This is a genomic window from uncultured Nocardioides sp. (genome assembly GCF_947489365.1).
Taxonomy (GTDB): Bacteria; Actinomycetota; Actinomycetes; order Propionibacteriales; family Nocardioidaceae; genus Nocardioides.
The window spans coordinates 115343-171526 of the sequence record NZ_CANLDB010000008.1 but is presented as its reverse complement, the minus strand read 5'-3'; the positions used below and the strand labels follow the sequence as shown (position 1 = coordinate 171526).

Annotated in this window: 57 protein-coding genes and 1 riboswitch (1 of these 58 running past the window's edge); of the genes, 29 read left to right on the top strand and 28 right to left on the bottom strand. The window is 73.2% G+C overall.

All coding sequences use genetic code 11. The features are described 5' to 3' along the window. The 3 genes from Q0858_RS19215 to Q0858_RS19205 all read left to right on the top strand — a co-directional run. Positions 1-1761: the 3' portion of a PTS mannitol transporter subunit IICBA gene (locus tag Q0858_RS19215; RefSeq protein WP_299057864.1), read on the top strand. 258 nt of this gene lie to the left of the window's left edge; only the last 1761 of its 2019 coding nucleotides appear in the window; its start codon lies beyond the left edge, outside the window; it ends in the stop codon at positions 1759-1761. Between the two features lie 126 nt (positions 1762-1887). After that, positions 1888-2469, top strand: coding sequence for a TerD family protein (locus Q0858_RS19210; RefSeq protein WP_299057862.1), 582 nt, complete (start codon positions 1888-1890; stop codon positions 2467-2469). A 50-nt stretch (positions 2470-2519) separates the two neighbouring features. Beyond that, on the top strand, positions 2520-3743 hold the full coding sequence (locus tag Q0858_RS19205) for a hypothetical protein (RefSeq protein WP_299057860.1): 1224 nt from the start codon (positions 2520-2522) through the stop codon (positions 3741-3743). Between the two features lie 386 nt (positions 3744-4129). On the opposite strand, the gene Q0858_RS19200 is transcribed toward Q0858_RS19205, so the two are convergent. Both Q0858_RS19200 and Q0858_RS19195 read right to left on the bottom strand, forming a co-directional pair. Beyond that, positions 4130-4705: a TerD family protein gene (locus tag Q0858_RS19200; RefSeq protein ID WP_299057858.1), complete on the bottom strand. Its 576-nt coding sequence runs from the start codon at positions 4703-4705 to the stop codon at positions 4130-4132. Between the two features lie 61 nt (positions 4706-4766). Then, complete coding sequence (locus tag Q0858_RS19195; protein WP_299057857.1) at positions 4767-5345, bottom strand: TerD family protein; 579 nt, start codon at positions 5343-5345, stop codon at positions 4767-4769. A 152-nt stretch (positions 5346-5497) separates the two neighbouring features. Here Q0858_RS19195 and Q0858_RS19190 point away from each other — a divergent pair, with 152 nt between their 5' ends. The 6 genes from Q0858_RS19190 to Q0858_RS19165 all read left to right on the top strand — a co-directional run bounded on the left by Q0858_RS19190 (position 5498) and on the right by Q0858_RS19165 (position 13646). After that, a complete protein-coding gene (locus Q0858_RS19190; RefSeq protein ID WP_299057855.1) occupies positions 5498-6661 on the top strand; it encodes an HpcH/HpaI aldolase/citrate lyase family protein in 1164 nt (387 codons plus the stop codon). Further along, positions 6658-7896, top strand: coding sequence for a phosphoribosyltransferase domain-containing protein (locus tag Q0858_RS19185; protein ID WP_299057853.1), 1239 nt, complete (start codon positions 6658-6660; stop codon positions 7894-7896). The genes Q0858_RS19190 and Q0858_RS19185 overlap by 4 nt, the downstream gene beginning before the upstream one ends. Beyond that, the gene (locus Q0858_RS19180) at positions 7893-9002 is read left to right on the top strand and encodes a cysteine protease StiP family protein (protein ID WP_299057851.1); all 1110 of its coding nucleotides are present in this window, start codon (positions 7893-7895) and stop codon (positions 9000-9002) included. Before Q0858_RS19185 ends, Q0858_RS19180 begins: the two co-directional genes overlap by 4 nt. Continuing rightward, positions 9002-9805, top strand: a complete 804-nt coding sequence (locus Q0858_RS19175; protein WP_299057849.1) for a hypothetical protein — start codon at positions 9002-9004, stop codon at positions 9803-9805. The genes Q0858_RS19180 and Q0858_RS19175 overlap by 1 nt, the downstream gene beginning before the upstream one ends. Before the next feature lie 267 nt (positions 9806-10072). After that, positions 10073-12310: a polyribonucleotide nucleotidyltransferase gene (locus tag Q0858_RS19170; protein WP_299057847.1), complete on the top strand. Its 2238-nt coding sequence runs from the start codon at positions 10073-10075 to the stop codon at positions 12308-12310. 7 nt (positions 12311-12317) lie between these two features. Next, positions 12318-13646: a pitrilysin family protein gene (locus Q0858_RS19165; protein WP_299057845.1), complete on the top strand. Its 1329-nt coding sequence runs from the start codon at positions 12318-12320 to the stop codon at positions 13644-13646. Between the two features lie 27 nt (positions 13647-13673). Here Q0858_RS19165 and Q0858_RS19160 read toward each other — a convergent pair whose 3' ends face one another. Further along, a complete protein-coding gene (locus tag Q0858_RS19160) occupies positions 13674-14195 on the bottom strand; it encodes a class I SAM-dependent methyltransferase (RefSeq protein WP_299057843.1) in 522 nt (173 codons plus the stop codon). A 41-nt stretch (positions 14196-14236) separates the two neighbouring features. Here Q0858_RS19160 and dapB point away from each other — a divergent pair, with 41 nt between their 5' ends. Both dapB and Q0858_RS19150 read left to right on the top strand, forming a co-directional pair. Then, positions 14237-15019 carry a 4-hydroxy-tetrahydrodipicolinate reductase gene (dapB, locus tag Q0858_RS19155; RefSeq protein ID WP_299057841.1) on the top strand — a complete coding sequence of 261 codons (783 nt, stop codon included), beginning with the start codon at positions 14237-14239 and terminating at the stop codon, positions 15017-15019. 79 nt (positions 15020-15098) lie between these two features. Then, complete coding sequence (locus Q0858_RS19150; protein ID WP_299057839.1) at positions 15099-15308, top strand: hypothetical protein; 210 nt, start codon at positions 15099-15101, stop codon at positions 15306-15308. Positions 15309-15311: 3 nt separating this feature from the next. Here Q0858_RS19150 and Q0858_RS19145 read toward each other — a convergent pair whose 3' ends face one another. Next, complete coding sequence (locus tag Q0858_RS19145; RefSeq protein ID WP_299057837.1) at positions 15312-15872, bottom strand: GNAT family N-acetyltransferase; 561 nt, start codon at positions 15870-15872, stop codon at positions 15312-15314. Positions 15873-15889: 17 nt separating this feature from the next. Further along, complete coding sequence (locus Q0858_RS19140; RefSeq protein WP_299057835.1) at positions 15890-16504, bottom strand: DUF3043 domain-containing protein; 615 nt, start codon at positions 16502-16504, stop codon at positions 15890-15892. Between the two features lie 142 nt (positions 16505-16646). Between Q0858_RS19140 and Q0858_RS19135 the strand changes: the two genes are divergently transcribed. Genes Q0858_RS19135 through Q0858_RS19120 form a run of 4 tightly spaced genes read left to right on the top strand, consistent with a single transcriptional unit; the run spans position 16647 to position 19307 of the window. Beyond that, positions 16647-17456, top strand: a complete 810-nt coding sequence (locus Q0858_RS19135) for a PspA/IM30 family protein (protein WP_299057833.1) — start codon at positions 16647-16649, stop codon at positions 17454-17456. Next, positions 17453-17731: a hypothetical protein gene (locus Q0858_RS19130; RefSeq protein WP_299057831.1), complete on the top strand. Its 279-nt coding sequence runs from the start codon at positions 17453-17455 to the stop codon at positions 17729-17731. Before Q0858_RS19135 ends, Q0858_RS19130 begins: the two co-directional genes overlap by 4 nt. Before the next feature lie 54 nt (positions 17732-17785). Then, on the top strand, positions 17786-18709 hold the full coding sequence (htpX, locus tag Q0858_RS19125; RefSeq protein ID WP_299057829.1) for a zinc metalloprotease HtpX: 924 nt from the start codon (positions 17786-17788) through the stop codon (positions 18707-18709). 25 nt (positions 18710-18734) lie between these two features. Further along, positions 18735-19307: a hypothetical protein gene (locus Q0858_RS19120; protein WP_299057827.1), complete on the top strand. Its 573-nt coding sequence runs from the start codon at positions 18735-18737 to the stop codon at positions 19305-19307. A gap of 7 nt (positions 19308-19314) precedes the next feature. On the opposite strand, the gene nadA is transcribed toward Q0858_RS19120, so the two are convergent. The 4 genes from nadA to Q0858_RS19100 are packed head-to-tail and all read right to left on the bottom strand — an operon-like array spanning position 19315 to position 23193. Next, complete coding sequence (nadA, locus tag Q0858_RS19115) at positions 19315-20490, bottom strand: quinolinate synthase NadA (RefSeq protein WP_299057823.1); 1176 nt, start codon at positions 20488-20490, stop codon at positions 19315-19317. Positions 20491-20541: 51 nt separating this feature from the next. Continuing rightward, positions 20542-21453 (bottom strand): GNAT family N-acetyltransferase, encoded by a 912-nt coding sequence (locus tag Q0858_RS19110; protein ID WP_299057821.1) that lies wholly within the window; start codon positions 21451-21453, stop codon positions 20542-20544. A gap of 10 nt (positions 21454-21463) precedes the next feature. Further along, positions 21464-23059 carry a hypothetical protein gene (locus Q0858_RS19105; RefSeq protein ID WP_299057819.1) on the bottom strand — a complete coding sequence of 532 codons (1596 nt, stop codon included), beginning with the start codon at positions 23057-23059 and terminating at the stop codon, positions 21464-21466. Beyond that, positions 23053-23193 (bottom strand): hypothetical protein, encoded by a 141-nt coding sequence (locus tag Q0858_RS19100; protein WP_299057817.1) that lies wholly within the window; start codon positions 23191-23193, stop codon positions 23053-23055. The genes Q0858_RS19105 and Q0858_RS19100 overlap by 7 nt, the downstream gene beginning before the upstream one ends. Before the next feature lie 455 nt (positions 23194-23648). Here Q0858_RS19100 and Q0858_RS19095 point away from each other — a divergent pair, with 455 nt between their 5' ends. Next, entirely contained in the window at positions 23649-24740 is a 1092-nt protein-coding gene (locus Q0858_RS19095; RefSeq protein WP_299057815.1) for a glycerate kinase, read from the top strand. 143 nt (positions 24741-24883) lie between these two features. After that, positions 24884-25246, top strand: coding sequence for an iron-sulfur cluster insertion protein ErpA (gene erpA, locus Q0858_RS19090; RefSeq protein ID WP_299057813.1), 363 nt, complete (start codon positions 24884-24886; stop codon positions 25244-25246). A gap of 58 nt (positions 25247-25304) precedes the next feature. On the opposite strand, the gene Q0858_RS19085 is transcribed toward erpA, so the two are convergent. After that, positions 25305-25538, bottom strand: a complete 234-nt coding sequence (locus Q0858_RS19085; protein ID WP_299057811.1) for a hypothetical protein — start codon at positions 25536-25538, stop codon at positions 25305-25307. Positions 25539-25602: 64 nt separating this feature from the next. Between Q0858_RS19085 and Q0858_RS19080 the strand changes: the two genes are divergently transcribed. Beyond that, positions 25603-26604, top strand: coding sequence for a carbohydrate kinase family protein (locus Q0858_RS19080; RefSeq protein ID WP_299057809.1), 1002 nt, complete (start codon positions 25603-25605; stop codon positions 26602-26604). Here the strand turns inward: Q0858_RS19080 and Q0858_RS19075 are convergent. Together Q0858_RS19075 and Q0858_RS19070 are read right to left on the bottom strand one after the other, a co-directional pair. Further along, positions 26588-26827 carry a sulfurtransferase TusA family protein gene (locus Q0858_RS19075; RefSeq protein WP_299057808.1) on the bottom strand — a complete coding sequence of 80 codons (240 nt, stop codon included), beginning with the start codon at positions 26825-26827 and terminating at the stop codon, positions 26588-26590. The genes Q0858_RS19080 and Q0858_RS19075 overlap by 17 nt on opposite strands. Next, entirely contained in the window at positions 26824-27960 is a 1137-nt protein-coding gene (locus Q0858_RS19070; RefSeq protein ID WP_299057806.1) for an aminotransferase class V-fold PLP-dependent enzyme, read from the bottom strand. Before Q0858_RS19070 ends, Q0858_RS19075 begins: the two co-directional genes overlap by 4 nt. Positions 27961-28053: 93 nt before the next feature. On the opposite strand from Q0858_RS19070, the gene coxB reads away from it, so the two are divergent. The 4 genes from coxB (at position 28054) to Q0858_RS19050 (ending at position 32474) form a co-directional block, all read left to right on the top strand. Next, positions 28054-28938 carry a cytochrome c oxidase subunit II gene (gene coxB / locus Q0858_RS19065; RefSeq protein ID WP_299057804.1) on the top strand — a complete coding sequence of 295 codons (885 nt, stop codon included), beginning with the start codon at positions 28054-28056 and terminating at the stop codon, positions 28936-28938. After that, positions 28935-30719: a cytochrome c oxidase subunit I gene (ctaD, locus tag Q0858_RS19060; RefSeq protein WP_299057802.1), complete on the top strand. Its 1785-nt coding sequence runs from the start codon at positions 28935-28937 to the stop codon at positions 30717-30719. Before coxB ends, ctaD begins: the two co-directional genes overlap by 4 nt. Beyond that, positions 30716-31111 carry a cytochrome c oxidase subunit 4 gene (locus tag Q0858_RS19055; protein WP_299057801.1) on the top strand — a complete coding sequence of 132 codons (396 nt, stop codon included), beginning with the start codon at positions 30716-30718 and terminating at the stop codon, positions 31109-31111. Before ctaD ends, Q0858_RS19055 begins: the two co-directional genes overlap by 4 nt. Before the next feature lie 151 nt (positions 31112-31262). Next, on the top strand, positions 31263-32474 hold the full coding sequence (locus Q0858_RS19050) for an Ig-like domain-containing protein (protein WP_299057799.1): 1212 nt from the start codon (positions 31263-31265) through the stop codon (positions 32472-32474). On the opposite strand, the gene Q0858_RS19045 is transcribed toward Q0858_RS19050, so the two are convergent. The 6 genes from Q0858_RS19045 to Q0858_RS19020 all read right to left on the bottom strand — a co-directional run bounded on the left by Q0858_RS19045 (position 32447) and on the right by Q0858_RS19020 (position 38252). Further along, on the bottom strand, positions 32447-33286 hold the full coding sequence (locus tag Q0858_RS19045) for a hypothetical protein (RefSeq protein ID WP_299057797.1): 840 nt from the start codon (positions 33284-33286) through the stop codon (positions 32447-32449). The two genes, Q0858_RS19050 and Q0858_RS19045, sit on opposite strands and share 28 nt — an antisense overlap. Further along, positions 33283-33789, bottom strand: a complete 507-nt coding sequence (locus Q0858_RS19040; protein ID WP_299057795.1) for a SigE family RNA polymerase sigma factor — start codon at positions 33787-33789, stop codon at positions 33283-33285. The genes Q0858_RS19045 and Q0858_RS19040 overlap by 4 nt, the downstream gene beginning before the upstream one ends. Before the next feature lie 156 nt (positions 33790-33945). Next, positions 33946-35706 carry a cytochrome bc complex cytochrome b subunit gene (locus Q0858_RS19035; RefSeq protein WP_299057793.1) on the bottom strand — a complete coding sequence of 587 codons (1761 nt, stop codon included), beginning with the start codon at positions 35704-35706 and terminating at the stop codon, positions 33946-33948. After that, on the bottom strand, positions 35706-36737 hold the full coding sequence (locus Q0858_RS19030; protein ID WP_299057791.1) for a Rieske 2Fe-2S domain-containing protein: 1032 nt from the start codon (positions 36735-36737) through the stop codon (positions 35706-35708). Before Q0858_RS19030 ends, Q0858_RS19035 begins: the two co-directional genes overlap by 1 nt. Beyond that, on the bottom strand, positions 36734-37531 hold the full coding sequence (locus Q0858_RS19025; RefSeq protein WP_299057972.1) for a c-type cytochrome: 798 nt from the start codon (positions 37529-37531) through the stop codon (positions 36734-36736). Before Q0858_RS19025 ends, Q0858_RS19030 begins: the two co-directional genes overlap by 4 nt. A gap of 151 nt (positions 37532-37682) precedes the next feature. Then, the gene (locus tag Q0858_RS19020; protein ID WP_299057970.1) at positions 37683-38252 is read right to left on the bottom strand and encodes a heme-copper oxidase subunit III; all 570 of its coding nucleotides are present in this window, start codon (positions 38250-38252) and stop codon (positions 37683-37685) included. A gap of 297 nt (positions 38253-38549) precedes the next feature. On the opposite strand from Q0858_RS19020, the gene Q0858_RS19015 reads away from it, so the two are divergent. Both Q0858_RS19015 and trpD read left to right on the top strand, forming a co-directional pair. Then, positions 38550-38975 (top strand): hypothetical protein, encoded by a 426-nt coding sequence (locus tag Q0858_RS19015; protein ID WP_299057789.1) that lies wholly within the window; start codon positions 38550-38552, stop codon positions 38973-38975. Positions 38976-38980: 5 nt separating this feature from the next. After that, positions 38981-40006 carry an anthranilate phosphoribosyltransferase gene (gene trpD / locus Q0858_RS19010; RefSeq protein ID WP_299057787.1) on the top strand — a complete coding sequence of 342 codons (1026 nt, stop codon included), beginning with the start codon at positions 38981-38983 and terminating at the stop codon, positions 40004-40006. A 24-nt stretch (positions 40007-40030) separates the two neighbouring features. On the opposite strand, the gene Q0858_RS19005 is transcribed toward trpD, so the two are convergent. Further along, the gene (locus tag Q0858_RS19005; protein ID WP_240238116.1) at positions 40031-40309 is read right to left on the bottom strand and encodes an Lrp/AsnC ligand binding domain-containing protein; all 279 of its coding nucleotides are present in this window, start codon (positions 40307-40309) and stop codon (positions 40031-40033) included. Positions 40310-40340: 31 nt separating this feature from the next. Further along, a complete protein-coding gene (locus Q0858_RS19000; RefSeq protein ID WP_299057783.1) occupies positions 40341-42146 on the bottom strand; it encodes a DEDD exonuclease domain-containing protein in 1806 nt (601 codons plus the stop codon). 71 nt (positions 42147-42217) lie between these two features. Between Q0858_RS19000 and Q0858_RS18995 the strand changes: the two genes are divergently transcribed. The 5 genes from Q0858_RS18995 to Q0858_RS18975 all read left to right on the top strand — a co-directional run bounded on the left by Q0858_RS18995 (position 42218) and on the right by Q0858_RS18975 (position 47713). Further along, positions 42218-43486 carry an NYN domain-containing protein gene (locus Q0858_RS18995; RefSeq protein ID WP_299057781.1) on the top strand — a complete coding sequence of 423 codons (1269 nt, stop codon included), beginning with the start codon at positions 42218-42220 and terminating at the stop codon, positions 43484-43486. Between the two features lie 66 nt (positions 43487-43552). After that, complete coding sequence (locus Q0858_RS18990; RefSeq protein ID WP_299057779.1) at positions 43553-43759, top strand: hypothetical protein; 207 nt, start codon at positions 43553-43555, stop codon at positions 43757-43759. Between the two features lie 132 nt (positions 43760-43891). Beyond that, a riboswitch (cyclic di-AMP (ydaO/yuaA leader) is annotated at positions 43892-44062 on the top strand. 42 nt (positions 44063-44104) lie between these two features. Beyond that, positions 44105-45073, top strand: a complete 969-nt coding sequence (locus tag Q0858_RS18985; RefSeq protein ID WP_299057777.1) for an NlpC/P60 family protein — start codon at positions 44105-44107, stop codon at positions 45071-45073. A 43-nt stretch (positions 45074-45116) separates the two neighbouring features. Next, the gene (locus tag Q0858_RS18980; RefSeq protein WP_299057775.1) at positions 45117-46466 is read left to right on the top strand and encodes a hypothetical protein; all 1350 of its coding nucleotides are present in this window, start codon (positions 45117-45119) and stop codon (positions 46464-46466) included. Further along, positions 46463-47713: a M48 family metallopeptidase gene (locus Q0858_RS18975; protein ID WP_299057774.1), complete on the top strand. Its 1251-nt coding sequence runs from the start codon at positions 46463-46465 to the stop codon at positions 47711-47713. Before Q0858_RS18980 ends, Q0858_RS18975 begins: the two co-directional genes overlap by 4 nt. Before the next feature lie 77 nt (positions 47714-47790). Here the strand turns inward: Q0858_RS18975 and Q0858_RS18970 are convergent, their stop codons facing one another. The 8 genes from Q0858_RS18970 to cpaB form a co-directional block, all read right to left on the bottom strand. Further along, positions 47791-48039: a Flp family type IVb pilin gene (locus Q0858_RS18970; RefSeq protein WP_299057773.1), complete on the bottom strand. Its 249-nt coding sequence runs from the start codon at positions 48037-48039 to the stop codon at positions 47791-47793. Positions 48040-48313: 274 nt separating this feature from the next. Next, positions 48314-48970 (bottom strand): response regulator transcription factor, encoded by a 657-nt coding sequence (locus tag Q0858_RS18965; RefSeq protein WP_299057771.1) that lies wholly within the window; start codon positions 48968-48970, stop codon positions 48314-48316. 12 nt (positions 48971-48982) lie between these two features. After that, entirely contained in the window at positions 48983-50626 is a 1644-nt protein-coding gene (locus Q0858_RS18960) for a sensor histidine kinase (RefSeq protein ID WP_299057769.1), read from the bottom strand. Next, positions 50623-51540: a type II secretion system F family protein gene (locus Q0858_RS18955; protein WP_299057767.1), complete on the bottom strand. Its 918-nt coding sequence runs from the start codon at positions 51538-51540 to the stop codon at positions 50623-50625. The genes Q0858_RS18960 and Q0858_RS18955 overlap by 4 nt, the downstream gene beginning before the upstream one ends. 1 nt (position 51541) lies before the next feature. Further along, positions 51542-52531: a type II secretion system F family protein gene (locus Q0858_RS18950; protein WP_299057765.1), complete on the bottom strand. Its 990-nt coding sequence runs from the start codon at positions 52529-52531 to the stop codon at positions 51542-51544. Further along, on the bottom strand, positions 52528-54045 hold the full coding sequence (locus Q0858_RS18945) for a CpaF family protein (protein WP_299057763.1): 1518 nt from the start codon (positions 54043-54045) through the stop codon (positions 52528-52530). Before Q0858_RS18945 ends, Q0858_RS18950 begins: the two co-directional genes overlap by 4 nt. Next, on the bottom strand, positions 54042-55223 hold the full coding sequence (locus tag Q0858_RS18940) for a P-loop NTPase (RefSeq protein ID WP_299057761.1): 1182 nt from the start codon (positions 55221-55223) through the stop codon (positions 54042-54044). Before Q0858_RS18940 ends, Q0858_RS18945 begins: the two co-directional genes overlap by 4 nt. Before the next feature lie 2 nt (positions 55224-55225). Further along, positions 55226-55960 (bottom strand): Flp pilus assembly protein CpaB, encoded by a 735-nt coding sequence (cpaB, locus tag Q0858_RS18935; RefSeq protein ID WP_299057760.1) that lies wholly within the window; start codon positions 55958-55960, stop codon positions 55226-55228. Positions 55961-56184: the final 224 nt, after the last annotated feature.

Genomic DNA, 56184 nt, shown 5'->3' with positions numbered 1-56184 from the left:
CCGCTGCACGACAGCGCCGGGATCGTCGGGCCGATGATCACGTACCTGCTGCCGCTGCTGATCGGCTACACCGGCGGCCGGATGATGTACCGCGACAACATCCGCGGCGGCGTCGTCGGCGCGATCGCCACCTTCGGCGCGATCGCCGGCGCGAGCGTCCCGATGTTCCTCGGCGCCATGATCATGGGCCCGCTCGGCGGCTGGTCGATGCGCAAGCTCGACGCGCTGTGGGACGGCAAGATCCGCCCCGGCTTCGAGATGCTCGTCAACAACTTCTCCGCCGGCATCTGGGGCGGCTTCCTGGCCGTCGTCGGCTTCGTGGTCGCCGGGCCGGCCGTCACCGCCTTCAGCACCGCCGCCGGCAAGGTCGTCGACTTCCTCGTCGTCAACAACCTGCTGCCCCTGGCCTCGATCTTCGTCGAGCCCGCCAAGATCCTCTTCCTCAACAACGCCATCAACCAGGGCATCCTCACCCCGCTCGGCATCACCGAGGCCAACGAGGCCGGCCAGTCGATCCTGTTCCTCGTCGAGGCCAACCCCGGACCCGGCCTGGGCCTGCTGCTGGCCTTCATGTTCTTCGGCAAGGGCATCGCCAAGGCCTCCGCGCCCGGCGCGATCCTCATCCAGTTCGTCGGCGGCATCCACGAGATCTACTTCCCGTACGTGCTGATGAAGCCGAAGCTGATCCTCGCCGTCATCGGCGGCGGCATGGCCGGCATCGCCACCAACCTGGCCTTCGGCTCCGGCCTGCGCTCCCCGGCCTCGCCCGGCTCCATCATCGCCGTGTGGGCCTCCGCCCCGCCGAGCTCGCTCGTCGGCGTCACCCTCTCGGTCGTCGCGGCCGCCGGTGTCTCGTTCGCCATCGCCGCCGTCCTGCTCCGCTTCGACAAGGCCGAGGACGGCGACCTGGCCGCCGCCACCGCCGACATGGAGGCCAACAAGGGCAAGAAGTCGTCCGTCGCCTCCTCCCTCGCCGGCTCGGCGACGCCGAACGGCCCGATCCGCTCCATCGTCTTCGCCTGCGACGCCGGCATGGGCTCCTCTGCCATGGGCGCCTCGGTGCTGCGTCGCAAGATCCAGGACGCGGGCCACGGCGACGTGAGCGTCGTCAACAAGGCCATCTCGAACCTCGGCGACGACCAGGACGTCGTGGTCACGCACCGCGACCTCACGGCCCGCGCCAGGCAGAAGGCTGGCTCCGCCGTCCACGTCTCCGTCGAGAACTTCATGAACAGCCCGAAGTACGACGAGATCGTGGCCATGGTCGACGCGGCCAACGGCGGCGGCTCCGGCGCCGCGGCACCGGTGGAGGACGAGTCGCCCGCGACGGGTGACGTGCTGACCGAGTCCTCCGTGGTCCTCGGCGGCAACGCCCTGGACCGCGACCAGGCCATCGAGGAGGCGGGCCGCCTGCTCGTCGCCGCCGGTGCGGTCGACGAGTCGTACGTCGCGGCGATGCACCAGCGGGAGCAGTCGGTCTCGACCCACATGGGCAACGGCCTGGCCCTGCCGCACGGCACCAACGAGTCCAAGGACTCGGTGCGTCGTACGGCGCTCTCGTTCGTCCGCTACGACCAGCCGGTCGACTGGAACGGCAAGCCCGCAGAGTTCGTCGTGGGCATCGCCGGCCAGGGCAAGGAGCACCTCGCCCTGATCTCCAAGCTCGCCCGCGTCTTCACCGACGACGCCCAGGTCGAGCGCCTCCGGGCCGCCTCGACCCCGGCCGAGGTGCTGGCCGTGCTCGACGGCGTGCGCGTCTGACGCACGCACGCACCACCGCTCCACGCACGACGGGCCGCCGGGACCTCCCGGCGGCCCGTCGTCGTACCCGGTCCTCGGTAGGGTCGGTCGCAACGGATCGTCGATGAGCACGAGGGGGAGTCAGGCATGGTCGTCAGCCTCAGCAAGGGTGGCAACGTCTCGCTGACCAAGGAGGCCGGCAGCGCCGGGCTGCACAAGGTCGCCGTGGGTCTGGGGTGGGACGTCCGCACCACGACCGGCGTGGACTTCGACCTGGACGCCTCCGCCGTCGTGTGCGGCGAGGGCGGCAAGGCGCTGTCCGACGGTCACTTCGTCTTCTACAACAACCTGTCGGTCCCCGACGGCTCGGTGACCCACCAGGGCGACAACCTCACCGGTGAGGGCGAGGGGGACGACGAGGTCGTCGACATCGACGTCGACGCGCTCGACGCCGCCGTCGGCCGCATCGTCTTCGCCGTCTCGATCCACGAGGCCGACGCCCGCGGCCAGAGCTTCGGCCAGGTCGCCAACGCCTTCATCCGCGTCGTCGACTCCCTCACCGGCACCGAGCTCGCCCGCTACGACCTCTCCGAGGACGCCTCCACCGAGACCGCGATGGTCTTCGGCGAGGTCTACCGGCACTCCGGCGAGTGGAAGTTCCGCGCCGTGGGCCAGGGCTACGCCTCCGGTCTGCTGGGCATCATCCGCGACTACGGCATCAACGCCTGACGGGCCCGTCCGCCGCACCCGGCGCCGACGTCCACTCGTAGGATCGACGGGTGGCGTCACGCGTTCCTCCCGCGCTCCTCGCGGCGACCGAGCGCGCTCTCGGCGACATGATGGAGGGCTTCCGCCGCGTCGACGAGACGCAGCGGATCGCGAAGGCCATGGTCGACAAGTTCGTCGCCTACCTGCCCGAGCGCGCGGGCCGCTCGGGCCTGGTGCCGCGCTTCCGGGTCGTGGACGGCCAGGCCGACGAGCTGATCGGCGCCTACCTGTCGGTGCTCGACCGCTTCCCGTTCGCCGAGGACCTGGAGCCGCAGCAGATGGCGGCGGCCCAGCACGCCTACAAGGACGTCGGGCCCAGGCTGCTGGCGCACGCCGACGTGATGCAGCAGTTCATGAACGACTGGGACGCCGAGCTCAGCCGCATCGGCGGGGTGGTGCAGGCCTCCCGGGAGCTGCGCGAGCAGGCCCGGGCCTCGCTCGAGCGGGCGCTCCAGGCGGCCGTGGGTCTCGCCCGGGCCGGGCACGAGGTGCCCGAGGCCGCGGCGCTGGTCGACGAGGCGCGGGCCGCGGGCCGCGCCGTCGCGGCCTGGACGCCGGGCAGTCCCACCGACGAGCTGGAGCGCCACGGCGCTCGGCTCGCCGAGCTCGCCGACGCCCTCGAGGTCATCGCGGCGGAGTGGCCGGAGCGGGTCGAGCGCGCCACCCGGCGACGCCGCTCGCTCTCGACGAAGGTGCAGATGATCGAGTCGCGCACCCAGCGGGTGCCGGACGACCTCGCCGCCCTGCGTCGCGAGTTCAGCGTGGGCAACTGGCGCGACCTCGACAGCGTCGAGCGCGACGTCGAGGCCGGACTCGTCTCCGTCCGTGAGCGCCTGGTCGAGTACGACCGCCTCGTCGCCGCCGGCGCACCCTGGGCGCGCCCGCTGGAGCTGCTCGAGGAGGTCCGCGGTCTCCTCGACGACGTGGAGGAGGTCGTCGACCGCCCCCGCGAGCGCGTCGAGGAGCTCCGCGCTGTGAAGGCCGACCCGGAGAAGCTCATGTCCGGGGTCCGCTTCCAGCTCCGCGACGCCCAGCAGTTGGTCGCGAACAGTCGCGTGAACGACACCCAGTCAGTAGCGCGGGAGCTCGACGCGCTGGCCGGTCAGGTCGACGGCCTCCGCGGCATGCTGACCGGCGCCCACCCCGACTACCTCGCCATGCTCCGCGCCGCCCGCCGCGTCGAGGACGGCGTACGCCGCCAGGTCGAGCGCTACCGCGAGCTCGCCCGCCGCTGACCGCCGAGTCGGCCCGAACGCACGCCTGAGGGACGCCGAGTCGGCCCGAACGCACGCCCAGGGGACGCCGAGTCGGCCCGAACATACGCCCGAAGGATGTCGAGTCGGCCCGAACGCACGCCCGGGGGACGCCGAGTCGCCGGGCCGGCGTGTCCCTGGGTGCGCATGTCTGCCGACTCGGCGCGGTAGGGGTGTGCAGATGTGCCGACTCGGCGTCCCGGAGACGTGCGTTCGGGCCGACTTGGCGTCCTGGAGGCGTGCGTTCGGGCCGACTCGGCGTCCTGGAGGCGTGTGTTCGGGCCGACTCGGCCGTACGACGGCGCCGGCCCCGCCACCCCGGGCGGGGTGACGGGGCCGGGCGCCGTACGGCGGGTGACCGGGAGGCCTCAGAGGACCTGGGCGACCGCCGGGATCAGGTCGCGGAAGGTGCGGCCGTTGGCGATGGAGCCGATGGCGGTCATCGTCCAGCCGTTGCCGTCGCGGCTCACCTTCGCCATGATCTGCGCGGTGTGCACGCCCGAGCCGGTGAGCTCGTAGCGGGCGGTCTCCTGACCGGTGGTCTCGTCGATCAGGCGGCAGAACGCGTTCTCGATCTGCGAGAAGTTCTGCCCGGTGAAGGAGTTCACCAGGAAGACGATCTGCGCGGTCTGCGGGGGCAGCCGGTCGAGGTGGACGGTGATCGACTCGTCGTCGCCCTCGCCGTCACCGGTCCGGTTGTCGCCGGAGTGGATGATCGCGCCGTCGCGGCTGCGCAGCTGGCTGAACCAGACCTGGTCCAGCACCTGGCCGCCCGCGTCGAAGACGACCGCGCTCGCGTCGAGGTCCACCGACTGCGACTTGCTGCCGAAGAACCCCTTCTTCTTGATGGCGTCCCAGCCCAGGCCCATGCGGACGTGGGTGAGGCTGCTGCCGTCGTTCTTGGCGAGCGAGACGGACTGACCCTTGGTCAGGTTGATGGCCATGGCGTGGTGTCCTCGGTTCTGGGTGTCGGGCCGGGCTGCCGGCGTGTGGTGTGGCGGCGGGTCAGGAGAGGTTGACGCCGTAGTTGCTCACGATGCCCTGCAGGCCGGAGGCGTAACCCTGGCCGATGGCACGGAACTTCCACTCGTCCCCGTTGCGGTACAGCTCGCCGAAGACCATGGCGGTCTCGGTCGAGGCGTCCTCGGAGAGGTCGTAGCGGGCGAGCTCCTCGTCGTTCGACCTGTCGACGACGCGGATGAAGGCGTTCTTGACCTGGCCGAAGCTGTGCCCGCGGGCGTCGGCGTCGTGGATCGTCACCGAGAACACGACGCGGTCGGTCTGCGGGGTCAGGTCGGCGAGGTCGACCTCGAGGACCTCGTCGTCCCCGGCCGCGGCGCCGTCCTTGATGTCACCGGTGTGGCGCACGGTGCCCTCGGGGGAGGTCAGGTTGTTGTAGAAGATGAAGTGGCTGTCGGACAGCACCTTCTCGCCCTCGCCGCACACCAGGGCGGAGGCGTCGAGGTCGTAGTCCTGACCGGTCGTGGTGCGCTGGTCCCACCCGAGACCGACGCGGACCGAGGAGAGGGACGGGGCCATCTTGGTCAGGCTGACGTTGCCGCCCTTGGACAGGGACACGGGCACGGGACACACCTCCGGGCGTGGGGCGATGCGCCCGATCGGGGCGCGTTTGACGTGCCCACGCTAGGGCATGGTCCGGCCGGTGCGCCGGGAGTCGGACCCGGCGCAGCGCCGTACCCCTAGGGTGCGGTGCGGATCGGGGGAGGGAGAGACAGGTGCGTCAGTTCGCGTTCCTGGACGACGACGAGCGGGCACGGCTGTTCCACGCCGAGCCCGCCGACGTGGACCCCGAGGGTCCCCTGGACCAGCTCGCCCACGCCCTGGGCGCGACCCTCTACATCCCGGCCACACGGCCCGACCTGGCGGCGGACGTCGTCCGCGTGCGGGGCCTCGGCGCCGGCAGCGTCGTGCTCTGCCTGGAGGACGCCATCCCGGACGGCGCCGTCGGCGAGGCGCTGGAGAACGTCGAGGGCGCCCTGGCGGTCCTGGCCGGGAAGCAGGACCTGCCGCTGGTCTTCGTGCGTGTGCGCGACGCCGACCAGGTCGGGCTCGTGACGGCGATGGCCGCGGCGCACCCGCGGGTGCTCGACGGCTTCGTGCTGCCCAAGTTCGGCGTCGGGTGCGGACCCGGGTACCTGGACGCCGTCGCAGCGGGGGAGCAGCGCCTCGGACGGCGGCTGCTCGCGATGCCGGTCGTCGAGACCGCCCGGGTGGTCCACGCCGAGACCCGGGTGGCCGAGCTGGTCGCGATCCGCGAGCTGCTCGCCGGCCACCGCGACCGCGTGCTCGCCGTGCGGATCGGCGCCACCGACATGGGCTCCGCCTTCGCGCTGCGGCGCCCGCCCGACCTCACCGTGTACGACGTCCGGCTGGTCGCGGCCGCCATCGGCGACGTCGTCAACGTGCTCGGGCGCCCCGAGGTCGGCCACGCCGTCAGCGGGCCGGTGTGGGAGTACTTCACCTCCGCCGACCGGGTCCTGCGGCCCCAGCTGCGGGCCACCCCGTTCGCGAGCCGCGAGGACCAGCGCCTGCGGGCCGAGCTGATGGCCCGCGACCTCGACGGGCTGATCCGCGAGGTGCTCCTCGACCGGGCCAACGGGCTGCTCGGCAAGACGGTCATCCACCCCAGCCACGTCCCCGTCGTCCACGCCATGTCGGTGGTCAGCCACGAGGAGTGGGCCGACGCCACCGAGGTGCTCGCCGCCGCCGACTCCGGCGGCGGCGTCGTGCGGTCGGCGTACGGCAACAAGATGAACGAGGGCACCCCGCACGCGGCCTGGGCGCGGCGGCTGCTGCTCCGCGCCTCGGTGTTCGGCGTCGCCCGGCCCGACGTCACGTTCGTGGACCTGCTCTCCGCGGCGATCGGACCCGACGCGTGAGCGCTCCGGACGGTCGCTCCTGGGTGCGCGAGCACCTCGGGCTGGACCTCGTGCCCCTCGACCCCGACAGGGCGGACGAGGCCCTGTGGGGGCTCGCCCTGCGCCGCAACCCGCGGCGCCTGCACCTGGTGGTGTCCCCGGTGCTGGCCAAGCACGTCCCGGTCGCCCCGGCCCGTGCCCGCGAGGTCGCCGACCGGCTCGCCGACGCCGTGCTCGACGCGCTCGACGGCGCGACGCCGTCGCTGGTCCTCGGGTATGCCGAGACCGCGACCGGGCTGGGCCACCTCGTCGCCGAGCGGCTGACCGCCCGCGACGCGGGCGCGCCGTACCTGCACTCGACGCGACGGCCCGGCACCTCGGCGCTGAACTTCGAGGAGGAGCACAGCCACGCCACCACCCACCGGCTGCTGCCCGACGACCCCGACCTGCTCCACGGTGACGGGCCGGTCGTCCTGGTCGACGACGAGGTCACCACCGGGACCACGGCCCGCAACACCGTCGCCGCCCTCCAGCGGCTCGCGCCGCGGTCGTCGTACGTCGTGGCGTCGCTGCTGGACCTCCGGCCGGCGGCCGAGCCGGACACCCACGAGGTCGCCGGCGCCGTCGTCCACCACGTCGCCCTGCTGCGGGCCGAGACCCGGACGGACGGCGCGCGCGACGAGCACGTCGCCGCCGCCCTCGCGGCCGACCCGCCGGACCCCGACGCCCCCCTGCCGGCCGCCACCGGGGCTGTCGAGGACGTCACTGCCCCCTGGCCCGCCGGCGTCCCCGACGGCGGGCGGCACGCCTTCCGGCCGACCGACGCCGCGGCGTTCGACGCCGCCGTCGCCGACCTCGCCGACCGCGTGCGCCCCCTCCTCCACGGGCGCGTCCACGTCCTCGGGACCGAGGAGCTCATGCACCTGCCGCTGCGCCTGGCCGAGGCGCTCACCGCCGGGCACGACGACGAGGTGACGGTCTCGTCGACCACCCGGTCGCCGGTCGTCGTCCTCGACGACCCGGGGTACGCCGTCCGCCACGGCCTGGCGTTCCGCAGCCACGACGGCGGCTCGGGCCCCGACGACACTCCTGCCCGCTACGCCTACAACCTCGCGCCGGGCGCGTTCGGGACCGCCGTCCTCGTGCTCGACCCCGCCACGGGCCCGGACGGGGCAGCCGACCTCGTGGCACGCCTGCGCGTGGTGGCGCCGCGGGTGGTCGTCCTCCGCCTGCGGGACGGGGACGACGCCGGATGAGCGCCGTCCCGCTCCACGGCCCGGCCTTCGGCAGCTACGCCCCCGACGAGGTCAGCTGGCTGCTCACCGACCTGTCCCACGTGGACCTCGAGGCGCCCACCGAGCAGCGTGAGGCGGCCGTGCAGTCGGGCCGCGCGCACTACGCCGAGTCGCTGCCGGTCGAGTACCGCCCGGGCCCGGCGTACGCCGCGCTGTTCGAGCGGGCGCTCGTCGAGCACGGCCCCGGGGTGGCGCACGCGGTCGCGACGCTCGCGCACCTGCTGGTGGAGGTCCGCGGGCGCGACCTCGTCCTCGCCTCGCTCGCGCGCGCCGGGACCCCCGTGGGCGTCCTGCTGCGCCGGTACGCCGCCCGGCTGGGCCTCGACTGGCCGCACCACACGCTGTCGATCGTCCGCGGCCGCGGCATCGACGGGGTCGCGCTGGAGCACCTCGCGACCCACCACGACCCCGCCCGGGTGGTGTTCGTCGACGGCTGGACCGGCAAGGGCGCGATCACCCGCGAGCTGACCGCCGCGATCGGCGCCCACCCCGGCTTCGACCCCCGCGTCGCCGTCCTCGCCGACCCCGGGTCCTGCACCGAGCTGTTCGGCACCCGCGACGACTTCCTCATCCCGTCCGCGTGCCTGAACTCCACCGTCTCCGGGCTGGTCTCGCGCACCGTGCTCAACGACGAGCTGATCGGTCCCGGTGACTTCCACGGCGCGAAGTTCTACGCCGAGCTCGCCGACGAGGACGTCTCGGGGCGCTACCTCGACGCGGTCGGCGCGTCCTTCGACGACGTCGCCGACAGCGCCCGCGAGGCGGCGCGCCGGCTCGCGGCGTCCGACCGGACCCCGACCTGGTCGGGCTGGCGCTCGGTCGAGGCCGTCGCCGCCGCGCACGGCATCGACGACCTCAACCTCGTGAAACCCGGCGTGGGGGAGACCACCCGGGTGCTGCTGCGCCGCGTCCCGTGGCGGGTGCTGGTCCGGCCCGACCGCCGGGCCCACCTCGGCCACGTCCTCGAGCTCGCGGCCGAGCGCGGCGTGCCGGTCGTCGAGGTCGACGACCTCGCCTACTCCTGCGTCGGGATCATCAGGCCCGGCGTCGGCGCGGGGGAGGGCTGATGGCCGGAGCAGCGGGAGGACTGGTGCTCTCCGACCTCGACCGCACCCTCGTGTGGTCGCGCCGGACCTGGGACCGCGCCGTCGACCCCGACCCGGGCCCGCTGGTGTGCGTCGAGGAGCTGGACGGCGCCGAGCACGCCTACGTCACCCGGGCGGCGTACGACGAGCTCGCCGAGGGGGCGCGCACGGACCGCCTGGTCTGGGTCACCACCCGCACCCCCGACCAGCTGCGCCGGCTGCGCCTGCCGGCCGTGCGGCACGCCCTGTGCCTCAACGCGGGCCGCCTGCTGGTCGACGGCGTCGAGGACGCCGACTTCACCGCCGCGACCTCCGCCGCCGTCGCGTCGGTGACGTCCGCCGCCGGCCTCGTCGACGGTCTCGGGGACCTCCTCGAGGTGCCCTGGGTACGCCGGGTCCGCGACGCCGACGGGGTGTTCTGCTACCTCCTCATGACCGGCGACGAGCCGCCCGCGACCTGGTGGGACCGCCTCGGCGCCGGCGTGGCCGACGCCGGTTGGGTCATGACGCCCGAGCGCACGAAGACCTACCTGACCCCGGCCCCGCTGACGAAGGGTGCGGGCGTGGCCCGGCTGCTCGAGCGCACCGGCCTCCCGCTGGCCGCCGCCGCGGGCGACTCGCTGCTCGACGCCGACATGCTCGCCCTCGCCGCCGCGGCCCTGACCCCCGCCGGTTCCTACCTCGACCGCCACGGCTGGGCCCACCCGACCGGGGAGCGCACGCAGCGCCGGGGCGGCCCGCTGGCGGGCGAGGAGGTCGCGCGATGGCTCTGCGCGCGACTCTGAGCCGTCCCGCCCGGGACGGCCGTGGGACGGGCGTGGGACGGGCGTGGGATTGGGTCGCCCCGAGGCCCGCTGGTAGCGTCGTGGTGTTTGCAACCACACCAGAAGCGGTCCGCGCGCCCACTCCCTCGCCCGGTCCTCGGTAGTGACCTTCAGGCCCCGCCCGCGTGGCGGACTCCTGCGGGTCTCGATCGAAGGCCGGCGATCCGCCCCGACGGGGCGGCTACGCGGACAGGTGGCGCGGCCGTTTCGCGATCAGAGAGGTCATCTGTGACCGAACCTGTCATCTCCGCCGTGGAGACCGTTCTCGACAACGGCTCCTTCGGCACCCGCACCGTCAAGTTCGAGACCGGGCTGCTCGCCCGCCAGGCCGCCGGCTCCGTGACGGCCTACCTCGACGACGACACCATGCTCCTCTCGGCGACCACCGCCGGGAAGCACCCGAAGGACCACTTCGACTTCTTCCCCCTGACGATCGACGTCGAGGAGCGGATGTACGCCGCGGGCAAGATCCCCGGCTCCTTCTTCCGGTCCGAGGGTCGCCCGGGCGAGGACGCGATCCTCACCTGCCGCCTCATCGACCGTCCGCTGCGCCCGACCTTCAAGAAGGGTCTGCGCAACGAGGTCCAGGTCGTCATCACCGTCATGGCGCTCGACCCCGACCAGCCGTACGACGTCCTCGCGATCAACGCGGCGTCGCTGTCGACCCAGCTCTCCGGCCTGCCGTTCTCCGGCCCGGTCGGAGGCGTTCGCGTCGCCCTCATCGACGGCCAGTGGGTCGCCTTCCCGACGCACTCCCAGCTCGAGGACGCCGTGTTCGACATGGTCGTCGCGGGCCGCGTCACCGACTCCGGCGACGTCGCCATCATGATGGTCGAGGCCGAGGCCACCGAGCAGACCTGGCACAAGGTGCGCTCGGGCCAGCAGGCCCCGACCGAGGAGGTCGTCGCCGGCGGTCTCGACGCCGCGAAGCCCTTCATCAAGCAGCTGTGCGAGGCCCAGGCCGAGCTGGCCAAGGAGGCCGCCAAGCCGGTCGCCGACTTCCCGGTCTTCCTCGACTACGAGGACGACGTGTACGCCGCCGTGGAGTCCGCCGTGCGCGACGACGCCGCGCAGGCCTACACGATCGGCGACAAGCAGGAGCGCGACGGTCGTCTCGACGAGATCAAGGCCGACCTCCTCGAGAAGGTCGGCGGTCAGTTCGAGGGTCGCGAGAAGGAGATCGGGGCCGCGTTCCGCAGCCTCGGCAAGGACATCGTCCGCGAGCGCGTGCTGCGCGAGAAGGTCCGCATGGACGGCCGCGGCCTCGCCGACATCCGTCCGCTGCACGCCGAGGTCGCCGTCATCCCGCGCGTCCACGGCTCGGCGCTGTTCGAGCGCGGCGAGACCCAGATCCTGGGCGTCACCACGCTGAACATGCTCACCATGGAGCAGAAGCTCGACACGCTCTCCCCGGAGTCGTCGCGCCGTTACATGCACAAGTACGTCTTCCCGCCGTTCTCCACCGGCGAGACCGGCCGCGTCGGCTCGCCGAAGCGCCGCGAGGTCGGCCACGGTGCGCTCGCGCGTCGCGCGCTGCTGCCGGTGCTCCCGGACCGCGAGGAGTTCCCGTACGCGATCCGCCAGCTCTCCGAGGCCATGGGCTCCAACGGCTCCACCTCGATGGGTTCGGTCTGTGCGTCCACCCTGTCGCTGCTCCAGGCCGGCGTGCCGCTGCGCGCGCCCGTCGCGGGCATCGCGATGGGCCTCATCTCCGGCGAGGTCGACGGCGCGACGCAGTACGTCGCGCTGACCGACATCCTCGGCGCCGAGGACGCGTTCGGCGACATGGACTTCAAGGTCGCCGGCACCAACGAGTTCGTCACCGCGCTCCAGCTCGACACGAAGCTCGACGGCATCCCCGCCGACGTGCTGGCCGCCGCGCTGACCCAGGCCCGCGAGGCCCGGTTCACGATCCTCGACGTCATGGCCGAGGCCATCGACACCCCCGAGGAGATGTCGGTCCACGCGCCGCGCATCATCACCGTGAAGATCCCCGTCGACAAGATCGGCGAGGTCATCGGCCCCAAGGGCAAGGTGATCAACCAGATCCAGGACGACACCGGCGCGCAGCTGACGATCGAGGACGACGGCACCATCTACATCGGTGCCACCGACGGCGCGGCCGCCGAGGCCGCCCGCTCGGCCGTCAACGCGATCGCCAACCCGACGATGCCCGAGGTCGGCGAGCGCTACCTCGGCACCGTCGTGAAGACGACCAACTTCGGCGCCTTCGTGTCGCTGCTCCCCGGCAAGGACGGCCTGCTGCACATCAGCAAGCTGCGCGCCCTCGCCGGCGGCAAGCGCGTCGACGCCGTCGAGGAGGTCGTCTCGGTGGGCCAGAAGGTCCAGGTCCAGATCGCCGAGATCGACGACCGCGGCAAGCTGTCGCTGATCCCCGTCGTCGAGGAGGAGTCGGCCGAGACCGACGCCCCGGCGGCCGACGGCGCCGAGACCGCGGAGGTCTGAGCGCCGCGTGGTCCTCGACCAGCACCCCGTGACGGCCGGCTCGCAGCACATCGCTGCGGGCCGGCCGTCCGGCGTGGGTGACCCCTCCGTCCTGCCCCCGCAGGTGCGTCGTACGACGCTGCCCAGCGGCCTGCGAGTGATCACCGAGGCGATGCCGGGCGTCCGCTCCGCCTCCCTCGGCGTGTGGGTGGGCGTCGGCTCGCGCGACGAGACACCCGCGCTGCACGGCTGCTCGCACTTCCTCGAGCACGTGCTGTTCAAGGGGACCTCCACCCGCACCGCGATGGACCTGTCCGTCGCGCTCGACGAGGTCGGGGGAGAGGTCAACGCCTTCACCGACCGCGAGCACACCTGCTTCCACGCCCGCGTCCTCGACACCGACCTGCCGCTGGCGGTCGACGTCCTCGGCGACATGGTCACCGACTCGCTGATCACCCTCGAGGACGTCGACGCCGAGCGCGAGGTGATCCTCGACGAGATCGCCATGCACTCCGACGACCCCGACGACGTGGTCGCCGACCTGTTCGCCGAGCGGGCCTGGCCCGACTCGCCCCTGGGCCAGCCGGTCGCCGGCACCGCCGACTCGATCGCCGCCCTCACCCGTGACCAGGTCGCGGCGTTCCACGCCGAGCACTACCGGCCCGGGTCGATCGTCGTCTCGGCCGCCGGCAACCTCGACCACGACGAGGTCGTCGCCCAGGTCGAGCGGTCCTTCTCGCGCCGGGGCTTCCTCGACGTGGCGGGCGAGCCACGCGCCGTCGAGCGCGCCACCACCGGTCTCGTGCCGGTCGGGGGTGCCTCACGCCTCAGCCGGCCCTTCGAGCAGGTCAGCGTCCTGCTGGGCCACCGGGGTCTCGTCCGCGGCGACCCGCGCCGCTTCGCGATGGGCGTGCTGACGACCGCGCTGGGCGGCGGGACATCGTCCCGGCTCTTCCAGGAGGTCCGGGAGCGACGCGGCCTGGCCTACTCGGTCTACGCCTACTCCTCGTCGTACCGCGACGCGGGGATCCTCGCCGTCGGCGCCTCGTGCCTGCCCGAGCGGGTCGACGCGCTGGTGGACGTCGTCCGCACCGAGCTCGCCGAGGCCGCCCGCACCGGGCTGTCCCCCGAGGAGGTACGGCGGGGACAGGGGCAGCTGCGCGGCGCCACCGTCCTGGGCCTCGAGGACCCGGGCTCCCGGATGTACCGCCTCGGCCGCTCCGAGCTGGCGGGCGACCCCCATCTCGGCGTTGACGACGTCCTCGACCGGATCGGCGCCGTCACGCCCGACGCCTGCGGCGCCCTGGCCGCGGAGCTGCTCACCGAGCCGGAGACCCTGGCGCTCGTCGGTCCGTAGGCCCCCTGGGCACCGGACGTCGGGCCCTCAGACCCGGGTGCCGACGATCCCGATGACCGCCGGGTCGGCGGAGTCGAGGCGCGAGACCTCGAAGCCGCCGCCGGCGAGCGCGTTGCTCGCCCCGCCGACGACACGGGCGAGGTCCTCGCGCACGCGGGGCGCCTCGTAGAACAGGAAGAGCTTCCCGCCCGGCACCAGCCGGTCGTGCAGCAGCGCCACCTCGTCCGCGCAGTCCCGCACCCAGAACAGGTTGACGTTGAAGGCGAAGGCCTTGTCGAGCCGGCGTACCGGCACCCGCAGCGTCGCCAGGTCGATCTGGCGGACGGTCAGCCGGCCGGAGTCGACGTGGGGCTGGTTGCGCCGCCGCGTGCGGTCGACGCCCGACTCCGAGCGGTCGATGCAGAACAGCTTGCCCGACGACAGGCGCGGGCAGATCACCTCCGCCGCCGCCCCGGGTCCGCAGCCGATCTCGAGGAGATGGTCGGTGCCCTGCACGTCCATCGCCCCGACCGCCCAGCGGATGCGCGGGGGGACCGTCTGCCGCACCATGGGTCGTAGCCTGCCAGATCCCGCGCACTAGGTTTGGCCACATGGACGGTGACGAGACCCCACAGGCCCCTCTGGCCCCTCTGCGCGTCGGAGTCCTCGGTGCGCGCGGCAAGGTCGGGAGCGAGGTCTGCCGCGCCGTACGGGGCTCCGAGGGCCTGGAGCTGGTCGCCGAGCTGGACGTCGACGACGACCTGGAGGACCTCGTCGGCTCCGGCGCGTCGGTGGTCGTGGACTTCACCAGCCCGTCCGCCGTGATGGGCAACCTGGACTTCTGCGTGCGCCACGGCATCCACGCCGTGGTCGGCACGACCGGCTTCGACGACGACCGCCTCGAGACGCTGCGCGGCTGGCTCGACGCCTCGCCGGAGGTGGGCGTGCTCATCGCCCCCAACTTCTCCATCGGGGCCGTCCTCATGATGCGGTTCGCCGCCGAGGCCGCCCCGTTCTACGACTCCGTCGAGGTCGTCGAGCTGCACCACCCCCACAAGGCGGACGCGCCGTCCGGCACCGCCCGTCGTACGGCGGAGCTCGTCGCGGCCGCGCGCGCCGAGGCCGACCTGCCCCCGGCGCCCGACGCGACGTCGACCGCCCTGGACGGCGCCCGCGGTGCCGACGTGTCCGGGGTGCCGGTGCACTCGGTGCGCCTGCGCGGGCTGGTCGCCCACCAGGAGGTGCTGCTCGGCGGCGAGGGGGAGACCCTCACGATCCGCCACGACTCCTTCGACCGCGCCTCGTTCACCCCCGGGGTGCTGGCGGGGGTGCGGGCTGTCGGCGGGCGCCCGGGTCTCACGGTCGGGCTCGAGGAGATCCTCTGGTCGAGGTGATCCGGGCCACACCGGGCTTGGTGACCGGCCCCCTCGGATGAGAGGCTGGCCGCCGTACACACTGACTCGGAAGGTGTCCATGCGTCAGCTCCTGCGCCCCACCCTGCGGCTCGCCGCAGCCCTCGCGGCCCCCGCCGCCGCCCTGGTCCTCGCGCTCCCGGCGCAGGCCCAGCCCATCGAGACCGAGCCCCGGACCACGGGGCCGATCGAGACCGAGCCGCGCGTCAGCGCGAGCGGACCGATCGAGACCGAGCCGCGGGGCCCGATCGAGACCGAGCCCCGCGCCTGAGGCTCAGCCCACCGTCGTGTGGAGCCTGACCTGCGTCAGCAGGTGCTCGCCCGCACCGTCGACGTCCAGCTGACGGTGGGCGCTGTCGGGCGCCCAGCCGGCCCCGGTGAGGAACGCGCGTGTCCGCTCGTCGGTCGCGGGGCTCCAGGTCACCAGGCGGGTGAACCGGTCGGCGACGACCGTGTCGACGGCGGCCTGCAGCAGCCGTGAGCCGTGCCCGCGCCCGCGGTCGGCCGGGTCGACGACCAGGTCGACCATCTCGGCGTCGGCGACCGGGTCGAGGTCGGGGTCCGTGGCGGGCGCGGTGACGACGTACCCGGTGACGCGGTTGCGCTCCAGCGCGACGAGCACACGGACCCGGGCGTCGGGCGGCGAAGCCATCGACGCGTGCCACGCGCGGGCCGCCTCGACCGCGTCGAGGTCCAGCAGCGCGGCCGGCAGCACCCCGTCGTACGTCACGGGCCAGGCTCGCGTCTGCACGCCCGCGATGGCGGTGGCGTCGTCACCCCACGCGAGGCGGACGGAGACGTCGGCGGTCGGCCCGGATCCGGCGGGAGGCTGCACGGGGGTGCCCGGCCCGCTCAGCGGTACGTCTCGGGAAGGGTCTGACCGAGCTTCACCTGCGGCTTGGGCAGGCGCATGAACTTCATCTGCAGCGACCGGGAGATGGCGTAGTACGTGGTGCCCTTCACCGACTCGCCGGGGAAGCGGCGGCCCAGCTCGCGGCGCAGGCGGATGCGCAGGAAGACCATGTCGAGCACCACGAGGAGCAGCGTGCCGAGCAGCACGAAGTTGCCGATGCTGGCCAGGTAGGTGCTGCCGGAGTAGCCCATGATCAGCGTGATGATCAGCAGCGGGAGCATCAGCTCGACGAACGACAGGCGGGTGTCGACGTAGTCGCGGACGAAGCGGCGCACCGGGCCCTTGTCGCGCGGCGGCAGGTAGCGCTCGTCGCCGGTCTTCATCCCGTGGCGGATGTCCTGGCTGCGGCTCGACCGTGCGGCGCGCTCGGCGGCGGCCTGCTCCTTGCGCGTGCGAGGCGTCTTGGCCTTCGCCTTGCGCGCCGCCTCCGCCTCCTTGCGCGTCGGCGTCGGCCGGCCCTTGCCCACCGCCGGCGTGCCGTCGGCGGTCGGCGTCTTCACGACGGTGTCGGTGGTCTCGGTCTTGTCGCGGCGGAACAACGCGGTGGGCCTCACGGGTCGCGGACGGGCGGGAGAGCCCACTCTACCGGCGGTCGCAGACGTCTGGGGTTTGCGCCTAGTCTGGGCGGGAGAGAAGCAGGTCACCCCGGCTGACCCGACGAGCACCGCCCACAGACCCACGAGGAGTGGTCCACCCATGGCCCTGATGAAGCGCTTCGGCATGATCTTCCGGTCCAAGGCGAACGCCGCCCTGGACCGCGCGGAGGACCCTCGCGAGACCCTCGACTACAGCTACCAGCGGCAGCTCGAGCTGCTGAGCAAGGTGCGGCGGGGCGTCGCGGACGTCGCGACCAGCCGCAAGCGCGTCGAGCTCCAGGTCAAGCAGCTGGAGCAGCAGGCCGACAAGCTGCAGTCGCAGGCGGAGAAGGCGATCTCGGTCGACCGGGAGGACCTGGCGCGTGAGGCGCTGACCCGCAAGTCGGGGCTGGCCCAGCAGATCGCGGACCTGCAGACCCAGCACGCGCAGCTCCAGGGCGAGGAGGAGAAGCTCACCCTCGCGCAGCAGCGGCTGCAGGCGAAGGTCGAGTCCTTCCGCACCCGCAAGGAGACCATCAAGGCGACGTACACCGCCGCGGAGGCCCAGACCCGCATCGGCGAGGCCATGAGCGGCATCGGCGAGGAGATGGGCGACGTCGGCCTCGCCATCCAGCGGGCCGAGGACAAGACGGCGAACATGCAGGCCCGTGCCGGCGCGATCGACGAGCTCATCGCCTCGGGCGCGCTCGACGACGTGTCGAACCCGAACGGCAGCGACGACATCTCCCGCGAGCTCGAGTCCCTCAGCTCCGGCTCGGACGTCGAGGCCGAGCTCGCCCGCCTCAAGGGTGGCGGCAGCGCCGCTCCCCAGCAGCTGGGCGCCGGCTCCGGCTCGGCCGGCGGCGCCACCGACGCGCTCGACGCCGAGCTGGCCCAGCTCAAGAAGCAGAACGAGGGGGGCCAGGCATGATCGTCCGGATCCTCAACGAGGGCCAGTTCGACGTGGCCGACGACCGCCTCGACACCCTGAACGAGCTCGACGACGCCGTCGAGGCGGCCATCGCCGCCGACGACGAGGCGGCCTTCACCACCGCGTTCGCCGCGCTGCTGGAGGCCGTCCGCGCCTCGGCGGCGCCGCACGACGTGGACGCGCTGGACGCCTCCGACCTGGTCCTGCCGCCCGCGGACGCGAGCATCAGCGAGGTCCGCGAGATGCTCGCCGACGACGGGCTCATCCCGGGCTGATCCTCGTCTGAGAGGCGCCTGAGACCGCTTGGCGGAGCGGGGGATGATGGAGCCATGGCTCGTTCCCGCTTCATCAAGGACACCGGGCTGACGGCCCGCATGACGCTCGTGATGTTCCTGCTGGGCGCGCTGTTCGTGGCGCTCATGGTCGCGCTGATGGCGATCGCGGGTCGTGCCGGGGGTGGCGGGCTCGTGGTGATCGTGGGCCTGGTCGGGATCGGCATGGCGTTCTACCAGTGGTGGTCCTCCGACAAGGTCGCCATGCGTGCGATGCGGGCCCGTGAGGTGAGCCCCCAGGAGGCCCCCGAGCTGCACGGCATGATCGACCGGCTCTGCGCGCTGGCCGACATGCCGAAGCCCCGCGTGGGCATCGCGGACATGTCGATGCCGAACGCGTTCGCGACCGGACGGTCCCCGGAGCGTGCCGTGGTCTGCGTGACCACCGGCATCCTGCGCACCCTGGACGCCGAGGAGCTCGAGGCCGTGCTGGCCCACGAGCTCTCCCACGTGGCCCACCGCGACGTCCTCGTCATGACCGCCGCCTCGTCGGCGGGCATCGTCGCGGGGATGCTGACCAACGGAGCCCAGTACGGCGGGTTCGCCCTGTCGCGCTCGCGCAACAGCAACGCGGGCATCGCGTTCGTGCTGGCGCTGGTCGTGAGCCTCGTCGTCTACGCCATCAGCTTCTTCCTCACCCGCCTGCTGTCGCGCTACCGCGAGCTGTGCGCGGACCGGTCGGGCGTCTACCTGACGATGAAGCCGGCCGCCCTGGCCTCGGCGCTGCAGAAGATCAGCGGCGACATGGCGCGGATCCCGCAGCGGGACCTCCGGGCCAACGCCGCCATGAACGCCTTCTTCATCGCCCCGGCGGTCAGCGGCATCTCCTTCTCCCAGCTCACCTCGACCCACCCGTCGCTGGAGCAGCGCCTCGAGCAGCTCGCCCGGATCCAGGCCGAGCTCGACCGGCCGGTCGGCTGAGCCGCCGGCCTGGGACGCTGGACGCATGGGCTTCCTCGACGCGATCCTCGGCCGGCGCCAGCCGCGCCCCAACCGGTTGGACGACCTGTTCCACCTGCCCAACGCGGCTGTGACCCTGCAGACCGCGGCCGGTCTCGAGCCCACCGGCGTGGGGGCCGTCTGCTACCGCGGCGCGGCGGGGGCGGCGTTCAGCCAGACCCAGGACGACATCGTCGAGCTCCTCGACGCCGACCCAAACGCGCCGAAGGTGGAGAAGAGCCTCGACTCGTTCGGCTTCACCTGGCTCGTCGTACGCCGGGACCCGAGCGACACCTCCGGCCTGGCCACCGACCTGCACGCGGTGAACACGATCCTGGGTGAGGCGGGCTTCGCCGACGGCCTGCTGTGCTCCCACCTCGGCTTCGCCGACGCCTCCGGACGCCGCCTCGCGGTGGTCTACCTCTACAAGCAGGGCACCTTCTACCCGTTCGCCCCGAACGGCGAGCAGTCGCGCGACAACCTGCTCGAGCTGTCGGTGCGCGACCACCTGTCCGGCGAGCTGCCGATGGAGACCGACACCTCGCGGTGGCTCGCCATCTGGGGCGCCCCCGGCATCTAGCCCTGGATCAGCCGGGCAGCGACAGCATCCGCTCGAGCGCGACCTTGGCCCAGTGCTCGGTGTCGCGGTCGACGCTGATGCGGTTCACGACCTGCCCGGCGACGAGCGACTCGAGCGCCCACACGAGGTGCGGGAGGTCGATCCGGTTCATCGTCGAGCAGTAGCAGACCGTCTTGTCGAGGAACGTGATGCGCTGCTCGGGGTGCTCGTTCGCGAGCCGCCGTACCAGGTTGAGCTCGGTGCCGATGGCCCACGACGTCCCGGCCGGGGCCTTGCGGACGGTGTCGATGATGAACTCCGTCGAGCCGACGAGGTCCGCCTCGAGCACGACGTCGTGGCGGCACTCGGGGTGCACGAGCAGCTTCACGTCCGGGATGGTCCGGCGCAGCTCGCGGCACACCTCGGCGGTGAAGCGGCCGTGGACCGAGCAGTGGCCCTTCCACAGGATCACCCGGGCGTCGCGCAGCTGCTCGGGCGTCAGTCCGCCGCCCGGGCGGTGCGGGTCGAACACCACGCAGTCGTCGAGGGAGAAGCCGAGCTCGAGGACGGCGGTGTTGCGGCCCAGGTGCTGGTCGGGCAGGAACAGCACCTTCGTGGGCATGCCGGTGACGGCCTCGTCCTTCTGCGCGAAGGCCCACTCCAGGGCCCGCTTCGCGTTCGAGGAGGTGCACACCGCGCCGTCGTGGCGCCCGCAGAACGCCTTGATGTCGGCGGAGGAGTTCATGTAGGTCACCGGGACCACGGCGTCGGCGACGCCGGCGGCCTCCAGGGCGTCCCAGGCGTCCTCGACCTGACCCAGCCGGGCCATGTCGGCCATCGAGCAGCCGGCGGCCAGGTCGGGCAGGATCACCTGCTGGTCGTCGCCGGTGAGGATGTCGGCGGACTCGGCCATGAAGTGCACGCCGCAGAACACGACGTACTCGGCGTCGGGCCGCGCGGCGGCCTCCCGGGCGAGCTTGAAGGAGTCACCGGTCACGTCGGCGAAGGCGATGACCTCGTCGCGCTGGTAGTGGTGACCGAGGATGAACGCCCGGTCGCCGAGGGCCTCGCGCGCCGCGCGGGCACGGGCGACCAGGTCGGGGTCGGAGGCCGGGGGCAGGTCACCCGGGCAGTCGACGCCACGCTCGGAACCGAGGTCCCGGCCGCGGCCGAGGGGGAGGAGCGGCAGGTCCACCGTCGTCATGCCCTGATCGTACGGCTGGTCGCCGTCCCGACCGATTCGGCCGCCGCGTCGTCAGAGGAGCGAGCCGTGGTGCAGGTACGGCGTCGGCGGGCGGCAGCGACGCAGCGCCAGGTAGCCCCGCTGGTGCAGCGCGAGACCGGCGGCGAGGCCGACGTCGATCGCCCACTGGTTCGCGGCGGTCAGGTGGCCGATCCGCGTCCCGGGCTCCCCGGCGGGCGCCGAGGCCAGCGCCTCCCACGCCAGGTCGCGGGCGACAGCGACGGTCGTCGCGGCGAGCAGGGCGGGCTCGCCGCTCCCACGGAGGTAGGCGTACCCCTGCCCGGCCGGCCGGTCGACCACGAGCAGCCGGGCGGTGGTGGCGTGCAGCACGTCGTGGTCGGGCCCGTGGGCGGCGCCGCGGGCACGTCGGTCGACCGAGTCCATCAGGTCACGGTCGCCCAGGGTCCCCTCGCGGATCCGTCCGAGGACCGGCAGCGCAGCACGGTCGACCGCGCCGGTCATCAGCATCGCCGGGTGGAGGTCGAACCCCGCCAGGCGGTAGCGCCGCACGGCCGCGGGATCGGGGGAGGAGGCGAGCATCCCGCGCAGGCAGCCACGGCCGTGGTGCAGGGCGGCCTCGAGCAGCACCCGCCCGGTCCCGCGGCCCTGGAGGCCGGGCCGGACGCCGTACGAGGCGAGGACCCACATCAGCTCCCGGGTGAACGAGACCGCGAAGCCGACGACCCCGCCGCCGGCGTCCGCCGGGTCCTCGGCCACCCAGCAGCCTCCGGGGTCGGTCGCGAGGAGGTGCTCGGTACGACGCCGCCACTGCGCGGAGCGTGCGGGATCGCGCCCCGTCGCGGCAGCCCCGGTCGGGACCGGAAGACGGCGCTCGAGGTCGGAGAAGGAGTCACCACTGATGCGCTCGACCTCGGCCACGTCGTCGAGACGCATCGGCCTGATGACGATCGCGGGGGCGCCCACGCTCCGCACGCTACTGGTCGTCGGACCCGACCAGGCGGCGCAGGGCGCGGTCGATGAGGGCGTCGGTCGTGGTCTGGCCGTCGATGAGGAGTGCGGTTTCGCCCTCGGTGAGGGGGTGGGTGCGGCCGTGGGTGTCGAGGAGTCGGGTGAGGCCGTGGGGGCTGGTCCAGACGGTGCCGGCGGGGGTGGGCGTGATGGTCCAGCCGAGGTGGGTGCGGGCGCGGTGCGTTGTCCTCGAGAGGGGTTGGGAGTCGGTGGTGGTCTGGCCGGGTGGTCCGTCCGGTTGGTAGGGGACGGGGTGGTCGAGGTCCATGGTTCGACCTCTCCTGGTGGCGTGGGGGAAGGCTTCGGCCGGTGATCGGAGGAAGATCCGTTCGCGCATCCAGGTGGGGTGTTCGTAGGCGTCGACGGCGTGGGTTTCGCGGTTGTCGATGACGGGTTGGACGGTGAGGTCGTGGCGCCGCAGCAGGGTCGCGAGGTGGGTGATGTCGAGGGGACCGTGGCCCTCGATCCGGGCGACCCCGGCGCGGCCGGTGGTGCCGTCCAGAGCGGACTCGTGGAGGTGGACGTAGAGCGTCGCCTTCGGCCGCAGCCTCGTGAGGGCCTTGGCGTCGAGCTTGGCGAGGACGTCGTCGGTCAGCCCGAGCGGTGAGGCCACGACCGGCTCTTGCGGCTCGTCGTCGACGTCGTGCTCGGGCTCCACGTTGATGTCCCCTGGGACGTCGTCGGGGATGGCGTGAGCGATGTTGTCGGGGACGACGGTGTCGTGCTCGGGCCCTGGGTCGGGCTCGGTCTCGGGTGCGGGTCCGCCGCGGCGGGAGCGCTCGGCGCGGCGCTCGTCCTCGACCCACTGCTCGTCCGGGGTGAACGGGTTCTCCTCCGCGGGTGCCTCACCGGTGGGGTCGGCGGGGTCGGCGCCGTGGGTGACGAGCAGGGCCATGAGCTCGGCGGGGCGGGCGAGCCAGCCCATGGCCTCGGCGCGGAGCCAGTCGCGGGTCTGCTCGGGCAGCCCGGCCGCGGCACGCTGCACGGTCAGGATGTCGGCGACGCGGTCGACCATCGCGGCCACGTAGACCGCATCACCGGTCGCGAGACGGGCGATCAACGTGCGCATGCCGGTGGCGTCGGCACGGCCCAGGCCGACGTACCGCTTCGCCCGCGACGCCGCGGCCCGGGCGCGGTGGCCGTCGGGGTCGGCCAGGATCACCGAGGCCTCGGCGATCTCCAGCACCCGCGACGGTGAGACCCCGATGATCGCCTCGGCCACGGCGGCGTCCACCACCGGCATCCCCGCCTCAGGCACGGCACGCGAGATCGACGCGGCCTTGCGGGCCACCCAGACCTCGGCCCGACCGTCCATGACGTGGCGCCAGGTCCGGGGCAGCCGGTGACGCAGGTCCAGGGCGTCCGCGGCCATCGCCCGCACCCCGACCGGATGGCGCGACAGCGCGACGCCGAGCTCGAGCAGCGACAGGTCCCGCACCAGCGGCGCCCCCTCACCCGCGATCGCGACCAGCCTCTCCCCACCCAGCACCTCACCAGGAGTGGCGACGTAGCCGGGTTCCTCGCGGGGGTCGGAGGCGAACCGGTCACACCACGTCAGCACGCCAGCAGCTCGTCGAGCTCGGCCTCACGACGCCGCCGTACGGCTTCCTCGGCACGGAACAGGACCTCGTCGGTCGGGGACATCTCCCACTCGCGCACGCCGTCGTGCTCGGCGGCGGAAGTGGGTGTGGTCATGCCCTGATGATAGTCGAACATGTGTTCGACCACAATGGTTCGTCCACACCTGGATCGGCCTGCCTGGCGGGCAGGAGGGGTCTCGACAAGCTCGACCACCGGGGGTCTGGGCTGGCGTACTTCTTGCGGGGTCTCGTGGCTCGCGCGCTCGTCCCTCGCGGGCTCGCACCTCGACCTCCGGCGCGGGGCCGGGCCCGTCGGTGGTTGAGGTGTGACGAGCCCTGGCGAGGAACCTCGAAACCCGGTGAGAATCTCGACAGGCTCGACCACCGCGGGTCTGAGCCGTCGTACGTCTCTCCGGGTCTCGTGGCTCGCGCGCTCGTTCCTCGCCTGCTCGCACCTCGACCTCCGGACGCCGGTTGCGGCCTCGACGCCCTCGTCGCCGGGACTCCTCACTGCTCGACCACCTCAGGACCACCGACCGGGGTGGACGGAAGGGCGGGCAGGATGGAGCGATGCGTCTGCTCGTGGCACCCGACGCCTTCGCCGGCGCCCTGAGCGCGGTCGAGGCCGCCCGCGCGATCGGGGAGGGGTGGCAGCGTCGCGCCCCCGGCGACGAGGTCGACCTCGCGCCGATGTCGGACGGTGGGCCGGGGTTCGTCGACGTCCTCCAGTCCACGCTGGGCGGGGAGCTGCTGGCGCGGACGGTCCGCGGTCCCTTCGGGGACCCCGTCCCCGCCTCGGTGCTGGTGCTCGGGTCCACCGCGTACGTCGAGGCCGCGCAGGCGTGCGGCCTGCACCTGACCGGCGGCGAGCGGGGCGAACGCGCGTCGTCGTACGGCGTGGGCGAGCTGGTGGCCGCGGCGGCCGCGGCCGTGGGTGCGGGGGGAGAGGTCGTCGTCGGCCTCGGCGCGCTCGGGAGCAACGACGGCGGGGCGGGACTGCTGACCGCGCTGGGGACGACGGCGGACCGGTCCCTCGACGCGGGCGCGGCCGGCCTCGAGGGTGTCGAGGGTGTCGATCTCGCCCCCGCCCGGGCCGCGGTCGACGGGGTGCGGCTGCGGGCCGCGTGCGACGACGCCACCCTCCTCGCCGGGCTCTTCGGGACGACGAAGGCGGCCGGGGCCGAGCGCGGCATCGACGAGGAGCGGCTGCCCGGGGTCGACGCGCTCCTGGAGGCGTGGGGTGCCGCCACCGGCCGCCGTACGGCGCTCGAGGAGCGCACGGGTGCCGGCGGCGGCTGCGGGCACGCCCTGCGGCTGCTCGGCGCCGAGCTGGTCGACGGCCTCGGACTGGTCGCCGCCACGCTCGACCTCCCCACCCGCGCCGCCACCGCGGAGGTCGTCCTCACCGGCGAGGCCTCGCTGGACTTCTCGGGTCGTTCGGGCAAGGTCCCGGGCGCCGTGGCCCGCGTCGCCGCCGACGCGATGCGGCCCTGCGTCGTCCTCGCCGGCCGGGTCGTGTTGGGTCGCCGCGAGCTGCGCACCCAGGGCATCGAGGCGGCGTACGGCGTGAGCGACACGATCGGCGACGAGCGCGCGGTCGCCGACCCGGCCGGCGCCCTGGCCGACCTCGCCGCGCGCGTCGCCCGCACCTGGTCCATGTGACCTGGCCGGCCCGGCCCGGTGTGACGAGGCCGTGCCGTCGGCTCCTGGGGGAACAAGCAGGCGTGTGACAGGATTGGTACTGGATGAGAGCGGCCCCACCGCCGTGGAGCAGGCCGCCACACCGAGCTTTCGAGGGAGTAGCCATGACCGAGCAGGTCGAGACCACCCAGCAGACGCTGTCGGACCAGGTGAACCTGTCCGACGTGGCGGCGCAGAAGGTCAAGGCGCTGCTGGAGCAGGAGGGTCGTGACGACCTCGCCCTGCGCATCTCGGTGCAGCCGGGCGGCTGCTCCGGCCTGCGCTACCAGCTGTTCTTCGACGAGCGCACGCTGGACGGCGACGTCACGCACGACTACGACGGCGTGAAGGTCGTGGTCGACCGGATGAGCGTCCCCTACCTCGGCGGCGCCGTCATCGACTTCGTCGACACCATCGAGAAGCAGGGCTTCACGATCGACAACCCGAACGCCACCGGCTCCTGCGCCTGCGGCGACAGCTTCCACTGATCGCACGACGAACGGCCCCGGTCACCACGGTGACCGGGGCCGTTCGTCGTCCGTGGGCTCAGTCGAGGTAGGACGCGCCCAGGCGGGCCGCAGCCGCGTCGATGCTGATCCCCGGCTTGACCTCCGGCTCTCGCTCGCGGCGCAACCACGCCTCCCAGGACAGCTCAGGCGCGGGCCGCACGGCGAGGCGCGCCGCCTGCTCCAGCAGGCGCAGGCGCTTGCGCGTCACCCGTCCGTCGTGGGCCATCTGCTGCGGCGAGGCCGCGTCGTCGTACGCGGGTCGGGGGTCCATGACGGCGACGCTAGGGGCTACCGATGAGTACCCGAAGGCCTACTCGCAGGTAGTGTCGCCGCCCGTGTCCCTGCTGATCACCGGCTCCATCGCGACCGACCACCTGATGACCTTCCCGGGTCGGTTCACCGACTCCCTGGTGGTCGACCAGCTCGACAAGCTGTCGGTCTCCTTCCTCGTCGACGACCTCGAGGTCCGCCGCGGCGGGTGCGCGGCGAACATCTGCTTCGGCCTCGGCGCGCTGGGCCTGTCGCCCGTGCTCGTCGGCTCGGTGGGCGAGGACTTCGGCGACTACCGGTCCTGGCTCGAGCGCCACCGCGTCGACTGCGAGTCCGTCCACTACTCCGAGACGCGCCACACGGCCCGGTTCGTCTGCACCACCGACGCCGACCACGCGCAGTTCGCCTCCTTCTACGCCGGCGCGATGTCCGAGGCCCGCGAGATCGAGCTGGCGCCGATCGTGACCCGGGTCGGCGACGCCGAGCTGGTGCTCGTGGCGCCGAACGACCCCGAGGCGATGCGTCGCCACACCGCGGAGTGCCGCCACCGCGGCTACCGGTTCGCCTCCGACCCCTCCCAGCAGCTGGCCTTCGGCGACGGCGAGCTGATCCGCGACCTCGTCGACGGTGCCGACCTGTTGTTCAGCAACGAGTACGAGGCCTCGCTCATCACGACCAAGACCGGCTGGACCCGCGAGGACGTCCTGGAGCGGGTCGGCACCTGGGTGGTGACCCTCGGTGCGTCCGGTGTCCGGATCGAGCAGGCCGGCGCCGAGCCCGTCCACGTCGCCGCCGTCCCGGCCACCGCCACCCCGGACCCGACCGGCGTCGGTGACGCCTTCCGCGCCGGCTTCCTCGCCGCGGAGGGCTGGGGGCTGAGCCGCGAGCGCGCCGCCCAGCTCGGCTGCCTGCTCGCCGTCCACGTCGTGGAGTGCATCGGCACCCAGGAGTACGACGTCCAGCCCGACGCGTTCCTGGCCCGCGGCACCGCGGCGTACGGCGAGGGGTTCGGCGCCGAGGTGGGTCCGCGCCTTGCGGACCCGCAGGGCCTCAGCGCGCGCGGCTGACCCGGAAGCGCGGCACGCCGTCCGCGGCGGTGTCCTCGCCGACGTAGTCGTGGCCCCGCATCCGGCACCAGGCCGGGACGTCGGTGCGCGAGGCGACGTCCGTCGACACCACCGCGACCTGGTGGCCCACCGCGACGTCCTCGACGTGGCGTGCCAGCTCGATCACCGGCAGCGGGCAGCGCATGCCCCGGCAGTCGAGCTCGAGGTCCGGCTCCTCGCTCACAGGCCCACCTCGGCCCGCAGACGCGGCACGACCTCGGCGACGGCGGCGACCAGGGCGTCCACGTCGGCCTCGGTCGCGTCGTCGGTGAGCGAGACCCGCACGTTGCCGTGCGTGAGCACCCCCATGGCCTCCAGCACCCGGCTCGGCGTCAGCGTGGACGCCGTGCACGCCGACCCGCTGGCGACGGCCAGGCCCCGCCGGTCGAGCTCGGTGACCAGCGCCTCGCCGTCCACGTAGAGGCAGGAGAACGTCACCAGGTGCGGGATCCGGTCGACCGGGTCCCCGGCCACCTCCACGTCGGGCACCCGGGCCACGCCGGCCCGCAGCCGGTCCACGAGCGCGTGCTGCCGGGCCGCGGTCGCCTCGGCGTCGTCCACGACGGCGCGGAGGGCGGCCGCCGCGGCCAGCGCGGCCGGCACGTTCTCGAAGCCCGTCGCGCGCTCGTCGACCCGGTCGTCGGCGGGGAACGGGGAGCGCCAGCGGGTCCCGTGGCGGACCAGCAGGACGCCGACCCCGGCGGGACCGCCCCACCGGTGCGCCGAGGCGGCGGCGGTGTCCCAGCCGCGGGGGAGGGGCTCGCGGCCCGCCGAGGCCCGGGCGTCCACGAAGACCCCGACGTCGTGCGACGCCGCCGCGGCGGCGCAGGCCGCCACCGGCTGCCGGGTCGCGACCTCGTGGTTCGCCGACTGCACCGCGAGCACCGACGCCCCGGGCAGCAGCGACCCGAGGTCGTCGAGGAGCACCCGACCGAGCCGGTCGACACCGAGCTCGCGCGTGGTGGTGCCCAGCCAGCGCTCGGCCCACGCGGCGGCGTGGGCGACCGAGGAGTGCTCGACGGCGCCCACCACCACCGGGCCGGGGGCGGCGCGACCGGCACGGACACGCCCGGCGAGGAGCCCGAGCAGGCCACGGTGGGTGGCGTCGGTGCCGGACGGGGTGAAGGTCACCTCGTCGGGTCGCACGTCGAGGGCCTCCGCCACGACGGCGCGGGCGTTGTCCAGGAGCAGGCGGGCGGAGCGGCCGGGGCCGTGGAGGCGTCGGGGGTCGGCCCAGCCGCTGCGCAGGGCGTCGTCCAGGACCGCACGTGCCGCCGGGTGGAGGGGCGTGGACGAGGCGGTGTCGAGGTACGCCACGACCCCGAACCTACCGTCCACCCAGGGGCGTTCCCGGGTCCGAGTACGGGTACTGTTCAGACGTCGTGCTCGTAGCAGAGAGAGGCTCGTCGAGTGCCTTCTGATTACCCCGGAGGTCCCCGCTCCGCCAGGAACCGGGCCAAGCGGGTCGGCCTGTCCGTGGCCGGTGGCGTGGGGCTTCTCCTGCTCACCGGCTGCTCCGCGGAGACCGAGCGCCAGATCCGTGGCCTCGCGATGCCGGAGCCCGCCACCGAGCAGGCGCCGGCCATCTACGACCTGTGGCGCTGGTCCTGGCTCGCCGCCATCCTCGTCGGCATCATCGTGTGGGGCCTGATCGGCTACGTCGTGGTGCGCTACCGCCGCCGCAGCGAGGACGAGGTCCCCGTGCAGACGCGGTACAACCTGCCGCTCGAGATCTTCTACACGGTCGCCCCGATCATGATGGTGATCGTCTTCTTCTACTGGACCCTGACGGTCCAGAACCAGGTCCTCGACGAGCAGGACCCGGACGTCGAGCTCGAGGTCGTCGGCCAGCAGTGGTCGTGGACCTTCAACTACCCCTACACCTCCGACGAGGGCGACGAGGGCTACGTCTACTACACCGGGACGGCCGCCGAGATCCCCACGCTGGTGCTGCCCGAGGGTGAGCGGGTCCAGTTCAACCTGCACTCGCCCGACGTCATCCACGGCTTCTGGGTGCCCGGCTTCCTCATGAAGATGGACGTCATCCCGGGCCGCACGAACAACTTCCAGGTGGTCCCCAACCAGGAGGGCTTCTTCAAGGGCAAGTGCACCGAGTTCTGCGGTGTCTCGCACTCCCGCATGCTGTTCAACGTCGACGTGGTCTCCCCCGAGGAGTACGAGGCCTACCTCGACGAGCTGGCCGCGACCGGTCAGAACTTCAGCCCCGAGCCGGTGACCGGCGGCGACGACGCCGACACCGTGGCCGGGCTCGAGGAAGAGGAGGCCTCCGAATGACCGCGACACTGCCCCCCACCACCGCCACGCCGGGCGCCGAGCGGCAGCAGTCGCTCGGTCAGCTGGTGGTCCGGATGATCACCACGACCGATCACAAGCTGATCGGCAAGATGTACCTGACCACGTCGTTCGGCTGGTTCCTGGTCGCAGGCCTCATGGCCATGCTGATCCGCTCCGAGCTGGCGTTCCCGGGCAAGCAGGTCGTCTCGGACGACCTCTACAACCAGCTGTTCACGATGCACGGCACGATCATGCTGCTGCTGTTCGCGACGCCGCTGTTCTTCGGGTTCGCGAACGTGATCATGCCGCTGCAGATCGGGGCTCCCGACGTCGCCTTCCCGCGGCTCAACATGTTCAGCTACTGGCTGTTCCTGTTCGGCGGCCTCATCACCGCCTCCGGCTTCCTCACGCCCAACGGCGCGGCCGCGTTCGGCTGGTTCGCCTACACGCCGCTGTCGGACGCCGTCCGCTCGCCCGGCGCCGGCGGTGACCTCTGGATCATGGGCCTGTGGCTGGCCGGCCTCGGCACGATCCTCGGCGCGGTCAACTTCATCACCACCATCATCTGCATGCGCGCCCCCGGCATGACGATGTTCCGGATGCCGCTGTTCGTCTGGAACACGCTCGTCACCAGCCTCCTGGTGCTCATCGCGTTCCCGATCCTGGCCGGCGCGCTGCTGTCGCTCGAGGCGGACCGCTTGCTCGGTGCGCACGTCTTCGACGCCGCGCACGGCGGGCCGATCCTGTGGCAGCACCTGTTCTGGTTCTTCGGCCACCCGGAGGTCTACATCATCGCGCTGCCGTTCTTCGGCATCGTGACGGAGATCTTCCCGGTCTTCAGCCGCAAGCCGATCTTCGGGTACGTCGGCCTGGTCGGCGCGACCCTGGCGATCGCGATCCTCTCGGTCGCGGTCTGGGCGCACCACATGTTCGTCACCGGGGCGGTGGACCTGCCGTTCTTCTCCGGCATGACGTTCCTGATCGCCGTGCCGACAGGAGTGAAGTTCTTCAACTGGATCGGGACCATGTGGGGCGGGAGCCTGTCCATGGACACCCCCATGCTCTGGTCCGTCGGTTTCCTCGTGACCTTCCTGTTCGGTGGCCTGACCGGCGTCCTGCTGGCCTCCCCGCCGCTGGACTTCGCGGTCTCGGACTCCTACTTCGTGGTCGCGCACTTCCACTACGTCGTGTTCGGCACCGTGGTGTTCGCGATGTTCGCGGGCTTCTACTTCTGGTGGCCCAAGATGACGGGCCGGATGCTCGACGAGCGCCTCGGCAAGCTGCACTTCTGGCTGCTGTTCGTCGGCTTCCACACCACCTTCCTGGTCCAGCACTGGCTGGGCGTCGAGGGCATGCCGCGTCGCTACGCCGACTACCTGCCCGACGACGGGTTCACCACGCTCAACCAGATCTCGACCATCGGCTCCTTCGTGCTCGCCGCCTCGACGCTGCCGTTCCTCTGGAACGTCTACGTCTCGCGTCGGTCGCGCAAGATCGAGGTCGACGACCCCTGGGGCTGGGGCCGCTCCCTGGAGTGGGCCACCAGCTGCCCGCCGCCGCGCCACAACTTCCACGAGCTGCCGCGGATCCGCTCGGAGTCGCCCGCGTTCGACCTGCACCACCCGGAGGTGGCGGCGCTCGAGCTCGAGGACAACGGCGCGATCCTCGGGGAGACGCCGACCGACACCCCGGACATGGCGGGCCGCGCGGAGATGCTCCGTGAGCGGGTCGTGGACGACCGCAAGAAGAAGATCGACGACGAGAGGGACACCGACCGATGAAGGCGGAGACCTGGGTCTTCGGCAGTGCGGCGATCTTCTTCGCCGCCGTCAGCCCCGTGTACTGGTTCGTCGCCGGCGACTGGACCGGCACCTCGGCCCTCGTGATGGCCACTCTGCTGGTGCTCATGGTGGCGCTGTACCTCGGCGCCTCCGGCGCCCGCATGGACCAGCGGCCCGAGGACCGCAAGGACGGCGAGATCGCCGACGGTGCGGGGGAGCTCGGCTTCTTCCCGCCGTACTCCTGGTGGCCGCTGTGGTGCGCCTCCACTCTCGCCGTCTGCGTGCTCGGTGTGGTGTTCGGCTGGTGGCTGTTCATCATCGGCGTCGTGTTCGGCGCCATCGCCCTGTCGGGGTGGGTGTTCGAGTACTACCGCGGGGTCCACGCCCACTGAGGCGCAACCCCGGCCCGGCACGACCACGGACGACCCCCGCCACGCGCGGGGGTCGTCCGCTGCGTTCGGGGGTGTGGACGCCGGGTTAACCTGGACGACGGGTGTCCTCGCGGCCACCCTGTCCGCCCCCTCGTCCGCCCTGGAGGATCCCGTGCCCGTCGTGCGCATGCGCCGCGCGGCCGTCGCCGCCACCGCCGTCCTCGGCCTCACCGTCACCGCCGGCTGCTCCGCGGCCGACGTCGCCGACGCCATCCCCGGCGGATCCGGGTCGAACGGCTCGTCGGGCGACTCGGCCTCGGACACCGGCTCCCTCGAGATCACCGCCACGCCCGGGGACGGGCAGGGCGCCGTCCCCGTCGACGCACGCCCCACCGTCCAGGTCTCCGGCGGCGAGATCGACACGGTGACGCTCAGCGGTCCGCGGAAGGACCTCGACGGCGTGATGGCGGACGACGGCGGCTGGGTCGCCACCGACCGCCTGGAGCCGGGGACGACGTACACCCTGACCGCCGAGGCCACCGGCGCCGGCGGCGAGTCCACGACCTCCCGGACCCGCTTCACCACCCAGGACCTCACGCTCGACCAGCAGACCTTCCCCTCGGTCGCCCCGCTCGAGGGGGAGACCGTCGGCGTCGGGATGCCCGTGATCGTCGCCTTCGACGTCCCGGTCACCGACCGTGCGTCGATCGAGCGGCACCTGTCGGTCGAGAGCACGCCCGAGCAGACCGGCTCCTGGCACTGGATCAGCGACACCGAGGTCCGCTGGCGCCCGAAGGACTACTGGGAGCCCGGCACCGAGGTCACCGTCGACGCGGACATCAACTCCGTCGACGCCGGCGACGGCATCTACGGCCAGGAGAGCCGCACGATCGACTTCACCGTCGGCTCGTCGGTCATCAACCGGGTGGACATCGCGACCCACACGATGAAGACGTTCATCGACGGCGACCTGGCGCGCACCATGCCCATCAGCGCCGGCAAGGGCGGGTTCGAGACCCGCTCGGGCACGAAGGTCATCATGGAGAAGTTCCGGACCAAGACGATGGACGCCGCCACCACCGGCATCCAGCCGGGCGACCCGGAGTACTACAACATCGACGACGTCGAGTACGCCCTGCGTGTCACGAACTCCGGCGAGTTCCTCCACGCCGCCCCGTGGTCGGTGGGCTCCCAGGGCTCGGCCAACGTCAGCCACGGCTGCGTCGGCATGAGCACCGAGGACGCCGCCTGGGTGTACGACAACACCAAGCGTGGCGACGTCGTCGAGGTGACCGGCTCCAGCCGCCCCATGACCGTCGACAACGGGTGGGGCGACTGGAACGAGTCGTTCCGGGACTACGCCGAGGGCTCGGCGGTGGGCTGAGGGTCCCCGTCGATCTCGGCGTCGAGGTCGGTGTACGGCGTCAGTGCCGCCCCCTGCTCGGCGTACTCACCGGGCACGCGGAACGCCCAGACGTCGGCGGTGGCGATCGCGGTGAGCTCGTCGTCGTCCAGAACGGTGCCGTCGCGGGTGACGTCCCAGCGGTTCGAGGGCAGGTCGAGACCGTTGGTCGCCGCCACCACGACCCTGATCCCGCGGGCCTCCGACAGCAGCTCCGCGACCCGGCGCTCGCCGGGCCCGTTGTCGGTGTCGCTGTAGAGGCGGAGCAGGTCGCCGCCCGGCAGGGTGCGCACGCTGCAGTCGGCCATGTAGCCCTCGCAGGTCCGACCCACGATGCCGATCATGTCGCGTCCCTGCACGTTGACCCCCACCTCGCCGAGACCCTCGCCCTCCGGGGTCAGGTGCAGCTCGGCGTAGGTGTCCGGGGCGCCGCCCGAGGCCCCCTGACCGGCGTACGCCCCGGTGGTCCCGTCGGCGCCGACCTCGTCCAGCAGATCGGTGAGAACAGCGAGCGTGGAGCGGCCGTCGAGTCGGACGTCGGGCAGCGGCGACGCCTGCGACGGCCCCTCCGAGGCGACGGTCGCGGGGGCCGGGTCACCGCCGCCGCCGAGCGACGGGACGGCGAGGGCTGCGACACCGCCGATGGTGGCCGCTGCGCCGACCCCCGCCAGGACCACGGCCAGGCGGCGCTGGCGGCGTCGTACGGTGCCGCGGGCCCGGGCGGCGGCGGTGAGGTCGTGGACGTCGACCGCCACGGGGGCGACGGCGTCGTGCATCATCTCGTCGAGCTTCATGAGGGGTCCTCCAGGTCGGGGAAGCGGGTGCGGAGCCGGGCGACCGCCCGGGAGCTGCGGGCTCGGAGCGTCGGCTCGGAGACCCCCAGCAGGTGGGCGGTCTGCGCGACGCTGAGGTCGTCGTAGTACCGGAGGACCAGGACGGTCCGGTCGGTGGGGGAGAGCTCGGCGAGGGCCGCGAGCAGGTCGAGCCGGCGCGCCGTGTCGGGCGCCTCGGTCGGGACCTCGGCGAGGACGTCGGTCGGACGCTCCCCGGCGGACCGGCGACGCCGCTGGGAGAGGAAGGTGCGGACCAGCGTGGTCCGCGCGTAGGCCACCGGGTTCGTCGACGCCCGCACTGCCGACCACCGCGAGAACAGCTTCGCGTACGTCGTCTGCGTGAGGTCCTCGGCGAGGTGGTGGTCACCGCAGAGCAGCACCGCGGTCCGGTGCAGCCGGGTCGCGGTGTCGGCCACGAACCGGTCGAAGTCGAGGGGAGGCTGTCCGGTCGGTGGCTCACCCATGGCGACCACCTCCGGCGGGGTCTCGCTCGTCGTCGTCACACCCCTAGGACGCGGTGGGACCGGGGACGCGTGACAGGGGAACGCGAAAGACCCCGGACCCGACCCGTGGGGGTCAGGTCCGGGGTCCGTCGTCAGACTCCGGTCACGTCCGTGCCGTCAGTGCGGGGTGTTCTCCCCGCGGGCCGTGAGGCTCCTGTCGGAGGCGCCGTCGTGCGCGGGCTCGAGCTCGTGCTCGTGGGCCGCGTGCGCGTGGGCCTCCTCCAGCTCCTCCCGGGTCGGGGTCGCGATCCCGCCGCCGTGCAGGTACGACGAGAGGCGGTGCCGGATCCGCCCCGACCGGGTGGTGGGGGAGGGGACGCCGTTCTCGTCCGTGGCCCGCTCCAGCGCCACCGGCTGGTCCGGGTCGCGCTGAGTGAGGGCGTACGCCTTGTCCAGCGGCAGGGGCTCGTGACGCTCGGAGAAGCCGCCCTGGGCCGACCGCATGATGATGCCGGTCTCGTAGCCGTGGAGCAGGTCCTCGTTGTCCTTGCGCTGCAGCGAGATGCACCAGCGCCTGGTGATGATGAACGCCAGGATCGGACCCAGGATCACGGCCACCCGCAGGAAGTACGTGATCTGGTTGATGCTGAGGTCGAACACGATCGCCAGGATGTCGTTGCCGCCGGCCATCCACATGAGGCCGTAGAACGTCATCAGCGCGACCATGGTCGCCGTCCGACCCGGGGCGTCACGCGGACGCTCGAGCAGGTGGTGGTCCCGCTTGTCCTTGGTGATCCAGGACTCGATGAACGGCAGCAGCAGCAGGATGGTGAACATCAGGCCGGGCAGCACGATGATCGGCAGGAACACGTTCAGCGACAGCGTCACGCCGAAGAACGAGTACTCCAGCGGCGGTCCGGGGAAGATCCGCAGCGCGCCGTCGGGCCAGCCCATGTACCAGTCCGGCTGCGAGCCGGCCGTCACCTTGGACGGGTCGTACGGGCCGTAGGCCCACACCGGGTTCAGGGTGAACAGGCCACCGAGGAGCGCGGTGACGCCGAAGACGATGAAGAAGAACCCGCCGGCCTTGGCGGCGTACACCGGGAGCATCGGGTAGCCGACGACGTTCTCCTCGGTGCGGCCGGGTCCGGGCCACTGCGTGTGCTTGTGGTAGACGAGCAGCAGCATGTGGGCCGCGATGAGGCCCAGCAGCAGGCCGGGGATCAGCAGCACGTGGATCGTGTAGAGCCGCGGGATGATCGAGTCGCCCGGGAACTCGCCGCCGAAGAGGAAGAACGAGACGTAGGTGCCGACCACGGGGATCGACTTCACGAAGCCGTCCGCGGCGCGGATGCCGGTGCCGGACAGCATGTCGTCGGGCAGCGAGTAGCCGGTGAAGCCCTCGAGCGTGCCCAGGAGCAGCAGCAGGCAGCCGATCACCCAGTTGAGCTCGCGCGGCTTGCGGAACGCACCCGTGAAGTAGACGCGGAGCAGGTGCACCATCATCGCCGCGATGAAGAGCATCGCCGCCCAGTGGTGCATCTGGCGCATGAGCAGGCCGCCGCGGACGTCGAAGGACAGGTCCAGCGTCGAGGCGAACGCCTCGGACACGTGGAGCCCGCGCATCTGGTCGTACGCACCGGTGTAGGTGACCTCCGCCATCGAGGGGCGGTACCACAGCGTGAGGAACACGCCGGTCACCAGCAGGACCACGAAGCTCCACAGGGCGATCTCGCCCAGCATGAAGGACCAGTGGTCCGGGAAGACCTTGCGCAGGTTCTTCTTCGCCGCGGTGGCGAGGCCGAGGCGCTCGTCGGCCCAGGTCGCCGCCTTGCCGACGGGCGAGCCCTTCTTGGCCGAGGAGGCCTTCGTTCCGTTGGTGCTGGCGACCTGCGAGGCCACCGAGCCTCCGGTGCCGTTGGACTCTGTCGTGCTCATCAGCCACGCTCCCAGAAGCTGGGTCCGACAGGTTCGGTGAAGTCGGACTGTGCCATCAGGTACCCGTCCTCGTTCACCGCCAGCGGAAGTTGCGGAAGGGGTCGCGCCGCAGGACCGAAGACCACCCGTGCGCCGTCCGACAGGTCAAACGTCGACTGGTGGCACGGGCACAGCAGGTGGTGGGTCTTCCGCGCGTACAGGTTGATCGGGCACCCGACGTGGGTGCAGATCTTGGAGTAGCACAGGATCCCGTCGATGGCCCAGTTCTCGCGGCCCTCGGCGGGGGTGTTGTCGGACGGGTCCATGCGGACGATGACGATGGACGCCTTCGCCTTGTTGACCAGGAGGTCCTCGCCCTCGTACAGCGGCTCGCCCTCCTCGTCGGTCTCGAACAGGGCGATCGGCTGGCCGTTGATGAGGTCGCCGATCTCCATGTCGGAGGGCCGGATCGGGGTGCCCACGACGTCGCGGGCGAGGAGCATGCCCTCCTCCCAGATCGTGGAGAAGAGCTTGTCGCCGGGGAGCGGACCGAGGTCGCGCAGGCCGACGACGGCCGGGATGCCCAGCAGGCCCACGGCGCCGATCATGGTGTTGCGGATCAGGGGACGACGGGCGATGCCCGACTCCTGGAGACCCTCGTCGAGAGCCTTGAGGGTGGCCTCGCGGTCCTCCTCGCTGGAGGCCGCCGGGTGGCGCATCTCCACGATCTCCTTGTCGGCCATCAGCTTGCGGGCCCAGTGGATGATGCCCACGCCGATGGACAGCAGGGCACCGGCCAGGCTGAGGCCGAGGACCAGGGTGGAGGCGCCGAGGCCGCCGAAGGTCGTCCAGTTGTCGCCGATGTCGATGAGGAAGTAGCCGACGACGAAGAGGACGGTGCAGACCATCGAGAAGACGAACAGGCCGGCGACCTGTCGCTCCGCACGACGCTCCTTCGCCTCGTCGACGTCGGTCGGGCGCCAGGTGTGCTCCCCGAGGCCCGGGTCCTCGATCGGCAGCCGCGGCTGCTTGCGTTCCTGCTCGAGGGTCACGTCGTCACCTGGCCCTTCTTCTTGCGATCGGTGCGGGTGGTGTGGGCGGCGATCCAGACGGCGAAGCCGACGAGGACGCCGATGCCGACGATCCAGGTCACGGCACCGTCGACGACGGGACCGAGCGAACCCAGGCTGAAGCCGCCGTAGTCCGGGGTCTCGTCGATGGAGTTCAGGTAGGCGATCACGTCGCGCTTCTCGGTCTGCGACAGGTTGCCGTCGGAGAAGGACGGCATCTGGCCGGGGCCGGTGAGGAGCGCCTCGTAGACGTACTCCTCCTCGGTCTCGCGGACGTTCGGGGCGTACCCGCCCTCGGGCATCGCGCCACCGGAGCCGGCGAAGTTGTGGCAGGCGGTGCAGTTGGTGAGGAAGATCTGGCCGCCGCGGACGACCGCCTCCTCCTGCTCCTCCTCGGTCAGGCCGTCGAGCGACCAGTCCTCCTCGGAGGGGATCGCCGGGCCGGGGCCCAGCGACGCGACGTAGGCGGCGAGCGCCTCGCGCTCCTCGTCGGAGTAGGCCTGCTTCTTGGCGGGGCCCTGCTGGCCGGGGGCGGCGAGCGGCATGCGGCCGGTGCCGACCTGGAAGTCGACGGCCGCGGCGCCCACGCCCACGAGGACGGGGCCGAGCTGCTGGCCGTCGGACGTCTCGATGCCCTCGCCGTTCTTGCCGTGGCAGAAGGCGCAGCCCACCAGGAACAGCTCGCGGCCCTGGGCCACGAGCTCCTCGTCGGCCGAGGCCTGGTCGGCGGCGGCCTGCTGCGAGGGCGCGAACGCGCTGTAGAGGCCCCCGGTCATCAGGAGCCCGAGCAGCAGCACCACCAGGCCGGCCAGGGGTCCCCGACGTCCTCGGGTGAGCCGGCCGGCGGAGCGGTTCAGGAGTCGCACGCTGTTCCTCACAGTGGTTCGGGTCGAGTCTCCGGTACCCAGGGCGGGGACGCGGAACGCCTCAGCGGATCAGGTAGATCGTCGCGAACAGCGCGATCCACACCACGTCGACGAAGTGCCAGTAGTACGAGACGACGATCGCGCTGACCGCCTGCTCGTGGGTGAAGCGCTTGGCCAGGTACGTCCGTCCGAGGACGAACAGGAACGCGATCAGGCCGCCGGTCACGTGGATGCCGTGGAACCCGGTGGTCAGGTAGAACATCGTGCCGTAGGCGGAGTCCGGGATCGTGACGCCCAGGTGGATCAGCTCGGCGTACTCGATGGCCTGGCCGGCGATGAACACGGCGCCCATGACGTACGTGAGGATGAACCACTCGCGCAGGCCCCACTGCTTGATCTGGAAGACCGTGCCGGACCGGCCGGGCTGCCCGCGCTCGGCGGCGAAGACGCCCAGCTGACAGGTGATCGACGACGCCACCAGGATCGAGGTGTTGACCGAGGCGAACGGGATGTTCAGCTCGGCGGTCTGCTGTGCCCACAGGTCGGGGGAGACCGCGCGGATCGTGAAGTACGACGCGAAGAGCGCGGCGAAGAACATCAGCTCGCTGGCGAGCCAGATGATCGTGCCCACGCTGACCATGTCGGGTCGGTCACGGTGCCCGTGGAGCCGGGAGGCCGGGATGCTCGCTGCTGCTGTCGCCACGCGAGCATTATGCCCTCGCACCTGGCGTCTGTCCGGTCGGCCCCTCCGTCGTCACCGGGCCGTGTCCTGTCGCTCCTCGGAGCCGTCGTCGGGTGGTTTCCGACGACCTCCTCCGGGGGTACCGCCTCCGGTCCACCGCCGCAGCCGGCGGTGCCGGTGGGCGGACACGGCGGGAGGGCACGGGGGGCGAGCCGCCCGGGCCGCGGGACGGCTAGCATCGCCGCCGTGGACGAGCAGACCGTGAACCGGACCGCCCCGCTGCGGGTGCTGGTCTACTCCGACGACCGCAACGTCCGTGAGCAGGTGATCCTCGCGCTGGGCCGCCGTCCCCACCCGGACCTGCCCGAGTGCGAGTACGTCGAGGTCGCCACCGAGCCCGTCGTGGTCCAGCAGATGGACGCCGGCGGCGTGGACCTGGCGATCCTCGACGGCGAGGCCGTGCCCGCTGGTGGCATGGGCATCGCGAAGCAGCTGAAGGACGAGATCTACTCCTGCCCGCCGATCATGGTCCTGACCGGGCGCCCGCAGGACGCCTGGCTCGCCACCTGGTCGCGCGCCGAGGCGGTCTGCCCCCACCCGCTGGACCCGGTGCAGCTGGCCGAGTCCGTCATCACGCTGCTGCGCCGCCGCGTGACGACCGCCGGGGCCTGAGCCCCGTGACGAGCTGGGCCGACGTCCTCGGCGCCCTCGTCGCCGGCACCGACCTCGACCGGGACTCCACCTCCTGGGCCATGGGCGAGATCCTCGCCGGCGAGGCGACCCCCGCGCAGATCGCCGGGTTCGCCGTCGCGCTGCGCGCCAAGGGCGAGACCGTCGAGGAGCTCACCGGGATCGTCGAGCAGATGTACCTCCACGCCCACCCGATGGACGTCGAGGGCCGGCTGCTGGACGTCGTCGGCACCGGCGGGGACCGGTCGGCGTCGGTGAACATCTCGACGATGTCGGCGATCGTGGCCGCCGGGGCCGGCGCGACGGTGGTCAAGCACGGCAACCGGTCGGCGTCGTCGAAGGCGGGCAGCGCCGACGTGCTCGAGCACCTCGGCATCCGGCTCGACCTGGCCCCCGAGCGGGTCGCGGAGGTGGCCGGCGAGGCCGGCATCACCTTCTGCTTCGCCGCGGCCTTCCACCCGGCCCTGCGCCACGCCGCCGTGCCACGCCGCGAGCTGGGGATCGGGACGACGTTCAACGTGCTCGGGCCGCTGGCGAACCCCGCCCGGCCCCAGGCCCAGGCCATCGGCTGCGCCGACGCGCGGATGGCCCCGCGGATGGCCGGCGTCTACGCGGCCCGGGGCGTCGACGCCTGGGTGTTCCGCGGCGACGACGGCCTGGACGAGCTGACGACCACCACCACCTCCGCCCTGTGGCGCGTCGAGGACGGCGAGGTCACCGAGCACGTGGTGGACCCCGACGACCTCGGTCTGGCGCGCGCGAGCGCCGAGGACCTGCGCGGCGGCGACGTGGCGCACAACGCCGACGTCGTACGACGGCTCCTGGCGGGGGAGACCGGCCCCGTCCGGGACGCCGTCGTCCTCAACACCGCCGCGGCGCTGGCCGTCCACGAGCGGCGGGAGGGCTCGGTGACCGAGCGCCTCGCCGCGGGCGCCGAGCGGGCTCGCGAGGCCCTCGACTCCGGCGCCGCCGCGGCGACCCTGGAGAGCTGGGTCGGCGCCTCGGCGCGCTGAGGGGTCGCCCGTCGGGCCGGGACCTCAGTCCAGACCGAGCGAGAAGGCGGTCTCGAGGTCGTGGCGCGAGTGCGTGCGGAACGCGATGTGGGTCTCGGTGGACCGCACGCCCTCGACCTTGTTGAGCCGGTCGGCGACCACGTCGGCGACCTCCTCGTGGGTGCGGACCCGCACGAGCGCGATCAGGTCGATCTGCCCGGTGACCGAGTAGACCTCGCTCACGCCGTCGAGGGCCGCGATGCCCTCGGCCACCTCGGGGATCCGGGCGACGTCGGCGCTGACGAAGACGATGGCGGTGATCATGGGCTCACCGTAGCGGCGCGCCCCGGTCGGCTCAGGTCTGCTCGGGCCCGCGCACGGGTCGTACGTCGCGTCGCTGGTCGAAGGGCACGAGGTCGAGCCGGGACCGGGAGGCGGCGTCGTACAGCGCGAGGTGGCGCCCGGCGCCGGCGAGCGGACAGGTCCACTCGCCCTCGACGGCGACGAGGCGCACGCCGGGTGACTCGAGCCAGCGCAGCACCTTCTCGCTCTCCTCCGCCGTCGCGGCCGGGATCGGGCCGGGGCCGCCGCGGACCGTCTCGGCGGAGTCGCGCAGCGTCGAGACCCACGCGTGGGCGTCGTGGCCGGGCGGGATCACGCCGGCCGCGGCGAGGCGCCCGTGCCGCACGACGTGGACCGCCCAGCGGCCGTCGTCCTCCTTGCGGGCGGCGACGATCTCGGGACACCCGCTGAGGGCGCCCAGCCGCTGGGTGCGGGCCGCGGCCCGCACGAAGGCGGCGAGGCGGTCGCGGGCGGTGCCGGCGTCCTCGTAGCGCTCGTCGGCGGCCAGCGCCGCCATGCGGGCGTTGATGTCGGACACGACCTCCTGCGGCTGGTGGAGCAGGGCGTCGCGCAGCCGACCGACCAGCGCGCCGTACGTCGCGGCGTCGACGGAGCCGTCGCAGGGGGACAGGCAGCGGCCCATCTCGGCGAGCGCGCACGCCGAGCCGGACGGCGTGCGGGGGAGCCGACCACCGCACTGGCGGACGGGGAACGTCTCGTGGAGGGCCGCCAGGCAGCGCTCCAGCACCTTCTTGGAGGAGAACGGACCGAGGTAGTCGGCGTCGTCGTCGAGGACCTTGCGGACCGTCGAGAGACGCGGCCAGGGCTCCCGGGTCAGCTTGAGGAAGTGGACCTTCTCCGGGAACCGGGAGCGGCGGTTGTAGCGCGGCTTGTGCTCCGCGATCAGCCGCAGCTCGCGGACCTGCGCCTCGAGCGGGGTGGCGCAGGCGATGCCGCGGACGCCGGTGGCGACCCCGATCATCTCGCCCATCCGGGACCGGGTCTCCGAGGCGGTGAAGTAGGACCGCACCCGGGTGCGGAGGTCGCGCGACGTGCCGACGTAGAGCACCCGGTCGGAGGCGTCGTGGAACAGGTAGACCCCCGGCGCGTGGGGGAGGCCCTCGGCGAGGTGGCGCTTGCGGCGCTGGGCGGGGCTGACCCGGGAGCTGAAGGTGCGGAGCTCCTCCAGGGTGTGCACGCCCTGGGCGCCCAGCCGCGCCAGCAGGCCGTGCAGGACGTCGACCGTGGCCCGGGCGTCGGACAGGGCGCGGTGGTTCGGCGTGGTCCCGGCCCGGAAGACCCGTGCGAGGGTCGCGAGCTTGCAGTTGGGCGCCTCGTCCCGCGTGACCACGCGTCGGGCGATCAGGGCCGTGTCGAGGACCTCGAAGCGCGGCCAGGCGCGGTGCTGCTGCTCGGCGAAGTGACGCAGGAAGCCGACGTCGAAGGGAGCGTTGTGCGCGACGAGCACGGTGCCGCGGGCGAAGTCGAGGAAGGCGGGCAGGGCCGCCTCGATGCGGGGCGCCCCGCCGACCATGGCGTCGGTGATGCCGGTCAGCACCGCGATGAAGGGCGGGATGGCCGTGCCCGGGTCGACCAGGGTCTGGAACTCGCCCACGACCTCGCCGCCGCGGACCTTCACGGCGCCGATCTCGGTGATCATGGCGCCGCCCGCGGCGGACCCGCCGGTGGTCTCCAGGTCGACCACGCAGAACGTCTCGTCCCGCAGGGCCCGCCCGAGCTCGTCGAAGCTGCGCTGCTCCTCCCACCGCGACCCCGCGGCGGCCCGCTCGTCGGGTTTCGTGCTCGTCCTGGTGTCCATCGAGGCGGACGCTAGGACGGACCACCGACAACGGCCGGGCGGCGCGCCCTGGCGCGCCCTACGCTGGTGCCATGTCCGAGGTGCCCGCCACGACGGGCGCGGTCCGCGAGCGGCTGGCCGCGCTCGTGGCCGACGTGCTCCCCTCGGCCGACCCGGTGCCCGCCCGGCTGCGGCGGATCGCCGACTTCGCACCGGCGCGGCGTGCCCGGCTGGGCGGCGAGCAGATCGTCGGCGTCCTCGAGACGGACGACGACTTCCGCGCCCGGGCGGCCGAGCTGCTGGGGGAGCGGGCCGACGCCGAGCGCGACCCGGCCGAGACCGCGGCGCTCGCCTGGCTGCGCCGCGAGCCCGGGTGGCAGCAGACCTGGGAGGCCACCACGGACCGCCTCGCCGCGCGCCTGGAGCTCCAGACCGCCGTGCGGGAGGGCCAGGACGCCGCGCGGGAGGCGGAGCGGGCCGACCGGGCCGAGCAGGCGCTGCGCGAGCTGCGCGGCGAGCGACGGCGCCAGGTCGACGAGCTGCGCGGCGAGGTGGCGACGCTGCGTCGGCGGCTCGGCGAGACGCGCAAGCGGGAGCGCGACGCCCGGCAGGAGGCCGAGGAGGCCGCCGCCGCGGTGGCCGCGGCGCAGGACGACGTCCGCCGGGCGACCGAGGACGGCGAGGCCGAGCGGCGCCGCCTGCGGGCGCGGGTCGAGGAGCTGGAGGCGGCCAACGCGGGCCTGCGGCGTCTCACCCGGGAGGAGCGCAGCGAGGTGGGGCTGCGGGCCCGGGTGCTGCTGGACACCGTCGTCGAGGCCGCCGCGGGGCTGCGCCGTGAGCTGGCCCTCCCGGTCTCCGAGGCCGCCCCCGCCGACCGCGTCGAGCGCCGACTGGCGGAGGCCGCGTCGGCGGGCGGCGGGACGGCCGGTCCCGGCGCCGCCGGACGTGACGGGTCGGCGCGGCTGGAGCAGTACCTCGCCGCACCGCGGCCGCGGCTGCTCGTCGACGGCTACAACGTCAGCAAGACGGCCTGGCCGGAGTCGTCCCTGGAGGCCCAGCGCGCGCGGCTGCTGCGCGCCCTGGCCCCGCTGGTCGCCCGCACCGGGGCCGAGACCACGGTGGTCTTCGACGCGGCGGCCTCCACGACCCGCCAGAGCGCCACCCAGGCCCCCCGCGGCGTGCGGGTCCTCTTCAGCCCGTCCGGGGTGATCGCCGACGACGTCATCGCCGAGCTGGTCGAGGCCGAGCCGACCGGACGCATGGTCGTGGTCGTCTCGAGCGACCAGGAGGTCGCGAGGCACGCCGCGCAGCACGGGGCGCGTGCCGTGGCCTCGCCGGTCCTGCTGGCGCTGCTCGGCTGAGCCCGCCGCGGGGTCCCGACACGCCGTCCGCCGCCGTTGTCGGTGGCCCCTGGCACGGTCCCGACCATGACGACACTCATCGACTGCGACTCCTGCCTGGTGCGCGGTCTGCACTGCCACGACTGCGTGGTCACCGCCCTGCTGGGCCCGCCGCCCGAGCTGGAGCTGGACGACGACCAGACCCGCGCCCTGGCGGTCCTGGCCGACGGTGGACTGGTCCCGCCCCTGCGCCTGGTGCGGGCGGTGTCCGCGCCGGAGGTGGAGAGCGCCTGAGACGCCGGCGGGGCCCTCGGTGGGGCTCCCGGGCCGTGGTGTCCACAGGAGGACACCCGCAGTTTGCCGGGTGGTGGTCCCGGGGTTAGCCTCGTCCGCGGTGGCCGTGGCCGCGGGTCAGACCGGATCCGCACGGGCACCACGTCGAGTCCTGAGCCGTGGCACACACGGGGACGGAACCGGGGAACCACATCCACTGGGGTGAATCCGCGGCGAGACCGGCGCCCCCGCGCCGAGGAGCCACGGTAGGGCGGTCGTGCCCGAACCCGTCAGCTCACCCGGTAGGCGAACGACCAAGGAGATCCACCCCCCGTGCCCTACCCCCGCATGCGTGCGATCACGGCCGTGTCCGCCTCTCTGGTGATCCTCGGCTTCGCCGTGGGCCCGGCGAACGCCGACCCGGACGTCGACGACATCGACAAGGTCTCCGATCGGGTCGACCGGCTCTGGCACGAGGCCGAGCAGGCCCAGGAGCGCCACCACGACGCCTCGATCGAGCTGAAGGAGCTGCGCCGCGAGCTGCGCGGCCTCCGCTCCGACGAGGAGCGTCAGTCGACGCAGGTCGACGGCGTCCGCACCCAGGTCGAGGACTCGATCGTCAGCCAGTACACCGCCGGCGCCGGGGTCGGCACCGTCGGCGAGCTGGCCGTCTCCGAGGACCCGGACGCCTTCCTCTCCGACCTGTCGACCATGTCGTCGTTCAACGACATGCAGGACGACATGTTCGACGACTACGCCACCGAGCTCGACGCGCTCGACCTGCGCGAGGACGCCGTGGCCTCCCGGACCGCCGAGGTGGAGGACACCGAGGCGGAGCTCCGCGAGGAGATGGAGACGGTCGAGGACAACGCCGACGAGGCGCAGGAGATCCTCGACGGCCTCGAGGCCGAGCAGGCCGAGCAGATCGCCGCGGCCGCGTCCTCCGGCTCGACCACCGAGGTGCCCACCGACGTCCCGCCCGCCGGTCGTGCGCAGGCCGCGGTCGACTACGCCCTCGCCCAGGTCGGCGACTCCTACGTGTACGGCGCCTCGGGCCCGGACGCGTTCGACTGCTCCGGTCTGACCTCGATGGCCTGGGCGCAGGCCGGGGTCGCGCTGCCCCGCTCCTCGGGCGCGCAGATGGCCGGTGGCGGCACCCCGGTCTCGATGAGCGACCTGCAGCCCGGCGACCTGGTCTTCTACTACAGCCCGGTCAGCCACGTCGCGCTGTACATCGGCAACGGCCAGATCGTGCACGCCGCCAACCCGGGCACCGGGGTCGTCGTGGCCGGTGTGTCCACCATGCCGGTCTCCGGCGCGGTGCGCCCCGGCTGAGCCCCCTCCCACGTCGTCAGGTGGAGCCGGTCATCCTTCTCGGGTGACCGGCTCCGTCGTGCGTGGACCCCGAGCGTGGGTCGCCCGTGTCCCGCGGCGGCTCGCGGTCGGCGTCCTCGTCGTGGTCCTCGTCGCCGTCGGTGCGGGAGCGTGGTGGGTCCAGCGTCCGTACGCCAGCGACCTCGGCGACACCGCCGGCCGGTCGGCCGGGACGGTGTCACCAGGGCTGGCGGCGCGCGCCCTGGCGCAGCTGCGGACCGCGCTGGTCGACGGCGACCGCGGCACGGCCCGTGCCCTCGCCCCCTCCGACGACCCGGCGGCCGCCGACCTGCTGGAGGCGGTCGTCGACAACGTCGAGGCGCTGCGGGTCGACGACCTGGGCCTCCGCTACGTCGACGAGGTGCCGGCCGCCGAGGGCACCCCGGCGGGCCGGTGGCCGGCCGCGGTGGAGCTCACCTGGCGCTTCGAGGGCCTCGACCCGGGTCGCTCCAGCGTCGAGACCGTCGTGGGCTTCGCCCGCGACGCCGACCGGGTGGCGGTCACCGGCTTCGGTCCGGCCGCCGGCGCGGCCACCGGTGAGGCTCCCTTCGGCGGCTCGGGCGCCTCGACCTCCGCCGGCACCCGGACGCCGGTGTGGCTGAGCGGACCGGTCGAGGTCCGCCGGGGCCCCGGGGTGCTCGTCCTGGCGGCCTCCGAGGTCGCCGGGGAGCTGGACCGCTACGCCGCGCTCGCCGACGCCGCCGTCCCCGCGGTGGCCGCTGACGTGCCCGACTGGGACCGCCGGCTCGTGGTCGAGGTGCCGCGCGACGGTGCGGCACTGGCGGCGGCCGTGGGGTCGGACGAGGGGTCGGTGGCCGCCGCGGCGGCCATCACCGCGGCCGTCGACGGCAGCCCCGGCGCGGAGGCGGGCGGCGTCCACGTCTTCGTCAACCCCGCGGTGCTCGACCCGCTGGGCGCCCGGGGCGCGCAGCTCGTCATGAGCCACGAGGCGGTGCACGTCGCCACGCGGGCGCCCGGGAGCCCGGCGCCGACCTGGCTCGTCGAGGGGTACGCCGACTACGTCGCCCTCCAGGGGGCGGGGATCGACGAGCAGCGTGCCGCCGCCCAGGTCGCGGAGCGGGTGCGGGAGGACGGCGCCCCCGCCACCCTGCCCACGCCCGCCGACTTCGACCTGAACGGCACCCACGCCGGCGCGACGTACGAGGCGGCCTGGCTGGCCTGCGTCCTCCTGGCGGAGCGGGCGGGCCCGGACGGGCTGCGGCGGGTCTACGAGCGCGCCGACGCGGGGGAGCCCCTCCCGAGCGCCCTGGCCGGGGCCACCGACCTGGACGTGGCCGCGCTGACCCGCCTGTGGCAGGAGCGGCTGCGCGCGGTGGCCCGGAGGGCCTCGTGACGGGGCACCGGCGGGTCGCCCTCGTGGTCGTCCTGGCCGCCGGGGGACTGTTCGTGGTGCTGGCCGCCCTGGGCGTGCCCTGGGACCCCGTGCCGGGGGCTCGTCCGCCGGCGGCGGACGCCGACAGCGTGTTCTCGGCGGCCGAGCTCTCGCGCGCGGAGGCGTACTCGGGCACCGCACGGCTGTGGAGCCGCCTGTCGCTGGTGGCCTCGCTCGCCGTCGCGCTCCTGCTGGGGTTCACCCGGGCCGGCCGGTGGCTGGTGGGCCGGCTGCCGGGTCCCTGGTGGGTCGGCGTCCCGCTCGCCGCCGTCGCGGTGCTCGTCGTGGGCCGGCTCGCGACGCTGCCGTTCTCCGCGGCCTCGCGGGTGAACGCGCTGCGGTACGGCCTGACGGAGCAGGGGTGGGGGGCCTGGTCGGTCGACGTCCTCGTGTCGCTCGGCGTCGAGGCGGTGGCGACGTCGCTGGCGCTGCTCGTGCTCCTCGGGGTGCGCCGGCGGCTGCCGACCGCCTGGCCCGCCGTGGCGGGGGTCCTGATGGCCGCCCTCGTGCTCGGGGCGTCCTTCGCCTACCCCGTGGTCGTCGAGCCGCTGCGCAACGACTTCACCTCGCTCCCGGACGGCGCCCTGCGCACCGAGATCCTCGACGTGGCGCGCGAGGAGGGGATCGCCGTGGACGACGTCCTCGTCGCCGACGCGTCCCGTCGGACGACGACCCTCAACGCGTACGTGTCCGGCTTCGGCGGCACCCGCCGGGTCGTCGTGTACGACACCCTCGTCGGCGGCCTGGAGACCCCGGAGGTGGTGTCGGTGGTGGCGCACGAGCTGGCCCACGCCCGCCACGACGACGTGCTGGTGGGCTCCGTGCTCGGGGCCGCAGGCGCGGCCCTCGGCGCCGGGCTGCTGGGTCTGCTGCTGCCCGGGCGTCGCCGGCGCGGCGAGGACGCGAGCGAGCCGGGGGACCGGGCGGACGAGGTCCTCCTCGTGCCGCGGGTACTGGGCCTGGTGGCGGTGGCGGTGCTGGTGTCGACGCCGGTGCAGTCGACCATCAGCCGGCAGATCGAGCTGCGGGCCGACGTCGACGCGCTGTGCGTGACGCGGGACCCGGAGGCCTTCGAGCGGCTGCAGACCATGCTGGCCGTGCGGTCCCTGGCCGACCCGGAGCCGGCCGGGTGGTCCCAGGTCGTGTTCGGCACCCACCCGACCGCGCTCCAGCGGATCGGTCTCGCCCGGGGCTTGGACTGCGGCTGAGCGAGTCCGGACGTGGGACGACGGCCGCCGGGGGCTCGAGGCCCCCGACGACCGTCGCGGTCAAGTCGTAGGTGCGATCACGGGGTGGTGGCGGGGGCGTCCTCGCACGTCTTCGACGTTCCGTCGCCCGACACCTTGGCGCCGACCTTCGTGCAGGTGTCGGAGAAGGCGCCGGTGATGTTGCCGCCCAGGAAGAAGACCACGCCGACGATGACGGCGGCGATGCCGGCGACCAGCAGGCCGTACTCCACGGCGGAGGCGCCGCGCTCGTCGCGGGAGCGGAAAGGGGAGAGGCGGTCGACGAGGGTGCGGAGGGTCTCGGTCATGGTCGTGTCCTGTTCGAGGAGGAGGGAGCGGGGTAGGTCGAGGCTCCCGAGTCACCCGGTCGTCCCGATGGATCAAGGATGCGATCGCCGCGCCCTCACCGGTATCGGGACTTCGCACCGAGCTCCCTAGTCATCTTGAGCTAGTCCTGAAGAACTCTTGTAGGAACTTTGAGGAATCGCCTGACAGGACCCCGTTCGTGCAGGTCAGATGGGGTCCGTGTACCCACCGGCGGCCCGGTTTTGCCGGCGCCCTGCGACGGGACCGTCTGGTCATTCAGGGCCGGGCGGCGGGCTGCACGCTCGACAGCAGCCCGATGCGCATGGCGGTGACCAGCGCCTGGGCGCGGTTGGTCGCCCCCAGCTTCTGGTAGATCTTCGCGATGTGCGACTTCGCCGTCGACTCGCTCATGTGCAGCCGACGGGCGATCGTCGAGGTGCCGGCGCCGTCGGCGAGCAGCACCAGGACCTCGTGCTCCCGGGGCGTCATCCGGGTGGACTCCCCGGAGACCCGGCGCAGCATGGCCTGCGCGAGCCCGGCGCAGACGAAGCTGCGCGGCGAGGAGGCGGCGTGCCGCGCGGCGCCGACCACCTCGCCGGAGGGCGCGTCCTTGCCGACGAAGCCGGACGCGCCGGCCTCCATGGCCGCGAAGATCTGGTCGTCCCCGGAGTGCATCGTCAGCACGATGAGGCCGACGTCCCGGCTCTCCTTGCGCACCGAGCGGACGACGTCCAGCCCCGTGCCGTCGGGGAGCTGGAGGTCGGTGACGATGACGTCGGGACGGTGAGCCTCCCACGCCTCGAGCGCCTCGCCGACGTCGCCGGCCTGCGCGACGATCTCCATCTGGGGGTCACGGCCGAAGGCCGCCGCCAGCCCGTGGCGGATCAGCTCGTGGTCGTCGACCAGGAGCACGCGGGTGGTGGTCTCCGGCATGGTGGGACCACCTTAGTCCGCGGCGACGTCACCCGGTGCGGTGCTCGCGGGGACGCGTGTCACCCCGGCGGGCTCGACCCCGGGCTCGGACCCCGGGTCGTCCTCCGTCGGTGACTGGTGCCGCACGGACACCACCGTGCCCCCGCCGGGGGCGTCGCGGATGTCGAGCTCGGCCCCGATCAGCGCTGCTCGCTCGCGCATGATGGTGAGGCCGTGGGAGTCGGGGCGGATGGAGCGGATGCCGAGCCCGTCGTCGCGGACCGTGATGTCGTAGCCGGGCGGGGTGACGCGGCAGCTGACCTCCACGACGTCCGCGCGGGCGTGCCGGACGGCGTTCTGCAGGGCCTCCTGGGTGATGCGCACCAGCTCGGCCTCCACGGACGGCCACAGCCGGGTGGTGCCCTCCTCGATCCGGACGCGGATCGGCACCCCGGAGACGTCGGTGAGGTTGCGGGCCAGGTCGCCGATGGCGGCGCCCAGGCTCGGGCTCGTGTCCACGTCGGCGCGCAGGGTCTGCACCGACCGGCGGACCTCGGACAGGACGCGGGTCATCGTCGCGCGCAGCAGCTCGAGGTCGGCCTGCTGCTCGGGGGACGACGGGGCCTCGAGCATCATGTCGACCATGTAGCCCATCGACGCGATGTCCTGCGCCACGCCGTCGTGCATCTCCCGGCCGAGGCGCCGGCGCTCCTCGAGGGTGGCCGCGTCGCGGACCTCCGCGAACAGCAGGGCGGCGTCCAGCTGCAGCGCGAGCGGCTGCAGACGGCCGAGCAGGTCCCGCAGGGTGCGGTGGAGCTCGAAGGGGTCGGGGTCGACCCGCTCGGAGACCGAACCCGTGATCACGCCGACCATGCCGGCGTCGGTGGCCACGCGGAACGCGAAGTCGAAGCCCTGGACCCGTGCCACGCCGTCGTCCCATACAGCGGCGGCGAGCGCGGCGGCGTCCTCCTCGCGGCCGGCGGCAGCCCGCCCGGACGCGGGCTTGCCGGCCAGCACGATGAGGCCGTCCCCGGCGGGGACGTGCAGCGCCAGGCGCGTGGTGGGGATGACGTCGCGGGTCCGGACCAGCAGGCGGTGGCCGATCGAGACGGGGTCGAGGCCGCCGCGGAGGTCGTCGGACAGCTCGAGGAGCTGGCGGATCAGGTGCCGGGCGTCGCGGTACGGCGCCTCGCCCTCGGCGTCGCCGTCGGAGTCGGAGCGCACGAAGGTGGCCATCATGCCGAGGCCCAGCCCGAGCACGATCCAGGTCGTGAGCTCGACGCCCTCCGCGGCGCTGAAGGGCCCGCCGACCGCCAGCGTGGCCCCGACGACCACCACGGACTGCACCAGGAGCGCCTCGACCACCCCGCGGGACCCGCGCCGCAGCCCGGCGACGAAGGGCAGGACGGCCAGGGCGGGCAGCGGGAGCAGCGTGTCGTGCACGACGGCGCCGCAGACGATGGCGACCAGCGTGGCCTCGAGCGCGACGCGCACGGCCCCGGGGAGGCGGCGCACCGGGGCGGAGTGCACCAGGATCCAGACGGCACCGACCACGAGCAGGGCGACCACCGCGGTGCTGTCGCGCTCGTACAGGCTGAGGCCGCCCAGCGTGAGCAGCACGAACACCCGGGCCGACGTGCTGAGGGCCTCGGGGGTGGGGGAGAGCCAGCGGGTCAAGCCAGGCCCCCCTCCATGATGGTGATCGCCGCGGGGCCGAGCACGGCGATGAACAGACAGGGCAGGATACAGAAGATCAGGGGCACGGTGATCTTGACGGGCAGCTGCTGCGCCTTCTCCTCGGCGTACTGACGCCGCTTGGTCCGCATCTCCGTCGTCTGGACGCGCAGCACCTGCCCGATGGGGATGCCGAAGGTGTCGGCCTGCACCAGGGCGCTCACGAACGACTTGAGGTCGGGCAGCTCGGAGCGCTCCCCGAGGGCCCGCATGGCGGGGCCGCGACCGGAGCCGATCTGCATCTCGCGGAGCACGCGGGAGAACTCCTCGGACAGCGGACCCTCGGTGTTCTGCGCCACCTGCTGCAGCGCCGCGTCGAAGCCGAGGCCGGACTCGACGCTGATCGTCAGCAGGTCCACGGCGTCCGCGAGCTCCTTGCGGATCCGCTCCTCCCGGTCGTAGGCCCGCTGGTAGAGCCACAGGTCGGGTCCGAGGAAGCCGAGCAGCGTGCCGCCCACGGTGACGAGCGCGAGGACGGGCAGGCTCGGGCCCCACAGCAGGCCCACGACGAGGGAGACCACGAGGCCCGTGGCGCCCGCGATGACCTTCGCCGACGCGACCCGGTCGGCGTCCCAGCCGGCGGGTGCCCCCGCCCGCTCGAGCTTGCGGCGCAGCTTGGCGGGCCCGTTGGCGCCGACGAGCGTGCGACCGAGCCCGAGGGTGCGGGCGCGGAGGGGACCGGCGACCCGCTCCGAGAACGGCACGTCGAGCTCGTCGGTCATCGACTTCGGGGGCCCGCCGACCGCCTCGACCAGGGCGAGGGAGCGCGCCACGCCGCCGCTCTCGGAGCGGGTGGCGAGCCCGAGCAGCACGAGGGCGAGCACCACGAGGGCGAGCCCGACCACGAGGACGGCCACCTCAGACCTCCATCTTGACCATCTTGGTCATCCAGAAGAAGCCGACCAGCAGCAGCAGGGTCGCGGCGCCGAGCATGATCCAGCCCCGGGGGTCGGTGAAGAGCGGCTCGACGTAGGTGTAGTTGGTGAGGACGAGGTAGCCCAGGAAGACCGGCGGCAGCCCGCCCAGCACGTACGCCGAGAGCCGGCCCTCCGCCGAGAGCGACGCGATCTGGCGGCGCAGGTACTGCCGCTCCCGCATCGTGGCGGCGACCGTGTCGAGCAGCTCGGCGAGGTTGCCGCCGACCTCGCGCTGGATGCGGACGGCCATGACCACCCAGCCGAAGTCCCGGCTGCCCACCCGCTCGGCGACGCCCTCGAGCGCGTCCTCGAGGTCCACGCCCAGCCGCGTCTCGACGATGGCGCGCCGGAACTCCGAGACCATCGGCTCGACGCCCTCGCGGACGATGGTGTCGACGGACTGCATCAGGGACAGACCGGCGGACAGCGAGCCGGAGATGAGCTGCAGGGTGTCCGGCAGCGCGGCGTCGAACTTCTTCCGGCGTCGGGCGACCTTCAGCCCGAGCACGACCCACGGGCCCACCGCGCCGAGGACGAGCGCCAGCAGCGTGAGCAGCGGGTTGCCGCCGCTGACGAGCAGCACCAGCAGGGTCAGCCCGACGAACACCGCCGCGTGGAGCAGCAGCCACTCGTGGGCCTTCATCGGGCTGCCCGCCGCCTCCAGCCTGCCGGCGATGCGCGCCTCGAGCCCGGGGTGCCCGTCGAGGGTGCGACGCGCCGCGGCCTTCGACGAGGCGAACCGGTCGGGTCCGGGCGCGGCGTCGGCGTCCCCCGCGCCGGGCCTGGCCGCCGACGCCCGCGCGGTGTAGGCGCCGACCCGCTCGGCGGGCGACAGCTGCTCGGAGCGGGGGAGGACCAGCACCACCAGCACGCCGAGGAGACCGACGCCCAGGGCGGCCACGCCGCCGTACAGGACGAGGTCGGCGCTCACGGCTCGTCCAGGGCGAAGACCGACGGGTCGACCGTGACGTTGGCGTAGGCGAGCTTCTCGAGGAACTTCGGGCGGAGGCCGGTCGAGCGGAGCCGGCCGCGGGTGTTGCCCTGGGCGTCGAAGCCGGCCTTGTGGTCGTAGACGAACACGTCCTGGAGCGTGATGACGTCGCCCTCCATCCGCTCCACCTCGGTGATGTGGGTGATGCGGCGCGACCCGTCCTTGAAGCGGCTCTGGTGCACGACGAGGTCGACGGCCGAGGCGATCTGCTCCCGGATCGCGCGGACCGGGAGGTCCATCCCCGCCATCAGCACCATCGTCTCCATCCGGGACAGGGTGTCGCGGGGGCCGTTCGAGTGCAGGGTGCAGATGGAGCCGTCGTGGCCGGTGTTCATCGCCTGGAGCATGTCGAGGGCGGAGGCGTCACGGACCTCGCCGACGATGATGCGGTCGGGTCGCATGCGCAGGCTGTTCCGGACCAGGTCGCGGATGTGGATCGCGCCCTTGCCCTCGATGTTGGCCGGGCGCGACTCGAGCCGGACGACGTGGTCCTGCTGCAGCTGCAGCTCCGCGGCGTCCTCGATGGTGACGATGCGCTCGTCGCGGGGGATGAAGTCGCTGAGGACGTTGAGCGTGGTGGTCTTCCCGGCGCCGGTGCTCCCGGAGACGATGATGTTGAGGCGACCCCGGACGCAGGCGTCGAGGAACTCCGCGGTGCGCGGGGTCAGGGAGCCGAAGCGGACCAGGTCGGCGACCCGCAGCGGGTCCTCGGAGAACTTGCGGATCGTGAGCGCCGAGCCGTCGATGGCCAGCGGGGGGATGACGGCGTTGACGCGGGAGCCGTCCGCGAGCCGCGCGTCGACGAGCGGGCTGGACTCGTCGACCCGGCGCCCGATCCGGGTGACGATCTTGTCGATGGTGCGGCGCAGGTGGTCCTCGTCGTCGAAGCGGGCGTCGGTGACGACCAGGCGGCCGTTCTTCTCCAGCCACACGCTGTGAGGCCCGTTGACCATGACCTCGGAGACGTCGGGGTCGCGCAGGAACTCCTCGATCGGTCCGTAGCCGAGGACGTCGTCCGAGATCTCCTGCGTCACCCGCTGCCGCTCGGCGGCCGACAGCGGGCGGTCCTGGGTGCTGATGACGTCGGCGAGGACGACGCGCACGTTCCGCGCCAGCTCGTCGTGGTCCATGTCGGCGGCGTACAGCTGGGGGCCGAGCTGGGTCAGCAGCTGCGCGTGGACGGTCCGCTTGAGCTCCTCCACCCGGTCCGCCTGGGCCATTCCGCGGCGACGGGACACCTCGACGCCGGCGGGTGCGGTCGGCGTCTCCACCACCGGTGGCAGGTCCGTCGGCGGCGGGGGCACGGCGGCCTGCGTGAGCAGCTGGGCGGGCGTGGCACCGGTGGCGTCGACGGCGGTCGAGGCGCCGACGAGGGCGTCGGCCGGCTCGTCGGCCCGCGCGCGGTCCGCCCGCGCGGCCCGGGACGCCGCCAGCCGCTCGGAGAGGTTGCTCATCGCCGTCCCCCGAACAGGCGCCGCCGGGAGTCCGCCTTGCGCGACCGGGTGGACCCGCCCGGCAGGGGCGCGGCGGGCTCGCCCGCGACGACGCGGACGAGCTGGCGCAGGCCCGCGGTCACCGCGTGGTCGGGGCGGGCCAGCACGATGGGACGGCCGGCGTTGGTGGACGCGGCCACCTCCATGGCCGACGGCAGCCGCACCGCGACCGGCATGCCGAGGATGCCCTCGACCTGGTCGGCACCGAGGCCGACGGCGTCGTCGGCACGGTTGAGCACCAGGTGCCGGCGGCCCTCCGCGATGCGGAGGGTGTCGAGCGTCCCGCCGGCGATCTTGACGTTCTTCAGCGTCGGCACGTCGAGCGTGGCGACCAGCACGAGGTCGTCGGTGTCGTCGAGCGCGGCGAGGGTGTGCTCGTCGAAGGCGGGGGCGGTGTCGACGACGACGAAGTCGAACTGGCCGGCCAGGGTGTGCAGCACCGCACCCACGAGCTGGGTGCTGATGCGGTCGAGCGCGTCGGGGAGGCTCGGCGCGGCCAGGACGGCGACGCCGTCCGGGTGCCGGGTCAGCAGCGGCTCGAGCAGGGCGTAGTCGAGGCTCTGCTCGGCGCCCGCGGCGTGCTCGATGGAGTGGCTGGGGAACAGCTGCAGGGTGATCGCGACGTCGCCGAAGGCGAGGTCGAGGTCGACGAGGCAGACCTGGCGCGCCCCGCGGTCGGCGAGCGCCAGGGCCAGGTTGACGGCCACCGTGGTCTTGCCGACGCCCCCCTTGGGGGAGAAGACGGTGACCACACGGCCGTGGTGCGCCGCCCCGCCGGGGCCGCGCAGCGCGGTCCACAGCTCGTAGGCGCGGCCCACGGCCCCCTCGAGGGCGGGCAGGTCGTCGAGGGCGAGGACCTCGCGGACACCGGCGTGCATGGCGCGGCCGAGCACCTCGGTGTCGACCAGGCTGCGCACCAGCAGGACCGAGATGGTCGGTCGGGCCGTCCGCAGCGTCTCGCAGACGGCCAGCGCCTCTTCGAGGGGGAGGCTGGGGCCCAGCAGGACGACGTACTCCTCGGAGCGGATGGCGAGCCAGGCGAGCAGCCGGTCCGCGGCGGGGACGGAGTGGCCGCCCGGTGGCAGGGCCGCCAGGAGCTTCTCGGCCGCGGCGGGGTCGGGGTCGACGACGACGGGCACGTCTACTCCCCGAAGAGGTTGGAGAAGTCGGTGGGCTCGCCCGCGTCGACCTCGCTGTCCTCCGTCAGCAGGGCGAAGGACAGCTCCCCGTTGGCGGCGGCGAACGTCATGCGCTGGACCTCGTCCTGGTCGAGCGACAGCGTCATCAGCGTCGTCGGCAGCTGCTCGGTGGTCTCGGCGCCCGCCTCGGTCGTGGTGGTCGTGGTCGTGGGGGTGGTGGACCCGACCCCGAGGACCTGGACGCGGTCGAACAGGACGCGGCTGAACGGCGTCGCGTCCGGGCCCTGGCCGGTGTAGACGACCGCGACCTCCGAGCCGGGGTTCACGAACCCGGCGACGCGGGCGGGGTCGGTGAGGTTGACCGAGGCGGCCATCTTGTCGCGGGGGATGGCCAGCGGGGAGCTGGCCTGCTGCTGGCCGCCGAACTTCTCGGTGATGATCTGCTCGCCGGGGAAGATCTGCGTGGTGGCGAACAGGCCCTCGAGCGCGGTGAGGTCGGTCTGGGCGCTCGGCATGACGGCGTCCGCCGCGAGGCTGCTCGTCACGATCTTGCCGGTGTCGTAGGCGTCGTCGACGGACTCGCCGACTTCGATGGGGGCCACGGCCACCAGGACGTCGACGGTCTGCGTGCCCTCCTGCGCACGGGCGTCGGCGCCGCGGACGTAGGCGAGGACCATGACGACGCCGATCGCCGCGACGAGGGTGGCGGCGACCAGGAGGAGCCTGCGTCGGTTCATCGGGCGGGGGACCTCTCGACAGGGAGGGACGGGGAGGGACGGGGGACGCGCGTGACCGGTGGCGGTCGGCGCGATCACCTCCCCTCCGAAGTAAAGAACCGGCGGGGCCGTGGCGAGCGGTTTTATCCGGGAATGGCCCGTTCGGACCACCAGAGACCCGCGGGACGTAGTCCGTCGTGACCAGACGCTGCGTCGGGCCGGCCCATCCCGGACCCGCCCGGGGC

What these genes read in the sequence shown, in the direction of transcription:
- Q0858_RS19210 (WP_299057862.1), top strand. Translation starts at nt 1,888, where the DNA reads ATGGTCGTCAGCCTCAGCAAGGGTGGCAACGTCTCGCTGACCAAGGAG.
- Q0858_RS19200 (WP_299057858.1), bottom strand. Translation starts at nt 4,705, where the DNA reads ATGGCCATCAACCTGACCAAGGGTCAGTCCGTCTCGCTCGCCAAGAAC.
- Q0858_RS19180 (WP_299057851.1), top strand. Translation starts at nt 7,893, where the DNA reads ATGAGCGCCGTCCCGCTCCACGGCCCGGCCTTCGGCAGCTACGCCCCC.
- Q0858_RS19175 (WP_299057849.1), top strand. Translation starts at nt 9,002, where the DNA reads ATGGCCGGAGCAGCGGGAGGACTGGTGCTCTCCGACCTCGACCGCACC.
- Q0858_RS19160 (WP_299057843.1), bottom strand. Translation starts at nt 14,195, where the DNA reads ATGGTGCGGCAGACGGTCCCCCCGCGCATCCGCTGGGCGGTCGGGGCG.
- dapB (WP_299057841.1), top strand. Translation starts at nt 14,237, where the DNA reads ATGGACGGTGACGAGACCCCACAGGCCCCTCTGGCCCCTCTGCGCGTC.
- Q0858_RS19150 (WP_299057839.1), top strand. Translation starts at nt 15,099, where the DNA reads ATGCGTCAGCTCCTGCGCCCCACCCTGCGGCTCGCCGCAGCCCTCGCG.
- Q0858_RS19135 (WP_299057833.1), top strand. Translation starts at nt 16,647, where the DNA reads ATGGCCCTGATGAAGCGCTTCGGCATGATCTTCCGGTCCAAGGCGAAC.
- Q0858_RS19130 (WP_299057831.1), top strand. Translation starts at nt 17,453, where the DNA reads ATGATCGTCCGGATCCTCAACGAGGGCCAGTTCGACGTGGCCGACGAC.
- htpX (WP_299057829.1), top strand. Translation starts at nt 17,786, where the DNA reads ATGGCTCGTTCCCGCTTCATCAAGGACACCGGGCTGACGGCCCGCATG.
- Q0858_RS19120 (WP_299057827.1), top strand. Translation starts at nt 18,735, where the DNA reads ATGGGCTTCCTCGACGCGATCCTCGGCCGGCGCCAGCCGCGCCCCAAC.
- nadA (WP_299057823.1), bottom strand. Translation starts at nt 20,490, where the DNA reads ATGACGACGGTGGACCTGCCGCTCCTCCCCCTCGGCCGCGGCCGGGAC.
- Q0858_RS19100 (WP_299057817.1), bottom strand. Translation starts at nt 23,193, where the DNA reads ATGACCACACCCACTTCCGCCGCCGAGCACGACGGCGTGCGCGAGTGG.
- Q0858_RS19095 (WP_299057815.1), top strand. Translation starts at nt 23,649, where the DNA reads ATGCGTCTGCTCGTGGCACCCGACGCCTTCGCCGGCGCCCTGAGCGCG.
- erpA (WP_299057813.1), top strand. Translation starts at nt 24,884, where the DNA reads ATGACCGAGCAGGTCGAGACCACCCAGCAGACGCTGTCGGACCAGGTG.
- Q0858_RS19085 (WP_299057811.1), bottom strand. Translation starts at nt 25,538, where the DNA reads ATGGACCCCCGACCCGCGTACGACGACGCGGCCTCGCCGCAGCAGATG.
- ctaD (WP_299057802.1), top strand. Translation starts at nt 28,935, where the DNA reads ATGACCGCGACACTGCCCCCCACCACCGCCACGCCGGGCGCCGAGCGG.
- Q0858_RS19055 (WP_299057801.1), top strand. Translation starts at nt 30,716, where the DNA reads ATGAAGGCGGAGACCTGGGTCTTCGGCAGTGCGGCGATCTTCTTCGCC.
- Q0858_RS19045 (WP_299057797.1), bottom strand. Translation starts at nt 33,286, where the DNA reads ATGAAGCTCGACGAGATGATGCACGACGCCGTCGCCCCCGTGGCGGTC.
- Q0858_RS19040 (WP_299057795.1), bottom strand. Translation starts at nt 33,789, where the DNA reads ATGGGTGAGCCACCGACCGGACAGCCTCCCCTCGACTTCGACCGGTTC.
- Q0858_RS19035 (WP_299057793.1), bottom strand. Translation starts at nt 35,706, where the DNA reads ATGAGCACGACAGAGTCCAACGGCACCGGAGGCTCGGTGGCCTCGCAG.
- Q0858_RS19025 (WP_299057972.1), bottom strand. Translation starts at nt 37,531, where the DNA reads ATGACCGGGGGCCTCTACAGCGCGTTCGCGCCCTCGCAGCAGGCCGCC.
- Q0858_RS19005 (WP_240238116.1), bottom strand. Translation starts at nt 40,309, where the DNA reads ATGATCACCGCCATCGTCTTCGTCAGCGCCGACGTCGCCCGGATCCCC.
- Q0858_RS19000 (WP_299057783.1), bottom strand. Translation starts at nt 42,146, where the DNA reads ATGGACACCAGGACGAGCACGAAACCCGACGAGCGGGCCGCCGCGGGG.
- Q0858_RS18995 (WP_299057781.1), top strand. Translation starts at nt 42,218, where the DNA reads ATGTCCGAGGTGCCCGCCACGACGGGCGCGGTCCGCGAGCGGCTGGCC.
- Q0858_RS18990 (WP_299057779.1), top strand. Translation starts at nt 43,553, where the DNA reads ATGACGACACTCATCGACTGCGACTCCTGCCTGGTGCGCGGTCTGCAC.
- Q0858_RS18970 (WP_299057773.1), bottom strand. Translation starts at nt 48,039, where the DNA reads ATGACCGAGACCCTCCGCACCCTCGTCGACCGCCTCTCCCCTTTCCGC.
- Q0858_RS18965 (WP_299057771.1), bottom strand. Translation starts at nt 48,970, where the DNA reads ATGCCGGAGACCACCACCCGCGTGCTCCTGGTCGACGACCACGAGCTG.
- Q0858_RS18945 (WP_299057763.1), bottom strand. Translation starts at nt 54,045, where the DNA reads ATGAGCAACCTCTCCGAGCGGCTGGCGGCGTCCCGGGCCGCGCGGGCG.
- cpaB (WP_299057760.1), bottom strand. Translation starts at nt 55,960, where the DNA reads ATGAACCGACGCAGGCTCCTCCTGGTCGCCGCCACCCTCGTCGCGGCG.